A 56069-nucleotide genomic window follows, 5' to 3' on the forward strand; every position below is an offset into this window, starting at 1 on the left:
GTCCAGGTCCGCCAGGCAGTCGGCGAGGAACGCGAGCCGGTTGGGGGCGTCGAACCCGGCCCGGTGGACGGCGTCGTCCCGGACGAAGAGCGGGACGACCCGGTCCGCGTCCCGCAGGGCGGAACGCAGCACCGGGTTGTCGTGCAGACGCAGATCGGAGGTGAACAGCACCACCGCGACGTTCATGGAACGCATGCTCCTTGCAGAGGGGGGTAAGCGAGCGGTCAGGCGGTCGGGAAGTCCATCAGGGCCACCGGGTCGGACGTCGGTTCGGCCGATCCGCCCGCCGGTTCGACCGTGATGCCCATGCCCGTCGCCTGGTCCACGGGCCCGTCCAGCAGCACCGCGTCATCGCTGGCCGAGGGGTCCATCAGACCGGCCGAACGCATCGTGCCCTCGTCGTTGAACCAGATCTGGTAGACCTTGCCGCTCGGCGGCCGCTCCATCCCCGAGGCGAGGAACACCGCCCGGTTCTCCTGCTGCGAGACGACGACGGTGCCGCGAGCGCCGCCGGTCAGCTCGCCGGAGCTGGTCTTCGCGTCGGGCGCGGAGAGCACCTGGGCCAGCTGCTCACTCCGCTGCGTGGCCTGGTTCGCTTCCTGGCGGGCGTCCTGCGCCACCTGGTTCTGCCACACCGCCACCCCGCCGAAGGCGGCCGCCGCCGCGATGCAGGCGGCCAGCGCGTAGGTGGTCCAGCGGCCGGTCCGGCCGGTGCTGACCGTCCGTCCTCGTCTGCCGTGCGACGGGATCGCCTGGCGTACGGTCGTGATCTCCCGCAGCACCCTCTCGCGCAGCTCGCGCGGCGGGGACTCGGCGGCGGCGAGACCGAGCCGGGCGGCCGTGGCCGACAGCTCCCGCACCTCCTGGGTGCAGGCCTCGCAGTCGCTCAGATGCCGCTCGAACTCGCGGCGCTCGTCCTCCGGCAGCGCATGCAGGGCATAGGCCCCGGTCAGCGTGTGCAGATCGGCCGTGGTCATGCGCTCACCCCCAGGCAGTCGCGCAGCCGGATGAGGCCGTCGCGGAGTCGTGTCTTGATGGTGCCCAGCGGCACGGTGAGGAGTTCCGCCACCTCACGGTAGGTCAGGCCCCGGTAGTAGGCCAGGGTGACGGACTGCCGCTGGAGTTCGGACAGCGTCCGCAGACAGCGGCGTACCTGCTCTCTCTCCAGCCGCGTCTCCACCTGTTCGGAGACCTCGTCGAAGGCGGGCGTCCGGTCCAGGAGCGCCGCCTTGTGCTCGCGGGCCGCCGACGCCTCCGCCGAGCGGACCCGGTCGACGGCACGGTGGTGGGCGAGGGTCAGCACCCAGTTCATCGCGCTGCCCCGGGAGGACTGGAAGCGCGGCGCGGTACGCCACACCTCGACCAGGACCTCCTGGGCGACCTCCTCCGACTGGGCCGGATCGCGCAGGACACTGCGTACGAGGCCGAGCACGGGCCCGGAGACCGCGTCGTACACCTTGGCGAAGGCGTCCTGGTCCCCGCGCGCGACCAGCACCATGAGTTCCTGCAAGTCAGGCTCCGGCGAGGGCACGCCGCTCATCTGTACGGCTTGGTTCACGCGGGTTTCCTCCCGGGACGTCATCGCTTCCGGGATTGATTCGGAGCCGACGGCCGTGCGGATTGGTCCAGTGCCCGCGATCTTTCCAGAACCGGTCCCGCTCGGCCGGGCGACGCAGCGGCGCGATTCAGCCGCGTTGCTCCCGCGGCCGGCCCACGCCCCGCCGGCCCGCGCCCTGCCGGACGGCGCGCAGCGCGAGGAAGACGAGCAGCCCGAACGGCGAGAGCAGGATCGTGAACACGAGCAGCGGGCCCATCAGCCAGGGGGAGAGCCCCAGCTTCCGGCTCTGGAGGAACATCCACTGGCCGACCAGCAGATCCCAGGCGATCACCTGCGCCCACAGGGCTCCGGCGCCCTCGGCCAGCGCCGCCAGCTCCCGGAAGGTGTCGATGTCCGGGCTGCTCACCGCCGTCCAGAGCTCCGGGAAGACCTGAACGGCCAGGACGGTGTAGACGGCGAGGAGCGGCAGGACCGTGAGCGGTGAGGAGGCGATCCGGATGGTGACGGACCAGCGGGGGGCGAGGATCATCAGCAGCCAGAAGGGCGCGGCCAGATAGAACGTGATCTCGAAGAGGGTGCCGGTCATGCCGTGAACTCCTTGCTGTCGGAAGCCGGTTCGGCGGGTACGGATACGGGGTCGGGCGCGGGCGTGGTGCGCAGCGCCGCCCCCACCCCGGCGGCCACCGCCGCCAGCAACACGCCGGCGGCTAGGAACGTGGCCGTGTCCGGGTGGATCAGGGGCTGCCCGCGCAGGGCCTGCCAGGTGGTCAGCGCGACGAGGCCGGCGTACCCGACGGTCGCCACCCGCACGAGCCGCAGCCGCACCCGTGCGTCGCCCAGCCGGGCGATCCGGGGCGCGAGCAGGACCAGGGCGATGAGGAACAGCGGGAGGAGCTGGAGCGCGTGCATGCCCACGAAGTGCGGGATCCTCAGGTCGCCGCCGGTCGTGGACCAGCCGGTCAGCGGCATCGCGGGCCCGCCGTCCGGCACACCGACGGAGTGGGCGCCGATCGCGTCGGCGGTGTCCAGGTTCCCGGCGGCCCGCTGCTCCGCGGTCGGCTGCGCCATCAGGAAGCCGAGTCCCGCGCCCACCAGGGCGATCAGCACACCGCCCCGGATCGCCCAGGCCGTCGCCCGGTCGGCGAGCCGGGTGCGCAGCAGCAGGACGGCGATGACCAGGGTGGCCGCCCACAGGACGACGATGGTGAGGCCCATCACCGTGTACAGGTTCGTGTCGAACGGGGTCTCGGCGTTGAAGTGGCTGCGCTTCCCGCGGATGACCTGTCCGGTGATGATCACCATCTCGACCAGGGCGGTGAGGACCACCACGTTCCCCGCCCACCAGCCGGTCCGGCGCCCCCATGTCGTCTGCGCGAGCATCCAGGCCAGGGTCAGGCCGTAGGCGGTGAAGGAGAGGTAGAACTTGAACGGCTTCGCCCAGATCGGGGCGCCCACCAGGATCCGGTCGTCGACCACGAGGCCGACGGCGGAGAAGAGGGCCCCGAGGGCCATCACGGCGGAGAAGACGGTTAACGGGCGATGCCAGGAACGCCATGACGACATGAAGGACCCCCTGAGAGCTGTATGGATAGTGGTACTCGCCGCTATCCGGTAGCGGCACTATCTATGATGGTGGTCCGATCTGGCAAGGGCGGAAAGGCGAACACGCGGTGCGCATCGGTGAATTGAGTCGCAGGTCCGGGGTGCCGGTGCCGACGATCAAGTACTACGTACGGGAACGGCTCCTGCCGCCCGGCGAGTTGACCAGCCCCAACCAGGCGGACTACGGACCCGGCCATGAGCGGCGGCTGCGCCTGATCCGGGTCCTGCTGGAGGTGGGCGGCCTTTCGCTCGCCGCCATCGGCGAGGTCTTGGAGGCCGCGGACGACCCCGCACAGCCGGTGATCAAGGTGCTCGGCGCGGCGGCGAAGGGGGTCACACCGCTGGAGGAGGGCGAGAGCGGCCCGGAGCTGGAGCAGGCCCGCGAGGAGGTGGCCGCGCTGGTCGGGCGGCGCGGCTGGCAGGTGAGCGAGGGAACGACGGCCGCCGAGTCGCTGGCGGGGGTGATCGCGGCGCTGCGGCGGGTCGGCCACGGCGGTCTGGTGGACCTGCTGGAGGTCTACGCCGACGCGGCCGAGGAGATCGCCCGCGCCGACCTCGACTACGTACAGCGCCAGGTCGCCCGGGAGGAGCTGGTGGAGAGCGTGGTCGTCGGGACGGTGCTGGGGGAGGCGATGTTCGGCGCGCTGCGCAGGCTGGCGCACGAGGATGTCTCGGTCCAGCGCTACGAGTCGCGGGCGGCGGGCGGGCCGGTGGCCGGCGGAGGTGCTCCTCCCGGCGTCTGACCCTGCTTCCTGCCGCATGCCGGTCCCGCAGGCACGCAGAGACCCCGCCCGCCGGGGACGGCGGACGGGGTCGGGTGCGGTCTTGCGGAAGTCTTACGCGGCCGCTGCCGGGCCCTCCTGCTCGCGCTCCACCTGCTCATTCCACTCGCGCTTGACCGCGCGCCAGGCGTCGTCGTTCTGGCCGAGGCGCCAGTAGCCGGAGATCGACAGCTGGGCGAGCGGGATCTGCCGCTCCACGCGCAGGTAGCGGCGGATCTCCTTCACGAAGGCCGCCTCCCCGTGCACGAACGCCTGGACCTCGCCCTCGGGGAAGTCCAGCTCCTTCACCGCCGCGGTCAGCAGCTCGCCGACCGGCCGGTCGCCGCGGTGCAGCCAGGTCACGGCCACCCCGTCGGGCGTCACGATCTTCTGCTCCTCGGAGGCGTCCGGCACCTCGACGAACGCGTGCACCAGGGCGCCCGCCGGCATCTGCTCCAGCGACGCGGCGATCGCCGGGAGGGCGCTCTCGTCGCCGGCCAGGAGGTGCCAGCCGGCCGAGGCCTGCGGCCCGTAACCGCCGCCGGGGCCGAGGAAGGTGACCTGCTCGCCCACCTGGGCGCGCTGCGCCCACGGTCCGGCGAGGCCCTCGTCGCCGTGGACGACGAAGTCGACGGCCATCTCCCGGGCCACCGGGTCCCAGGAGCGGATCGTGTACGTACGGGTCGTGGGCCACAGCTCGCGCGGGTGGCTCTCACGGATGGCGGCGATGTCGAACGGGTGCGCGTAGTCGGCGCCCTCGGGCGCGAAGCACAGTTTGATGTAGTGGTCGGTGAAGCCGTCCAGGGAGAAGTCGGCGAGCCCCTCGCCGCCGAGGACCACGCGCACCATGTGCGGGGTGATCTGCTCGGTGCGCACGACCTGCGCCCCCTGGGCCTTGGGTCCTTGCCGGGCCGGCCGCTCTGCCACGAGGTACTCCCTGGGTTGTGACGTACGGGCCCGCTCGTCGGTGGACGGGTGCGCGGCGTACGTATCGGCGCACGGGGCCGGACACCTCCGGCCCCGATGACTTAGGTATGCCTAAGTTAACACCTCAGGCCTGGAGTGTGGTGAGGAGTCGCTGAAGCGCCCCGCCCAGCCCCCACTGCCCGGCAAGCGCTTCCAGCGCGGCCGGGTCGCGGGGCTCGCGCGGCAGCGCCGGGTCGAAGTCGGGCAGCGGCACGTCCTGGGCCACCCGCACGACCTTCGGCGCGACCGCCACGTAGTCCCGCGCCTCGTCCAGCCGCTTGCGCTGCGAGGGGGTGAGCTTCGCCTTGGGGTCGTCCACCGCCGCCATGATCCCGGCCAGGTCCCCGTACGCGTCCAGCAGCTTCGCCGCCGTCTTCTCGCCGATGCCGGGCACGCCCGGGAGCCCGTCGCTCGGGTCGCCGCGGAGGAGGGCCAGGTCCACATAGCCCGCGCCGTCCACGCCGTACTTCTCGCGGAGCCACGCCTCGTCGGTCATCTGGAGCGTGCCGACGCCCTTGAGGGGATAGAGCACCCGCACCCGCCGGGCGTCGTCGACCAGCTGATAGAGGTCGCGGTCGCCGGTCACGATGTCCACGGGCCCGGTCGCCCGGGCGGTGAGCGTGCCGATCACGTCGTCCGCCTCGTACGGCGTGACGCCGACGCGGGCGATCCCGAGCGCGGCCAGCACGTCCTCGATGATCGGGACCTGCGGGGAGAGCGTGTCGGGGATCTCCTCCTCGTCACTCTGCCCCGCGGGCGTCTCGACGGCCACCCGGTGCGCCTTGTACGTCGGGATCAGGTCCACCCGCCACTGCGGACGCCAGTCGTTGTCCCAGCAGGCGACCAGCTCGTCCGGCCGGTGGTCCTGCACCAGGCGGGCGATGAAGTCGAGGAGGCCGCGCGCGGCGTTGACCGGGGTCCCGTCCGGCGCGCGCACCGAGTCGGGGACGCCGAAGTAGGCGCGGAAGTAGAGGGAGGCGGTGTCGAGGAGCATCAGGCGTCGCGTCACGGAACCGATGATGCCCCACACCACTGACAGTCGCCGTCGATGGCTCCCGGTGACCGAAGAACGCCCAGGTCAGTGACCTGGATCACTGTTGCGTTTGGCCTGTGTAAGGACGGGCAGGCGCGGCACCGGAGCGGACCACGTCGCATTTTCAACTAGTGCACGTGCCATGCGGACCGAACCCGCACCGTTCCACGGTCTGCCGGCGGGGGTGGCAGACCGTTTTTCAGTTCAACCCGTGAGGTGTATGTGTCCAGGCTGCAAGCCGAGAACTTGTACAAAGTGTTCGGCCGACGACCCGATCAAGCCGTGCGAAAGCTCGAGAGCGGCACCGACCGCGACGAGCTCCGCGCCGACGGAACGACCGCAGCGGTGATCGACGCCTCCTTCACGGTGGAGCCGGGCCAGATCTTCGTCGTGATGGGCCTGTCCGGCTCGGGCAAGTCCACGCTGCTCCGGATGCTCAACGGGCTGCTCGAACCCACCGCCGGACGCGTGCTCTTCGACGACCAGGACCTCACCGCCCTGAGCCCCCGCGATCTGCGGAACGTGCGCTCCACCAAGATCAGCATGGTCTTCCAGCACTTCGCGCTCTTCCCCCACCGCAGTGTCCTGGACAATGCCGCGTACGGCCTGGAGGTCCAAGGGGTACCCCGTTCCGAGCGGATCAGGCGTGCCACCGAGGCCCTGGAGCTGACCGGCCTCGCCGGGTGGGAGAACTCCTGGCCCGACGAGCTCTCCGGCGGTATGCAGCAGCGCGTCGGCCTCGCCCGCGCGCTGGCCACCGACGCCGACCTGCTCCTCATGGACGAGTCCTTCAGCGCGCTCGACCCGCTGATCCGGCGCGACATGCAGGACCAGCTCCTGGAGCTCCAGAAGCGGCTGAAGAAGACCATCGTCTTCATCACCCACGACCTCAACGAGGCCATGCGCCTGGGCGACCGGATCGCCGTGATGCGCGACGGCAGGATCGTCCAGCTCGGCACCGCCGAGGACATCCTCGTCACCCCGGCCAACGACTACGTCGCCTCCTTCACCCAGGACGTCGACCGCTCCCGGGTCCTCACCGCGGGCGCCATCATGGCCGAGCCGCACACCGTCATGGGCTCCACCACGACCGACGGCAAGGAGCTGCGCACCCCGCAGGACGTCCTCGCCGCGGCCCCCGCCACGGTCTCGGAGTCCACGCCGATCATCGAGCTGTTCACCCCCTGCTCGCAGAGCGCGGACCCGGTGGCCGTCACCGACGCCAAGGGCAAGCTCGTCGGCGTCGTCCCCAGCGCTCGGCTGCTCGCCGTGCTCGGCGACCCGATGACACCCACCGAGGCCCTCAAGGACTCCGGGGCATCCAAGGACTCCGGGATGTCCAAGGGCTCCGGGGCAGCGCACAAGACGCTCCCTGACAACGATGCCGTGAAGAAGGTGGCCAGTGTTTAGGCTCCCTCTCGGCGAATGGGTCGACTCCGCCGTCGACTGGCTCCAGACCCACCTCGCCTGGCTGTTCGACGCGATCAGCTCCATCGTCAGCGGCATGTTCGACGGCATAGCCGCCGTACTCTCCGCCCCCCACCCGCTCCTCTTCGCGGGCATCGTCGCGATCATCGCCTGGTGGCTGCGCGGTCTGCCGGCCGGGCTGCTGGCCTTCGTCGGATTCGCCCTCATCGACTCCGTCGAGCTGTGGGCCGAGGCGATGGACACGCTCACGCTGGTACTCGTCGCGACCCTCGTCACGCTGCTCATCGCCGTACCGCTCGGCATCTGGGCCTCCCGGTCCAAGACCGTCAGCGCGGTGGTCCGGCCGGTCCTCGACTTCATGCAGACCATGCCCGCCATGGTCTACCTGATCCCCGGCGTCATCTTCTTCGGCGTCGGCGTGGTCCCCGGCATCATCGCCACCATCATCTTCGCGCTGCCCCCGGGCGTCCGGATGACCGAACTCGGCATCCGCCAGGTCGACGGCGAACTCGTCGAGGCGGCCGAGGCCTTCGGCACCACCTCGCGCAACACCCTGCTGCGCATCCAGCTGCCGCTCGCCCTGCCCACGATCATGGCGGGCATCAACCAGGTCATCATGCTGGGCCTGTCCATGGTCGTCATCGCGGGCATGGTCGGCGGCGGCGGCCTCGGTGGCTCCGTCTACCGCGCCATCGGCAACATCGACGTCGGCCTCGGCTTCGAGGCGGGCATCTCCATCGTCATCCTCGCCATGTATCTGGACCGGATGACCGGCGCGCTCGGTCGCGAGGTCTCCCCGCTGGGCCGCCGCGCCGCCGCCAAGGCGCAGGCGTCCGTCGAGGGCTGGAAGATCTGGGCCTACCGCCCGCAGCCCGTCGTCGCGGTCGCCGGCATCGTGGCCCTCGCGCTCGTCGCGGGCGGCATGGGCATCTTCGGCGGCTCCGCCAAGAACACCGCGTCCGGCGCGGACGCGCAGGTCGGCGACGGCAAGAAGATCTCCATCGGCTACATCCCGTGGGACGAGGGCATCGCCTCCACCTTCCTCTGGAAGGAGATGCTGGAGCAGCGCGGTTACGAGGTCGACGTCAAGCAGTACGAGGCCGGCGCGCTCTACACCGGCATGGCCAACGGCCAGATCGACTTCCAGACCGACTCCTGGCTCCCCACCACCCACGCCAGCTACTGGAAGAAGTACCAGGACCGCCTGGAGGACATGGGCGCCTGGTACGCCCCCACCTCGCTGGAGCTCGCGGTCCCCGCGTACATGAAGGACGTCAAGTCCATGGAGGACTTGAAGGGGCGCGCCTCCGAGTTCAAGGGCCGGATCGTCGGCATCGAGCCGAGCGCCGGTGAGATGGGCCTGCTCAAGGACAAGCTCCTGCCGGGCTACGGCCTCGACAAGGAGTACAAGCTCATCGACGGCTCCACGCCGTCCATGCTGGCCGAGCTGAAGCGCGCGTACGCCAAGAAGGAACCGATCGTCGTTCCGCTCTGGTCGCCGCACTGGGCGTACAACGACTTCGACCTCACCAAGCTCAAGGACCCCAAGGGTCTCTGGGGCAAGGGCGACGGCATCCACACCCTGGCGCGCAAGGGCTTCACCGAGGAGAACCCCACGGTCGCCAAGTGGCTCAAGGACTTCAAGATGAGCGAGAAGCAGCTCACCAGCCTTGAGGCCGAGATCCAGAAGAGCGGCTCCGGCAAGGAGCAGGACGCCGTCCGCACCTGGCTGAAGGACAACCCGGGCGTCGCCGACAAATGGTCGCCCGCCCCGAAGGGCGCCCAGGCGGCCGGTGGTGACGACGAGCGCAAGCGCCCGGTCGAGGTCGCCTGGTTCCCCTGGGAGGAGGACATCGCCGCCACGTACCTGTGGAAGGCGGTCCTGGAGGAGCGCGGCTACAAGATCAACCTCAAGCAGTTCGAGGTCGGTCCGATGTACGCCGCCATGTCGCGCGGCCAGATCGACGTGCAGTTCGACGGCTGGCTGCCGTACACCCAGAAGAACTACTGGGACAAGTACGGCGACAAGCTGAGCAACCTCGGCTCCTGGTACGGGCCGACCTCCATCGAGGTCGCCGTCCCCGACTACGTCAAGGACGTCAAGACCCTCGACGACCTCAAGGGCAAGGGCTCCGACTTCAAGGGCCGGATCGTCGGCATCGAGCCCGGCACCGCCACCATGGAGAACCTCAAGACGAACGTCCTGCCGAGTTACGGCCTGGACAAGGAGTACAAGGTCCTGGACTCCTCCACGCCCGGCATGCTCGCCGAGCTGAAGCGGGCGTACGCCAAGAAGGAGCCCATCGCCGTCCTGCTCTGGACCCCGCACTGGGCGTACAACGAGTACGGCATGACCAAGCTGAAGGACCCGAAGAAGACGTTCGGTGACGGCGACCGGCTGCACACCATCGCCTCCAAGGAGTTCCCGAAGCAGTACCCGCAGCTGACCAAGTGGTTCAAGAACTTCAAGCTGGACGAGAAGCAGCTCGGCGGCCTGGAGAACGAGATCCAGAAGCGCGGCGCGGGTCACGAGGAGGAAGCCGTGAAGGCCTGGATGGACGAAAATCCGGGCATCGCGGACACCATGGCACCCCAGTAGGGGTTCCAGGGTAGAAAAAGCGCAGGTGAGGGGTGGGTGCCTCCGTCGGGCGGGGCCCACCCCTTCCGGCTGTCCGGGGGCCGATTACCGGCCGTCTCGCGCAACCATGTGCGTAAGGTGCTGGCAGCCGGGAGGATGGCTGAGGTGGGAGGGAGCCCGGACATGGACGACAAGGACACACCGCGGGTCGGTGCCGCGGTCCGCCGTCGGCGCCGCACCCTGGGCCTCACGCTGGCCGCGGTCGCCGAGCGCAGCGGGCTCTCCGTGCCCTTCCTCAGCCAGATCGAGAACGAGCGCGCCCGCCCCAGCGCCCGCTCCCTCGACCGGGTCGCCGAGGCCCTGGAGACCACCACCTCACGCCTGCGGGCCGCCGCCGACTCGGCACGCGCGGTCGATGTCGTACGAGGTGAGGAGGGCGACGGCGTACGCCGTGTGGTGCGCGGGCGCCACCAGCTCAGCGCCCTGGAGTTCACCGGGGAGCAGGACCTCGGGCGCGAGTTCCAGCACCGCAACGACGAGCTGATGTACGTCGTCGAGGGCGCCGCCGAGGTCGAGGCCGAGGGCCAGGCGTACCGGCTGGAGCGGGGCGACACCCTGTTCCTCTCCGGCGGCGTACGGCACCGCTGGCGGGCCACCCTGCCCGGCACCCGGCTGCTGCTGGTCGCGGTCGCGGAGCACATCGATGCGACGTACGACTCGCGCCGCTGAGGGCCGGGATCCCACCATGCCCTTGCGTGTCGTCTCCCTGGTCCCGTCCCTCACCGAGGCGGTCGCCGTCACCGCCCCCGGGCTGCTCGTCGGCGTCACCGACTGGTGCACGCACCCCGAAGGCCTCACCGCCGCCCGGATCGGCGGTACGAAGAACCCGGACGTGGACGCCATCGCCGCCCTCGCGCCCGACCTCGTCATCGCCAACGAGGAGGAGAACCGCGCCCCCGACCTCGCCGCGCTCAGGGAGGCCGGGCTCGACGTCCTCGTCACCGAGATCCGCACCCTGGACCAGGCCTTCACCGAGCTGGACCGGGTCCTCACCACCGGCTGCGGCCTGACCCGCCCCCGCTGGCTCGACGAGGCCGAGGAGGCCTGGGCCGCGCTGCCCGGCCCCTCCGCGAGCCCGCGCCCCGCCGTCGTCCCGGTCTGGCGCCGCCCCTGGATGGTGCTCGGCCGCGACACCTTCGCCGGTGACCTGCTGGCCCGCCTCGGGGTGCGCAACGTGTACGCGGACCACGCCGAGCGCTACCCGCGCATCCCGCTCGACGAGCTGAACGCGTCCGGCGCCGAGCTGGTCGTGCTGCCGGACGAGCCGTACCGCTTCACCGCCGACGACGGGCCCGAGGCCTTCCCCGGCCTGCCCGCCGCCCTCGTCGACGGCCGGCTGCTCACCTGGTACGGGCCGTCGCTGCTCCAGGCGGCACGGGAGCTGCCGTCAGCGCTCCGCTGACCACCCCGCCCACGGTCCGGGCCCCCGCCACCGCCCACGCCACCACCAGGAACACGTACAGCCCCACGGCCAGCCACGTGAGGGCGTCCAGCCCGGTGTGCCGGGCCAGTCCGGCCGCGCCCGTCACACACGTCCCTACAGGGAACGTGAACGCCCACCACGTCATCGCGAACCCCATACCGTCACGCGTTGCCTTTATGACCATCGCCCCGGCCAGCGCCAGCCACAGCAGCGCGAACCCCATCACCGGCACCCCGTAGAGCACCGCGAACGCCCCGAACGCCGAGGCATAGGGACCCGCGACCGCACCCGGAGCCGCGTCGGCCAGCTGGTTGACGGCGGTCGTCGACTGGCCCAGCGGCCCCAGCACGAGAAAGAGCGTCGGGGTCAGCGCGAGCGGCAGCGGTCCGTGGTGGACGAGCCGGGCGAAGACGAGCGGCAGCACCACCAGCGTGGCCAGCAGGGAGAGCCCGAACATGGCGTAGCAGGCCAGCAGCAGCGCCTCGCGCCCCTGCCCGGCCGCCAGATGAGGCACCAGCAGGGCGCCCTGCGAGGCCGAGACCATCGGGGCGACCAGCGGCAGCAGCCATACCGGCGACGCGGTCCCGGGCGCCGGACGGTGGCGTACGACCATCAGGTACGGCACCACGACGGCGGCCACCAGACCGACCACCGTCCCCACGGCGAACAGCACCACGTCCACGGCGAGCGCGGCCCGTACGCCGATGACGTCCACGCCCACCGTCAGCGTGGCCCCGCCGACCGCGAGCAGCGCCATGGCCAGGCACCCGTAGAAGGGGGCGACGGCCGGGTCCAGGAGGTGGGCGCGGGCCTGGTCGCGGTGGTGGAGCCAGTGCCCGGCCCGGGCGGCGAGGACGGTGGCGAGCAGCACGGCCGACAGGGCCCAGACCACCGTGCACGCGCCGCGCAGACCGGGCACGTCCACCGGGAGCGCCGCCCCGGCGCTCGCCACGATCGCGGTGCCCATGACGCTCGCGTACCAGTTCGGGCCGATGTGCCGCAGGGACGGCAGCCGCCGCACGACCGGTCGCGGGCCCGTCCACGCGTCGCGAGGGAGGAGCGGTTCAGCGGTCCGGGTCTGCGGAAAGATGGCCATGCCACGATTCTTCGCGCGCCCGGCTCCGCCCACCAGGGACCCCGTTCCTATGAGGTCATAAGCTGGCTTTATGCCCAGCGACGACCACGCCCCCCGCACCCCGCTCTCCCACCGGGTCCCCGACCTCGGAGCCCTGGAGCTGCTGCTCGCCGTCGCCCGGCACGGCAGCCTCGGGCGGGCCGCCAAGGACGTCGGCATCACCCAGCCCGCCGCCTCCAGCCGCGTCCGCTCCATGGAACGGCAGCTCGGCGTCGCCCTGCTCGACCGCTCCCCGCGCGGCTCCCGGCTCACCGACGCGGGCGCGCTCGTCACCGACTGGGCGCGCCGGGTGGTGGAGGCGGCCGAGGCGTTCGACGCGGGGGCGCAGGCGCTGCGGGACCGCCGGGACTCGCGGCTGCGGGTCGCGGCCAGCATGACGATCGCCGAGTACCTGCTGCCGGGCTGGCTGATCGCCCTGCGCGCCGAGCGCCCGGACACCGCCGTCTCGCTCCTCGTCGGCAACTCGGCGGATGTCGCCCGGCGGCTGGTCACCGGCGAGGCCGATCTGGGCTTCGTGGAGGGCCTGTCGATACCGGAGGGCCTGGACGGCACCGTCATCGCCCACGACCGGCTCGTCGTCGTGGTCGCCCCCAGCCACCCGTGGGCCCGCCGCCGCACCCCGCTGCTCCCCGGTGAACTGGCCGCCACCCCGCTGATCCTGCGCGAGCGGGGCTCCGGCACCCGGCAGGTCCTCGACGCAGCCCTCGCCGTCCACGGCGGTCTCGCCCAGCCGTTGCTCGAGCTCTCCTCGACGACCGCCGTGAAGGGCGCGGCGGAGAGCGGCGCCGGCCCCTGCGTCCTGAGCGAACTGGCCCTCGGCGAAGAGCTGTCGTCCCGCCGCCTGGTCAAGATCCCGGTCGCGGGCGTACGGCTGCGCCGCCAGCTGCGGGCCGTCTGGCCGGCGGGCCACCGCCCCACCGGACCCGCCCGCGACCTGCTCTCCCGCACCGGGCGGTCCACCGACGACCCCGGATCCGTCACCGCTTCGAACACGCTGTGAAGGCCGCCTAAAGTGGCCCCATGAGCTTCGCGACGCCGCCCGGCTGGTACCCGGACGCGGGGACACCCGGCACCGAGCGCTGGTGGGACGGCACGGCGTGGACCGCGCACACCCGCCCGCCCGCCGCCGCGCACCCCGCACCGTACGAGCCGGCGCACCCGCGGTACGCGCCCCAGGCGTTCGGGCCGCCGGCCACACCCCCGCCTCCCCGGGGCGGCAGCCGTACCCGCGTCCTGACGATCACCCTGTCGAGCCTGCTGGTCCTGGGCGCGGCCGTCACCGCCGCCATCCTGCTGGGCCCCGACGACAGCGGTACGCGAACGGCCCCCGGCCCGACCGCCTCCGGCCCGGCCCCCACCGCACCCGCCACCTCCGCGACGCCCTCCCCGGAGGACAGCCCGGACGGTGACCCCGGCGTCCTCGTCGACCAGCTCAACGGGATCACGCTTGCGGTGCCCGACGGCTGGGAGAAGCCGGAGAACACCTCTGACGACGCCCCCACCATCCGTACCGCCGTCTCCTACGACTGCCCCGGCACCTCCGCGTCCTTCTGCTACCGGGGCACTGTCTCCACCCGCACCGCCCGGGCCGGCCAGAGTGACCCCAAGGCCATCGCGGAGGCCGACATCACCACCGCCGCCGACAAGGCCTACGAGGAGGACGTCCTCGGCCGCCGCACCCACGGCGGCATCACGTCCCACCAGGTGCTCAAGGCGGAGCCGGTCGCGGTCGCCGGACGCACCGGGTACCTGGTGCGCTGGCGGGTCGTCACCGCGAAGGGCCCCGGCGGGGTGGTGCAGTCGGTGGCCTTCCCGTCGACGGTGGGCAGCGAGACCCCGGTGATCGTCCGGCTCGCCTTCGACGCGGACCGGCCGGAGCTGCCGGTCTCCCTGATGGACACGATCACGCGGTCGATCCGCCCGGTCGGGGACAGCGCGACGAGCGGCGGTGTGGGCTCCTCGATCGGCCCCTGAGCACGCTCAGTCCAGGCTCAGAGGAAGGTCTTCCCCTCGCCCCGGTACGTCGGCACGGTCGCCGTGACCCGGTCACCCTCGATCAGCTGGAGCGCGTCGAAGCGCTCGCACAGCTCACCGGCCTTGGCGTGCCGGAACCAGACCTTGTCGCCGATCAGCAGATCGTCGGCGGGGGAGCCCAGGAGCGGCGTCTGGACCTCGCCCGCGCCCTCCTGCGGGTCGTAGCGCAGCCCTTCCGGGAGGTACGGAACCGGGGAGCGGTCAGCCCCGGCCGCGCCGGAGGCCGGGTAGCCGCCGCCGAGGACCGTCACCACGCCCACGCCAGGCCGGCGCACCACGGGCTGGGCGAACAGGGCCGCCGGGCGGGCGGTGAACGACGTGTAGTTGTCGAAGAGGCGGGGCACGTACAGCCCCGAACCCGCCGCGATCTCGGTCACCGCGGCCTCGGCCGCCGTGTGCTGCACGCTGCCGGTGCCACCGCCGTTGACGAACTCCAGGTCCGGGGCGACCGCGCGGACCGCCCGCACCACCTCGGCCCGGCGGGCCGCCAGCTCCTTACGGGCGGTCGCCTGCATCAGCCGGATCGCCCGGGACCGCAACGGCCGCCCCGCCAACGAGTCCCCGACCCCGGCGACATGACCCTCGTAGGCCATCAGCCCCACCAGCCGGAACCCCGGCCTGCGCGCCACCGAGCGGGCCAGCTCGGCGAGTTGCGCGGGGGAGCGCAGCGGTGAACGGAGGGCGCCGATCCTGATCCGGCCGCCGAGCAGCTGGAGCGAGGTGTCGAGCTCCAGGCAGACCCGGATCTCCTCCTGCCCGCCGGCCCGGGACGCGTCGATCAGCTCCAGCTGGGCGTGGTCGTCCACCATCACCGTCACCGCGGCGGCCAGCTTGGGATCGGCGGCCAGCTCGGCGAAGGCGCTCCGGTCGGCCGACGGATACGCCAGCAGGACGTCCTCGAACCCGGCGCGCGCCAGCCACAACGACTCCGCCAGCGTGTACGACATGATCCCGGCGAATCCGGGGCGCGCGAGCACCCGCTCCAGCAGGGCCCGGCACCGCACGGACTTGCTCGCGACCCGGATCGGCTTCCCGCCCGCCCGGGCCACCAGATCGTCGGCGTTGTCGTCGAAGGCGTCCAGATCGACGATCGCGATCGGGGCGTCGAGGTGGGCGGTGGCCCGGTTGTACCGGGTCCGGTCAGCGGCGCGGGCAGTCATGGCCGCAGCTTGCCAGAGAGCGCTACCCCTGGGTAGGGGACGTTCGGGGCAGATCAGCCGAGGCCGGGCGTCCCGTTCCCCGCCGTGCGCCCGCAGCCCGTAGAGTGACGGGCACGCGAGCACCAACGCGCCTGGCGGTGGCGGTGATCCGTGGTCGGTACGGGATGTGAACCAGGGGGCCGGATGAGTACCGAAGCGCAGCGCGCTCCCGTGCCGCCCCGCCCGACGACCCCACCGACCCCGGCGGTCCCACCCCCTGCACAGGCCCCGCGCGGCGCTGAACCCGCGCAGCCCCCGCGCGGCCCGGCCGCCTCGCAGCCTTCGCGCTCCCCGCAGCCCTCGCGCCCCCCGCAGACATCAGGCGCCTCGCCCACCCCACCGGCCCCGCGCCCCCCGCAAGCACCCCCCGCCACCCCCGTACCGCCGAGCACAGCGGCCCCCACCGCCCCGTCAGCACCGGCAACGCCACCACCCGCGCCCGCCCCGTACCCCACGCACCCCGGCTCCGGGCCGCCCCCCGCCTTCACCATCAACAAACGCAGGCCCGTGGGGGCCGTCGACCTGACCCCGGCGCCGGGAGCCGTCCCACCGCCCCCGGGCGCGTACCGCGTACCGGCCCGCTACGGCTACCCCGAGACGCCCGTCGAGACCACCACCCGGCTCCGCCCGGTCCCGCCCCGGCAGCGGTGGCGGGCGCCCGTGGCCGCCGCCTGCGTGGTCCTCGGGCTGGGGCTCATCGGCGGCGCGGTCACCGGGGCCTGGCTCACCGGCGACTCCTCCGCCGAGCCCACCCGGACCCCGTACACCGCCGGCCGTACCGTCTGGCACAGCGTCCCCGTCGACACGCTCTTCCCGCGCACCCTCAAGGGCACCGGTGCCGGGCCCGGCGGGACCAACCGCAACTGGACCCGGCTCTCCGTCGCCCCGGACAGCGACTGCTCCAAGGGGCTCGACCCGCTGCTGCGCACCACCCTCCGGTCCGTCGGCTGCGAGCGGATGGTGCGCGCCACCTACACCGACTCGACCCGTTCCGCCGTCACCACCGTCGGCATGGTCGTCACCGAGGCCGACGCGGCCGGGATGCAGGCCCTGAGCGCCCGGTTCACCGAGCAGAAGCTCGCCGCGCGCAAGGACCTGATGCCGCGTACGTACGCCCCCGAGGGCACCGTCGCCGCCGGTTTCGGCGACCGGCAGCGGGCCAGCTGGACCGTCAGGCCGCTCACCGAGATCCCGGTCGTCGTCTTCGCCGTCTCCGGCTTCGCCGACGCGCGTACCGTCGCCGAGCCGCAGGCCGCCGACGCGGCGACGCAGACCCCCGCCACCACGGACATCGCCCAGGCCGGCCTCGGCCACGAGGCGAAGGGCATCGCCGACCGGGTGGAGCGCGGGCTGCGCACGACCGTCACCGATCTCGTGGAGCCGCCCGCATGACCCGACGACGACCCCACCGCGTCCTCGCCGCGGTCTGCGCCGCCGCCGTCCTCGCGCTCACCCCCGCACCCCCCGCCCACGCGGACGCCATCCGCGACCAGCAGTGGGCCCTGGCGGCCCTGCACACCGACCGCGCCTGGCAGACGACCAAGGGCGCGGGCGTCACCGTCGCCGTCCTGGACACCGGGGTCGACGGCACCCACCCCGACCTCGTCGGCCAGGTGCTCCCCGGCAAGGATCTCGTCGGCTTCGGCGCCGGCAAGGGCGACCCCTCCTGGGCCCTCCACGGCACCGCGATGGCCGGGATCATCGCCGGACGCGGCAACGGCCCCGACCGCGCCGACGGCATCCTCGGCATCGCGCCCGAGGTCAAGGTCCTGCCCGTGCGGGTGATCCTGGAGTCCAAGGACCCGGCCCGCGCCAAGGCCCGCAAGACCCGCGGCACCGCGCTCGCCCAGGGCATCCGCTGGGCCGCCGACAACGGCGCCGACGTCATCAACCTCTCCCTGGGCGACGACAGCGAGTCCGCCCACCCGGACCCGGGCGAGGACTCCGCCATCCAGTACGCCCTCTCCAAGGGCATCTCCGTGGTCGCCTCGGCGGGCAACGGCGGCGAGAAGGGGGACCGGATCTCCTACCCGGCCGCCTACCCCGGCGTGATCGCGGTCGCCGCCGTCGACGAGTACGGCACCCACGCCTCCTTCTCCACCCGCCGCTGGTACGCCACCGTCAGCGCGCCGGGCGTGGACATCGTCGTCGCCAACCCGGACGGCCACTACTACATCGAGTGGGGTACGTCGGCGGCCGCCGCGTTCGTCTCCGGGGCCGTCGCCCTGGTCCGCGCGGCCCACCCCGGCCTCGACCCCGCCCAGATCAAGAAGCTCCTCGCCGACACCGCCCGCGACGCCCCCGCCGAGGGCCGCGACGACGCCCGGGGCTACGGCATCGTCGACCCGGCGGAGGCCATCGAGGCGGGCTCCCGGCTGCGCCCCGGGGAGCTGAGCGCCCAGACCGCCACGGCGGGTCACCGTAAGAGGTTCTTCGGCCCCGGCCCGACCCCGCCGCCCGCCGCCGACGACCCGGTCAACTGGGCGGCCCCGCTCGCGGGCGGTCTGGGCGCGGCCCTGCTGGCGGCGGCCGTCGTCCTGTGGCGCGGCCGGAACGCACCGGGCCACCGCTGAGGCCCACGCCAGGCGGGTGCCCGCCCTGCCCCGGCCGCCGCTGAACCCCAGGCTCAGCGGTCACGCCTCCAGGCACTACCCTCGTCCCGTGGCGCTCAAGAACATCCCGGACTCCGGTTTCTCCGACGACGACGGCTCGGCCTCTCCCGCCCTGACCAGCGCACTCGACGCCTGGTCGCGGGACCGGACCGCCGTCGGCCCGGTCCTGGCGGCCCTCCGCGAGGCCCGTCTCCTGGTCCCCGTCGTCGCCGTCCTCGGCGAGGTCGAGGAGGACGAGAACGGCTTGCGGCGCGAGAAGACCAGCGACATGGCCGTCCCCACCCTCAAGGCGGGCGACCGGCGCGCGCTGCCCGCCTTCACCTCGACCGCCTCGCTGGCGCTCTGGGACCCCGAGGCCCGCCCCGTCGCCGTACCGCTGCACCAGGCCCTCCAGGCCGCCGCGCACGAGAAGGCCGACACCCTGGTGCTGGACCTCGCCGGGCCCGTCGCCTTCGAGCTGAGCGGCCAGGCCCTCCTGGCGCTGGCCGAGAACCGCACCAGCACCGACCCGCTCCAGGACCCCGCGGTGATCGACGCCGTACGGGAGGCCGTCGCCGCCGAACCCGCCGTGCTCCGCGCCCACCTCGGCCCGGGCCGGGCGGACGGCACCCTCGCCCTGGTCCTCGCCCCGGACGCGGTCCCCGCCGAGGCGGTCCGCCGGGTGGCCGAGGCGCTCTCCGGCAGCGAGGCGCTGAGGGCCCGGCTGGTCGGCGGGCTGGACCTGGCGCTGCTGCCGGCCGGAGCCAGCGCACCGGGGGAGCCGCTCTTCAGCCGCTGAGCCCGGACATCTGAGCCCGGACACGCGAGAGCCCGCCGCCCCGACGAGGGGGAGGCGGGCTCACGTACGTACGAAAAGGGTGTCTAGCCGTAGACCGGGCCCGTGTACTTCTCGCCGGGGCCCTTGCCGGGCTCGTCCGGCACCAGCGAGGCCTCGCGGAAGGCGAGCTGGAGCGACTTCAGGCCGTCGCGCAGCGGGGAGGCGTGGAAGGTGCTGATCTCCGTGGTGGAGGCGTCCAGCAGTCCGGCCAGGGCGTGGACCAGCTTGCGGGCCTCGTCGAGGTCCTTGTGGTCCTCGCCCTCCTCGGTGAGGCCGAGCTTCACCGCCGCCGCGCTCATCAGGTTGACGGCGACCGTCACGATGACCTCGACGGCCGGGACCTCCGCGATGTCGCGGGCCATGGCGTCGAAGCCGGGGTTCTCACTGCTGGTGGGGGTCGCGTCGCTCATGCCCACACGATAAGGCCCGGCCGGGGCCGCCCTTCGCGCGGGAGCCCCGCGGACGCAGGATTAGCGCCCCCGCGACCGGGCTGCTAACCTTGTGTAACGACCGGCCGGACACCTATGTGCTCGGCCCACAAGTGGAGGCTCCGATCTCCCACCTGACCGTCCTCACGGACGGCGGGTCACCGGTCAGGCGGTCCCCATCGTTCCGTACGGACGATGGAGCCGCTCGATGCGCCCCGCGGTTGACCGCGGCGGTGCTCCGGTAGCTATGGAGCCCCGCCTGTGTCCCGTCCGGGGCATTTTTGCGGTTCCGGCTCGGTTGGTCTTGAGACACACACGTAACGCGGCTGTCCGCCAGGCGGTCGCGTGGTGCTACCGAGGAGGATCCATCAGCGCCGAGCCCCGCATCAACGACCGGATTCGCGTTCCCGAGGTCCGACTTGTCGGTCCCAGCGGCGAGCAGGTCGGGATTGTTCCGCTTGCCAAGGCCCTGGAACTCGCACAGGAGTATGACCTCGACCTGGTCGAGGTGGCGGCGACAGCCCGTCCGCCCGTGTGCAAGCTCATGGACTACGGGAAGTTCAAGTACGAGTCGGCCATGAAGGCCCGTGAGGCGCGCAAGAACCAGGCGCACACGGTCATCAAGGAGATGAAGCTCCGGCCGAAGATCGACCCGCACGACTATGACACCAAGAAGGGTCACGTCGTCCGGTTCCTCAAGCAGGGCGACAAGGTCAAGATCACGATCATGTTCCGTGGTCGTGAGCAGTCCCGCCCGGAGCTGGGCTTCCGACTGCTCCAGCGTCTCGCTTCGGACGTAGAGGACCTGGGCTTCATCGAGTCCAACCCGAAGCAGGACGGCCGGAACATGATCATGGTTCTGGGCCCGCACAAGAAGAAGACCGAAGCCATGGCCGAGGCCCGTGAGGCCCAGGCCGCCCGCAAGGCAGGGCGTCAGGGCACGACCGACGCCGCGCCCGAGGGCGACACCGCTGAGGCTCCGGCCGAAGCGGCCGAGGCTCCGGCCGAGACACCTTCCGAGGCGTGACCTTCGGGGGCCGCCATCCAGGCGCCCCCGGGTCCCCCCGGAACCCCATAGAGATCTGACGCCCCTGCAGTCCGGTGCCCCGCACCGTGAGGGGCGCCACTGACGAGGAGAGAACGGCGCGATGCCGAAGAACAAGACGCACAGCGGTGCCAGCAAGCGCTTCAAGATCACCGGCTCCGGCAAGGTGCTCCGCGAGAGGGCCGGCAAGCGCCACCTGCTCGAGCACAAGTCGTCCAAGAAGACCCGCTCGCTGACCGGCACGGTCGTCGTGGCTCCGGCCGACGCCAAGAAGATCAAGAAGCTTCTCGGCAAGTGAGGTCCGGCCCCCGGACCTCTCCGGGGGCACGACCTCGATCACACCGGGACCAATTCGTTTCCGGGCCGTGTGAAGACACCCACGGCCCCGCTACAAGGAGTTAACACGTGGCACGCGTCAAGCGGGCAGTCAACGCCCACAAGAAGCGCCGGGCAATTCTCGAGGCGGCCAAGGGCTACCGCGGGCAGCGCTCGCGCCTGTACCGCAAGGCCAAGGAGCAGGTCACCCACTCCCTGGTCTACAACTACAACGACCGCAAGAAGCGCAAGGGCGACTTCCGTCAGCTGTGGATCCAGCGCATCAACGCCGCTGCCCGCCAGAACGGCATGACGTACAACCGCCTCATCCAGGGTCTGAAGGCCGCCAACATCGAGGTGGACCGCAAGATCCTGGCCGAGCTCGCGGTCAACGACGCCAACGCGTTCGCCGCTCTCGTCGAGGTCGCTCAGAAGGCCCTCCCGAGCGACGTCAACGCCCCGAAGGCCGCCTGATCCAGGCACCGCTTTCCTGGTACGTGAACCGGACCCGCAGGCGCACGCCGTCTGCGGGTCCGGTGCGTTGCCCCCCTGATCCCCATCCCGTACGCAGAGAGGCTCGCCGCCGACCATGGGCACCCCCGAACTGATCTCCCCGCGCTCCCCGCGCGTCGCCGCCGCCCGCCGGCTGGCCCGCCGCAACTTCCGCGGCAAGGAGCGCAGGTTCATCGCCGAGGGGCCCCAGGCCGTGCGGGAAGCCGCCGCCCACCGGGGCGGGGACGGTGAGCCGACGCTCATCGAGCTGTTCGCCACCCCCGAGGCCGCCGACCGGTACGCCGACATCGTCGACGCCGCCCACGCGGCGGGGGCCCGGGTCCACCTGGCCGGCGACGACGTCCTCGCCGACGTCTCGCAGACCGTCACCCCGCAGGGCCTCATCGGCGTCTGCCGCTTCCTGGACTCCCCGTTCCAGGAGATCCTGGACGCGAAGCCCACCCTGGTGGCGGTTCTGGCCAACGTCCGCGACCCCGGGAACGCCGGTACGGTACTGCGCTGCGCCGACGCGGCCGGCGCCGACGCCGTGGTGCTCACCGATGCCTCCGTGGACCTGTACAACCCCAAGTCCGTACGGGCGTCGGTCGGTTCGCTCTTCCATCTGCCCGTCGCCGTCGGCGTCCCCGTCGAGCAGGCCGTGCAGGGGCTCCGGGACGCCGGGGTGCGCATCCTCGCCGCCGACGGCGCCGGGGACGACGACCTGGACGACGAGCTGGACGCGGGCACCATGGGCGGGCCCACCGCCTGGGTCTTCGGCAACGAGGCCTGGGGGCTGCCCGAGGAGACCCGGGCGCTCGCCGACGCCGTCGTCCGCGTCCCCATCCACGGCAAGGCGGAGAGCCTCAACCTCGCGACCGCCGCCGCCGTCTGCCTCTACGCCTCCGCCCGCGCGCAGCGTCCGCGCCGCGCCCCCGAGGCGTAACTCCACGTTCTCCGACGGCCCGTGACCGAACGGTCCCGGCCATTCCGCTTTTCCGCCCACCGGCGCACTCCCACCGCGCGCCCCCACAGGGTGTCGCGGGTTCGCCGACGGCTAGTAGGGTGACGAACTCGGGGGCCCACTGCACCGGTTCGAGAGGTGGGGATAGGGGAAAATGGCTGTCGGCATGAGCTCGCCGCGACCGGCGCACACCGCTGCCGGAAGCGCGGACGGCACCGGCATCGGACCCGTGGACGCCCTCTCCGCCGGCCTCGACCCCGACGACCTGCCCGACGGGCTCGTCGTCGCCGACGCCGACGGCCGCGTCGTCTGCTTCAACGCCGCCGCCGCCCGCATCACCGCCACCCCCCGCGCCGAGGCGATCGGCCGTCCCCTGGAGGCGGCCCTCCCGCTGGAGGACCTCAAGGGCAAGCGCTGGTGGGCGCTGACCGACCCGTACGGCGGCCTCGCCACCCGTAACGGCCAGCCCGAGCGCAACCTGCTGCTGCCCGGCGGGCGTGAGGTGCTGGTCTCCGCCCGTTACGTACGCGAGCACCCGCTCGGCCCGGTGCGCCGGGTCGTCGTCTCGCTGCGCGGCACCGAGGCCCGCCGGCGTACCGAACGCAGCCACGCCGAGCTGATCGCCACCGTCGCCCACGAGCTGCGCTCCCCGCTGACCTCCGTCAAAGGGTTCACCGCCACGCTGCTCGCCAAATGGGAACGGTTCACCGACGACCAGAAGCGGCTGATGCTGGAGACCGTCGACGCCGACGCCGGCCGGGTCACCCGGCTCATCGCCGAGCTGCTCGACATCTCCCGGATCGACTCCGGCCGCCTGGAGCTGCGCCGCCAGCCGGTCGACATCTCCGCCGCCGTCGCCCGCCACATCCAGGCCCTCATCGCGGGCGGCCAGGCCCCCGACCGCTTCCGGGTCCACGCCCGGGGCCCGCTGCCCGCCCTGTGGGCCGACCCCGACAAGATCGACCAGATCCTCGGGAACCTCCTGGAAAACGCGGTGCGCCACGGCGAGGGAACCGTCACCATGGAGATCGCCCCCGCACCCGCGCCGGGTGCCTGCGACGAGATGGGAACGGCGGTCACCGTGAGCGACGAGGGCCCCGGCATCCCCGAGGAGTCGATGGGCCGTGTCTTCACCCGCTTCTGGCGGGGGAGCAAGCGCGGCGGCACGGGCCTCGGCCTCTACATCGTCAAGGGCATCGTCGAGGCGCACGGCGGGACCATCACCGTCGGCCGGGGGCCCGGCGGCGGGGCCGAGTTCCGATTTATCCTGCCCGTGAGCATGCCCGCCTACCTGGCGTGAGCGGCCCACGGGCGCCCCGACCGTCCTGCGGCCTTTAGACTCGACCTTTGGCACCTTTGCGTCCTCCAGTCGTCGAGCGGGGTCGCGCCACCAGCCAATCGGAAGCACGGGAAGAGATGTCGGCACCGAACAAGTCGTACGACCCAGTCGAGGTCGAGGCACTGAAACCGGAAGAGATCGAGCGCATGCGGGACGAGGCGTTCGCCGCCTTCGCCGCCGCCGGCGACCTCGACGCGCTCGCCCAGGCGAAGACCGCGCACACCGGAGGTACCTCGCCCCTGTCGCTCGCCAACCGCGAGATCGGCGCCCTGCCCCCGCAGGCCAAGGCCGAGGCGGGCAAGCGCGTGGGCCAGGCCCGCGGCGCCGTCTCCAAGGCCCTGGCCGCCCGCCAGGCCGAGCTGGAGGCCGAGCGCGACGCCCGGGTGCTCGTCGAGGAGGCCGTGGACGTCACGCTGCCCTACGACCGCGTCCCGGCCGGCGCCCGCCACCCGCTGACGACCATCATGGAGCGCGTCGCGGACGTCTTCGTGGCCATGGGCTACGAGATCGCCGAGGGCCCCGAGGTCGAGGCGGAGTGGTTCAACTTCGACGCCCTGAACTTCGTGCCCGACCACCCGGCCCGCCAGATGCAGGACACCTTCTTCGTCCAGGGCACCACGCCCGACGGCAAGGCGACCGAGGGCGACGAGTCCGGTGTCGTGCTGCGTACGCACACCTCGCCCGTCCAGGCCCGCTCGCTCCTGGAGCGCAAGCCGCCCGTCTACGTGGTCTGTCCCGGCCGGGTCTACCGCACCGACGAGCTGGACGCCACGCACACCCCGGTCTTCCACCAGATCGAGCTGCTCGCCGTCGACGAGGGCCTGACCATGGCCGACCTCAAGGGCACCCTCGACCACATGGTCCAGGCGCTCTTCGGGCCGGACATGAAGACCCGGCTGCGGCCGAACTTCTTCCCGTTCACCGAGCCGTCCGCCGAGATGGACATGGTCTGCTACGTCTGCCGCGGCGAGTCCGTCGGCAACCCGGACCGCCCCTGCCGCACCTGCGGCAGCGAGGGCTGGATCGAGCTGGGCGGCTGCGGCATGGTCAACCCCAAGGTGCTCACCGCCTGCGGTGTCGACCCCCAGAAGTACAGCGGATTCGCCTTCGGGTTCGGCATCGAACGGATGCTGATGTTCCGCCACAACGTCGAAGACATGCGAGACATGGTCGAGGGTGACGTCCGGTTCACCCGGCCGTTCGGGATGGAGATCTGATGCGCGTCCCGCTTTCCTGGCTGCGGGAGTACGTCGACCTGCCGACGACGGAGACCGGCCGTGACGTACAGGCCAAGCTCGTCTCCGTCGGCCTGGAGGTCGAGACCGTCGAGCAGATCGGCGCGGGCCTCAAGGGCCCCCTGGTCGTCGGCAAGGTCCTGACCATCGAGGAGCTGGAGGGGTTCAAGAAGCCCATCCGCTTCTGCACGGTCGACGTCGGCTCCGCCAACGGCACCGGCGAACCGCAGGAGATCGTCTGCGGCGCCCGCAACTTCTCGGTCGGCGACAAGGTCGTCGTGGTCCTCCCCGGCGCGGTCCTGCCCGGCGACTTCGCGATCGCCGCCCGCAAGACGTACGGCAAGACCTCGCACGGCATGATCTGCTCCACCGACGAGCTCGGCATGGGCGACGACGGAACGCACGGCATCATCGTGCTGCCGCCGGAGCACGAGGTCGGCACCGACGCGATCGAGCTGCTCCAGCTCGTCGACGAGGTCCTCGACATCGCCGTCACCCCGGACCGCGGCTACTGCCTCTCGATGCGCGGTGTCGCCCGCGAGACCGCGACCGCCTATGGGCTGCCGCTGCGCGACCCGGCGCTCCTGGACGTGCCTGCGCCGAACGCGTACGGCTACCCGGTCCAGATCGCCGACCCGATCGGCTGCGACCGCTTCACCGCGCGCACCGTCACCGGGCTCCAGCCCGAGGCCCGCTCTCCGATCTGGATGCAGCGCCGCCTCCAGAAGGCCGGGATGCGGCCGATCTCGCTGGCCGTCGACATCACCAACTACGTGATGCTGGAGCTCGGCCAGCCGCTGCACGCCTACGACCGCAACCGGGTCGACGGGCCGATCGGCGTCCGCCGCGCCACCCAGGGCGAGAAGCTCACCACGCTGGACGGCACCGTCCGCGTGCTGGACGCCGAGGACCTGGTCATCACCGACAACCGCGGGCCGATCGGCCTCGCGGGTGTCATGGGCGGCGCCAACACCGAGATCGCCGACGCGGACGGCGAGCACGCGCTCACCACCGAGGTCGTCATCGAGGCCGCGCACTTCGACGCGATCTCGATCGCCCGCACCGCGCGCCGCCACAAGCTGTCCTCCGAGGCGTCCAAGCGCTTCGAGCGCGGCGTCGACCCGCAGGCCGCCGCCGCTGCCGCACAGCGCACGGTGGACCTGCTGGTCCTCCTCGCGGGCGGCACCGCCGAGGCCGGGGTCACCGAGATCACCGCTCCGCACGCGCCCCGCACCATCGCGATGCCGGCGAACCACCCTGACCGGGTGGCCGGTGTGGAGTACGGGCGCGAGACCGTCGTCCGCCGCCTCCAGGAGGTCGGCTGCGACGTGTACGGGCAGGACGAGCTGATCGTCACCGTGCCGTCCTGGCGGCCCGACCTGGGCGAGCCGAACGACCTGGCCGAAGAGGTCATCCGCCTGGAGGGCTACGAGAACCTGCCCTCCACCCTGCCGACGCCCCCCTCCGGGCGCGGTCTCACCGACCGCCAGCGGCTGCACCGCCGCATCGGCCGGGTGCTGGCCGGAGCCGGTTACGTCGAGGCGCTGAGCTACCCGTTCATCGGCGACGCGGTCCTGGACCAGCTCGGCCTGGAGGCGGACGACGCCCGCCGCCGTACGGTCAAGCTCGTCAACCCGATCTCCGACGAGGAGCCGGCGCTGCGCACCACGCTGCTGCCGGGCCTCCTCGGCGCACTGCGGCGCAACGACGGCCGGGGCAGCCACGACCTGGCGCTCTTCGAGACGGGCCTGGTCTTCCGGCCCACGGGCGAGGAGACGGCCGCCGTCCGGCTGCCCGTCGACCGCCGTCCCACCGACGAGGAGATCGCCGGTCTCGACGCGGCCCTCCCGCGTCAGCCGCGCCGCGCCGCCGTCGTCCTCGCGGGCGCCCGCGAGCAGGCCGGCTGGTGGGGCAAGGGCACCCCGGCGACCTGGGCGGACGCGGTCGAGGCCGCCCGCTCCATCGCGGCCGAGGCCGGCGTGGAGGTCACCGTCCGCGCCGACCAGCACGCCCCGTGGCACCCGGGCCGCTGCGCTGCGCTGTACGTCACGGTGAACGGCGAGGAGACCCTCTTCGGACACGCGGGCGAACTCCACCCGCGCGTCATCAAGGCGCTCCACCTGCCCGAGCGGACCTGCGCCGCCGAGGTCGAGCTGGACGTCCTGGAAAGGGCCGTCGACGGAGCGCTCCAGGCGCCCCGGATCTCCACCTTCCCGGTGGCGACCCAGGACGTCGCGCTCGTCGTCGCCGGGGACGTCCCGGCCGCCGACGTGGAGCGGGCGCTCCGCGAGGGCGCAGGTGAACTCCTCGAATCGCTGCGGCTGTTCGACGTCTTCACCGGCGAGCAGATCGGCGAGGGCAACAAGTCCCTGGCGTACGCGCTGCGCTTCCGCGCCGCCGACCGCACGCTGACCGTGGACGAGGCATCGGCCGCCCGCGACAGCGCGGTCGCCCTGGCCGCCGAGCGCACGGGCGCGGTGCTGCGCGGAGCGTAGTCCCGTAGCGCGTTGAGAAGGGGCGTATCCGGCCACCGGATACGCCCCTTCTCCTTGTCCCGCCGGGCGGCTGAGGGACCGCACGCGGACCGGACGCGGAACCGGGAGGAAGCGCGGTTCCGTGCCCCGACCCGCAGCCACCCTCCTTCGTCGTTGGGCAGTGGGTCGTGCGATCCGGCGTCCGTCCGCACGGCCACGGAGTGTCGGGCAGGCCGGCGGTGCGGACGGACGCGGGTGCGGGTCGTCAACCGTTACGAGGGGGAGCCGACGACCCGGCCGCCTCTTGCGAGGAGCTCATTCAACCGAGCCCCGCCCCGGCGCGGCAGAGTGCACGGCCCGACGGTTCGGGCATTCCGTTCACACCCCGTGTGAAACGTGCTGGACTAGGCTCATTGCGACACGCATCTGGGGGGACGATGGAGCCGAATGTCCTGCTCGAATCCCTGATCGACGAGGCCGGGATGTCCCGGGCGGGGCTCGCCGGTCACGTCAACCGGGCGGGCCGGGCCCGCGGCCTGAGCCTGCGGTACGAACACACCGCGGTCTCCCGCTGGCTGAAGGGCCAGCGCCCACGCGGCCAGGTGCCGGACCTGATCTGCGAGGTGCTGGGCGGCCGGCTCGGACGCCCGGTCGTGCTGGACGACATCGGCATGGGCGTCCCCGGCGGCGGTTCCAACAGTGGTTACGGCACCGGGGACGCACCCCACAGCGCCTCCCTCTCCGGCTTCGTCGAGCGGGCCACCGCGCTCTGGCGCTCGGACGAACAGCAGCGCCCCCACCTGGCCACCGTCCCCGCCGTCACCGGGACCACGGCGGTGATGCCGGTCTGGGAGTGGGAGAACCCGCCGGAGGACACCGACGTCTCCCGCCCGGGCCCCGGCCGGGTCAGCGCGGCCGACATAGAGACGCTCCGGTCCGCGCGCGACCACTACGAGCAGATGTACCGCAAGGCGGGCGGCATCGCGACCAGACCCCGGATCGTCCGCTTCCTCAACGCCGAGGCCGCGCCCCTGCTGCGCGGTGGCTACAGCGACGAGCTCGGCCGCCGTCTGCACCGGGCGACGGCGGCCCTGGTGGCGATGGCGGGCATCTGCGCGTACGACTCCGACGCCCACGGCCTCGCCCAGCGCTACTTCCACCAGGCGCTGCGGCTCGCCAAGTCCAGCGGGGACCGGGCGCTCGGCGGCTATGTGATCGCCCTGCTGGTGACCCAGTCCCTCTTCCTCGGTGACCACCGCCGCTCCATCGCCTTTGCCGAGGCCGCGCTGCGGGCCGCCGGCGACCACATCACCCCGGCGCTCGCCGCCGATCTGCACGCCATGCAGGCCAAGGCGTACGCCCAGCTCGGCGACGCGGCGAGCGCCCGCGCCTGCATCCGGCGGGCCGAGGCCCAGGCGGGCCGCATCCACACCGGGCGGGAGCCGGACGAGACCGGGTACGTCCAGCCGGGCCTGGTCGACGTCCAGGTGGCGGAGGCGCTGCTCAGCCTCGGGGATCTGCCCGCGGCACGGGAGCACGCGGCCTCCGCGGTGCGCGCCCCGGCGCACGACCGGGGGCGCGTGCACCGCCTCGCGATGCTCAGCCATATCGAACTGCTCCAGGGCGAGCCGGACCGGGCGGCCGGCACCGCCGCCGAAATGGCCGAGCGGGCCCGGGGCATGGAGTCCCAGCGGCTGCGCGACCGGCTGCGCCAGGTGCGGCGGGAGCTGGCGGAGAGCGGCTGCGCCGACGCCGTACAGACGGCCGGTCTGATCGACGGGGCGCTCCGCGTGCCTCTGTGAGCTCCGCCGCGCACCCGCCGTTCGTTCCGCTTGACGGCCGACCCTGCTGGCATGTTGCCCCCAACATGTCGAAAGGCGGCAGAACCGTGCAGTGGACGAACGTAAGCGAACAGAATGTGTATCAGAACCGTTGGTTCCGGGTGAACTTGGCCGATGTGGAGCTGCCCGACGGCAGTCACCTCGACCACTACGTGATCCGGCTGCGGCCGGTCGCCGCGGCCACCGTCGTCAACGCGGCGGACGAGGTGCTGCTGCTCTGGCGCCACCGGTTCATCACCGACAGCTGGGGGTGGGAGCTGGCCGCCGGGGTCGTCGAGGAGGGCGAGGACATCGCGGCGGCGGCGGCCCGTGAGATGGAGGAGGAGACCGGCTGGCGCCCCGGCCCCCTGCGCCCCCTGCTCACCGTGGAGCCCGCCAACGGCCTCACCGACGCCCGCCACCACCTCTACTGGGCAGAAGAGGGGCAGTACACGGGCGCGCCGCAGGACGCCTTCGAGTCCTCACGCCGTGAGTGGATACCGCTGAAGCTCATCCCGGACATGATCGCCCGGGGCGAGGTGCCCGCGGCGAACATGGCGGCGGGGCTGCTGATGCTGCACCACTTGCGGCTCTGAACGGCGCTGTACGCACGAGGAGCCGGCCCCGGGATGTCCGGGACCGGCTCCTCGAGAGGAGGGGGTCAGGCGTACGGGTAGAAGCCCGACCCCGTCTTACGGCCGAGGCGGCCCGCGTCGACCATGCGCTGGAGGAGAGGCGGGGCGGCGTACAGCGGCTCCTTGTACTCGGCGTACATCGAGTCGGCGACCGAGGCGACGGTGTCCAGGCCGATCAGGTCCGCGAGCTTCAGCGGGCCCATCGGGTGGGCGCAGCCCATCTCCATGCCGTTGTCGATGTCCTCGCGGCTCGCGATGCCCGATTCGAACATCCGGATCGCGGAGAGCAGGTACGGGATCAGCAGCGCGTTGACGACGAAGCCGGACCGGTCCTGGGCGCGGATCGGGTGCTTGCCGAGCACGTCCTGCACGACGGCCTCGGCGCGCTTGATCGTCTCGTCCGACGTGGTCAACGCCGGGATCAGCTCGACCAGCTTCTGGACGGGCGCCGGGTTGAAGAAGTGGATGCCGATGACCCGGTCCGGGCGCGAGGTCGCGACGGCCAGCTTCACCAGCGGGATGGAGGAGGTGTTGGAGGCCAGGATCGCGTCCTGACGGGTCACGACCTGGTCAAGGACCTGGAAGATCTCCGTCTTGACCTGCTCGTTCTCCACGACGGCCTCGATGACGAGGTCGCGGTCGGCGAACTCCCCGAGGTCGGTGGTGAAGCTGAGGCGGCCGAGGGTCTCGTCCCGCTCCTCCGCGGTGATCTTGCCGCGTTCGGCGGCCTTCGAGAGGGAGTTGTGCAGCCGGGTGCGGCCGATCTCCAGCGCCTCGCCGGTGGTCTCGGCGACCTTCACTTCGAGGCCGCTGCGCGCGCACACCTCCGCGATACCTGCGCCCATCTGGCCACAGCCGACCACCCCGACGCGTGCAATGTCGGCCATAGAGTCCGTCACCTCGTGCCTTTCGATGTTCTCCGCAGTGCAGGGTCCCGTGTGATTCCGGTGCCCGCTTCGACCCCACGACGTTACTCCGCGAGCCCACCCCCGTGACCTGCGGGTCATCTGGCTACGGACGGGCATCATCCTGTTACGTAGGGCGAGCGGGGTGGTGGTCGACGTGAAGGGACGAGTGTGGCGCATGCGACGTACAGGAATGACCCGGAGATCGCTCGTGGCGGGTGCGGCCGGACTGGTGGCGGCGATGACGACGGGCGGTGACGCGGTGGGCTCTGCCGTACGACAAGGAGGCGGCGATGACCGTCTCGCTCGGGGTGAGCTGCGCGGCGTCTGGGTCGCCACGGTCGCCAACCTGGACTGGCCGTCCAAGAAGGGCCTGACGGCGGCCGCGCAGGAGGCCGAGCTCATCGCCCACCTGGACCGGGCGGTCCGGCTGCGGCTCAACGCGGTGGTGCTCCAGGTCCGCCCCACCGCGGACGCCCTGTGGCCCTCCCCGTACGAACCGTGGGCCGACTGCCTCACCGGCGTCCAGGGCCAGGACCCGGGGTGGGACCCGCTCGCCACCGCGGTCCGGGAGGCGCACGACCGGGGCCTGGAGCTGCACGCCTGGTTCAACCCGTACCGGGTGGCGAACCACACGGACCCCGCCCGCCTCAGCGCCTCCCACCCGGCCCGGCGCAACCCCGACTGGGTCCTGCCGTACGGCGGGAAGCTCTACTACGACCCGGGGCTGCCGGAGGTCCGCCGCTTCGTCCAGGACGCGATGCTGGACGCCGTGCGCCGCTACGAGATCGACGCGGTGCACTGGGACGACTACTTCTACCCGTATCCGGTGGCGGGGGAGGCGTTCAAGGACGACGCCGCGTACGAGCGGTACGGGGGCGGCTTCCCGGACCGGGCGGCCTGGCGCCGCGACAACGTGGACCGGCTGGTGCGCGAGATGGGTGAGCGGATCCGGGAGACCCGGCAGGGCGTGCGGTTCGGCATCAGCCCCTTCGCCGTCTGGCGGAACAAGGCCACCGACCCGCTGGGCTCCGACACCCGGGCGGGCGTGGAGACGTACGACGACCTGCACGCCGACACCCGTAAGTGGGTCAGGGAAGGGTGGATCGACTACATCTGCCCGCAGATCTACTGGCACATCGGCCTCGCCACCGCCGACTACGCCAAGGTTCTCGCCTGGTGGGCCGCCACCGTGCGGGGCACGGGTGTGGGGCTGTACGTGGGGGAGGCGCTGTACAAGGCGGGTGACCCGGCCCAGCCCGCGCCCTGGCAGGACCCGGCGGAGCTCTCCCGCCATCTCACCCTCGCCCGGGACCACGACGAGGTGGGCGGGCACATCTTCTTCTCCGCCAAGCATGTGGCGGCGGACCGCATCGGCGCGATGGCCCGGGTGGTCGCCGACCACTACCAGGACCGGGTGCGCGCACCGCGCTGACCCGGGGAGATGAGGGGCCGGGGCCGCTCGGACCCCGGCCCCGGTCCTCCTCCTACTGCGGCTGCCGGCCCTGCGGCGCCTCGATGTGCTGGACGACGCTGTCGGGGCCGGGGGACATCAGGTGCTCGTGGCCGTCGGGGAAACGGAGCCGGTACGGAGGGGCGCCCCCGTCCCCGAGCACTTCGATGATCTCTGCGACCCGGTCGTGCTGTCCCACGGTCCTGCCGTGCATCAGCAGCCGGTCGCCCGCGTGTGCCTCCATCGGGAGTGACCTCCTCACGGTGACGGTCCCCGCCTGTCCGTACAGCCAAGTCTATGACCGTACGGGCCCGGTTTCCCCTGCTGAACGCGGCGCCGACCGGCCCCGGCGGCCCGTCCGCTGGGTGGCGGCGATGCAGACCAGCACCGCCACCGCCGCGAGCGGAGCCGCCGCCGACACCTCCTCGCCGAGCAGCAGGAACGACCACGCCAGCGTCAGCAGCGGCTGCGCGAGCTGGAGTTGGCTGGCCCGGGGGACACCGATCTCGGCCATGCCCTTGTACCAGACGTACAGCCCGAAGAACGTCGATCCGGCGGCCACCCAGACCAGGCCGAGGACGCCGTGCGCGGTGAGGTGGACCGGCTCCAGCGGCACGGCCACCGCGCTGCCCGCGACCGCGAGCGGCAGGCACAGGATCAGCGCCCAGCCGATCACCTGCCACCCCGGCATCACCCGGGCCAGCCGGCCGCCCTCCGTGTACCCGGCCGCGCACACCAGCAGCGCGCCGAAGAGATACAGATCGCCCGAGGTCAGGGCGCCGCCGCTCTGCTGCACGGTGAAGCCGATGACGACGGCCGCCCCGGCGAGGGCCGCGACCCAGAACGTACGGGAAGGGCGTTCGCCGGTACGGAGGGACCCCAGCACCGCCGTCGTCAGCGGCAGCAGCCCCACGACCACGGCCGCGTGCGAGGTGGTGGAGGTCTGGAGGGCGAGGGTCGTCAGCAGTGGAAACCCGATCACCACACCGCCCGCCACCACCGCGAGCCCGCCCCAGTGGCGGCGCGCGGGCACCGGTGCCCGGACCGCCAGCAGGAAGCCGCCCGCGATCAGGGCGGCGAGCGTGGAGCGCAGGGCGACGAGGGACCAGGGGCCGAAGCTCTCCAGGCCCCAGGCGGTGGAGGGGAAAGTGAGCGAGAACGCGACGACGCCGAGCGCGGCGAGGAGCGTGCCACGGCGGGCGGGGGCCTGTGCGGTGTGCGGGGTGGGGGCCTCGGTGGTGTGCGGGGCCGCGTCCAGGGCGGGTGTCGGGGAGGTCTCCGTACCCTCCGTACCGGCATCGACCGCTATCGTTCCGGACCTGGTAGCGCTATCCTGTGCTCTCATGCAAGAGCGTAGCAGCGTCGCCGAACTGGTCACTTCCCTGCGGGCCGAGCTCAACCGCTACTCACCCGGCGGAAAGCTGCCGTCCAGCCGCGCGCTCGTCGAACGCTTCCGGGTCAGCCCGGTCACCGTCTCCCGCGCCATCGCCCAGCTCGCCGCCGAAGGGCTCGTCACCACCCGCCCCGGCTCCGGCGCCTTCCGGGCCGAGCCGCGTGCCGAGGTGCCCGCCCCCGGTGACACGTCCTGGCAGGAGGTGTCGCTGAGCGGCGACGGCGGACCCGAGGTCGTGCCCCGTACGGTCGACGCCTCCGGGGTCCTGGCCACCCTCGCCGCACCACCGCCCGGCACCATCGAGTTCAACGGCGGCTACCTCCACGCCTCCCTCCAGCCGGAGCGGGCCCTGGCCGCCGCCCTCGCCCGGGCCGGCCGCCGCCCGGGTGCCTGGGGCCGCCCGCCCACGGACGGGCTGCCCGAACTGCGGTCCTGGTTCGCCCGCGAGATCGGCCCGGCCCTCTCCGGCGCCGACGTCCTGATCACCGCGGGTGGCCAGAGCGCCCTGGCCACCGCCCTGCGCGCCCTCGCCCCGCCCGGCGCCCCGGTCCTGGTGGAGTCGCCCACCTACCCCGGCATGCTCGCCGTCGCCCGCGCCACGGGGCTGCGCCCGGTCCCCGTCCCGATGGACGCGGACGGGGTCCGGCCCGAGCTGCTCGCCGACGCTTTCCGGGCCACCGGCGCCCGGGTCCTCGTCACCCAGCCGCTCTTCCAGAACCCCACCGGAGCCACCCTCGCCCCCGCCCGCCGGCCCGAGGTCCTGGCGATCGCCCGGGCGGCCGGGGCGTTCGTCATCGAGGACGACTTCGCCCGCCGGCTCGTCCACGAGGACGCCGGGCCGCTCCCGGCGCCGCTGGCCGCCGACGACCCCGACGGGGTGGTCGTCCACGTCTGCTCGCTCACCAAGGTCACCTCGCCGAGCCTCCGGGTCGGCGCGCTGGCCGCTCGGGGCCCGGTGCTGGAGCGCCTGCGCGCCATCCAGGTCGTCGACAGCTTCTTCGTACCGAGGCCGCTCCAGGAGGCCGCGCTCGAACTCGTCGGCTCCCCGTCGTGGGGCCGCCACCTGGCCGCGGTGGCGGCGGAGCTGGGGAGCCGCCGTACGGTGATGGCCGCTGCCCTCCGCTCCGGGCTGCCGGAGTTCGCCCTGCCCCACGTGCCGGCGGGCGGCGGCAGCCTCTGGGCACGGATCCCGGCGACCGGCGCGGGGACGGGCCCCGACGAGGCGGCCGTCGCCTCCGCCGCCCTGCGCGCCTCGGTCGCCATCGCCCCGGGGAGTCCGTACTTCTGCGCCGAACCCCCGGCGGGACACGTACGGCTGAGCTTCGCCGCGGTCTCCGGGGCGGCCGAGATCGCGGAGGGCGTGCGCCGGCTCCGTGCGGCGTACGACGGGCTCCGGGCCCCGGCGCCGTCCGGCACACCTGACCGGGGTGAGGCCGGGGCCCTCTTGACCGGACAGGCGTTCGGCACCACGATCCGGCCATGACGCATCCCGCCATGACGCATCGGGTCACCCTGGTCGCGGCGGCGCGCACGTCGCCCCGCCTGGCCGAGCGCTTCGACGACGACCGGCCGCTCGACCAGGCCGGCTGGCACGAGGTGCAGCTCGTCGCCCACACCCTGGTCCCGCTCGGGGCGGCCGAACTGCGTTACTGCTCGCCCACCCCGCGCAGCCGTGCCACCGGCGATGCACTCGGCTACGCCCCGATGGTCCAACCCGCCCTGCGCGACTGCGACATGGGCCGCTGGCGCGGGATGACCCTGGCCGAGGTCGCCGCCCGCGAACCGGCCGCCGTCGCCGCCTGGCTCGCCGACCCGGGCGGCTCCCCGCACGGCGGCGAATCCCTCCTCGCCTTCATCGGGCGGATCGGGGGCTGGCTGGACACCCGCCCGGCCTGCGACGGGTTCATCGTCGCCGTCGCCGAACCCGCCGTGATCCGCGCGGCCCTGGTCTACGCGCTGAACGTGCCGCCGACGGCGTACTGGAACGTGGACGTCCGCCCGCTCTCCACGATCACGCTCGCGGGCGCGCCCGGCCGCTGGAGCCTGAGCCTGGAGTCCGGCGTCCGCTGACGCCCGGCTCCGGCGGGCACGCTCCCTTCCCACCGGTCCGACCGGTCGGTACGTTGCAGGGGCATCGGTCCCGCCACATACCGAAGGAGCCCAGGTGCCGCAGATCCACGGCCACTGCGACGACCGCTTCACCGGCGTCCGGGACGCCTTCGAGGAGAACTTCACCGCCCGCCGCGAACTGGGCGCGGCGGTCACCGTCCTCGCCGACGGCGTCCCCGTGGTGGACCTCTGGGGCGGCTGGGCGGACGCGGCCCGCACCCGCCCCTGGGAGCGGGACACCGTCGTCAACGTCTGGTCCACGGGCAAGGGCCCCACCGCGCTCTGCGCCCACATCCTGGCCGACCGGGGGCTGCTCGACCTGGACGCCCCCGTGGCGACGTACTGGCCGGAGTTCGCGGCGAACGGCAAGGGGTCCGTCCTCGTACGCCACCTCCTCTCCCACCGCTCCGGGGTCGCCGGAGTCGGCACCCCCCACACCCTGGACGAGCTGTACGACTGGGAGCTGACCTGCGCCCGGCTCGCCGCCACCACGCCCATGTGGGAGCCCGGGACCCGGTCCGGCTACCACGCGATCTCGTACGGATTCCTCGTCGGCGAGGTGGTCCGCCGGGTCACCGGGATGCTGCCCGGGGAGTTCCTGCGGCAGGAGATCACCGGACCGCTGGGCATCGACTTCACCTTCGGCCTCCCCGAGAAGGAGACCCACCGGCTCGCCGAACTCGTCCAGGAACGCGCCGACCGCGACGCCCAGGCCGCGCTGCTGGCCCGGATGGCGCCGGTGGCCGTCGCCTCCCTGCTCAACCCGCCCACCGGCCGGGCCGCCGCCAACACGCCCGGGTGGCGCGCCGCCGAGATCCCCGCCGCCAACGGCCACGGCACCGCCCGCGCCATCGCCGCGCTCTACGGGGTCCTCGCCGGACGCGGCAGCCTCGACGGCCACCGGATCCTCTCCGAGCAGGCCGCCGAACGGGTCCGCGAGAGCCAGGGCGCCTGCCGCGACCTGGTTCTCGGCGACGCCTTCGCCCATGAGACGGAGATCGCCCTCGGTCTCTGGCTGAGCGGCCGCAACCGCTCCTACGGCCCCGACCCGCGGGCGATGGGCCACGACGGCGCGGGCGGTTCCTGCGGTCTGGCCGACCCGGACGCGGGAATCGCCCTCGGGTACGTCATGAACCGGATGGGCTCCGGCGTGGCGGACGACCCACGGAAGACGGCCCTGGTGAACGCGGTGTACGCGGCCGTCGGGGACACCGCCCGGCGATGATCGGAACACGGCATTCCACACCGCCGACCCAACCCGGGTTTCGCCTGCGGTTGCCAGGAATGTGAGGATGTCACCATGACAACCAAGGTCTACTTCGACATCACCATCGACGACGCGCCCGCAGGGCGGATCACGTTCAACCTGTTCGACGACGTCGTCCCCAAGACGACGGAGAACTTCCGCGCGCTCGCCACCGGCGAGAAGGGCTTCGGCTACGCCGGCTCGTCCTTCCACCGCGTCATCACCGACTTCATGCTCCAGGGCGGGGACTTCACCCGCGGCGACGGCACCGGCGGCAAGAGCATCTACGGCGAGAAGTTCGCCGACGAGAACTTCAAGCTCAAGCACGACCGCGTGGGCCTGCTCTCGATGGCCAACGCCGGCCCGAACACCAACGGCTCGCAGTTCTTCATCACCACGGTGCTCACCCCGTGGCTGGACGGCAAGCACGTGGTCTTCGGCGAGGTCGCCGACGACGACAGCATGAAGCTCGTCCGCAAGATCGAGGCGCTCGGCTCCTCCAGCGGCCGCACCCGCGCCAAGGTCACCATCGCCGAGTCCGGCGCTCTCTGACCGAAGCAGGGCCTTCGGGCCCGGCGTGCTCCCGGCATGCAGGAAGCCCGGCCGACGCGATGCGTCGGCCGGGCTTTCCGGTCTCTTCCGTGGGCCGCGGTCAGTTCGACCGGGCGGCGCGCTCCGCGTTGCGCTCCTTGATGCGGGCGGCCTCCTTGCGGACCTCGGCCTGGGTGGCCCGCTCCTTCTGGAGCCACTCGGGCATCTCGTCCTTGAGGGCGTCGACCTGCTCGGTGGTGAGGGCGTCGGTGATCCCGCCGCGGGCGAGTCCCGCGATGGAGATGCCGAGCTTCGCCGCGACCACCGGGCGGGGGTGCGGTCCGGTGCGGCGCAGCTCGACCAGCCACGCGGGCGGGTCGGTCTGGAGGGCGTTGAGCTCGGTGCGCGAGACGGCACCCTCCTGGAACTCGGCGGGGGTGGCCTGGAGGTACACACCCAGCTTCTTCGCCGCGGTGGCGGGCTTCATGGTCTGGGCGGTCTTGTGCGACGTCATGGGTCCAGGGTATCGACCACAGGACATACCTCCGACCACGGACCGGTAGCCTGAACCCGTGACAGGCTCGGACATCCCCTCATCCTTCAGGCTCGCGTACGTCCCCGGCGTGACGCCGACCAAGTGGGTGAGGGTCTGGCACGAGCGACTGCCCGGCACCCCGCTGGAGCTGATCCAGGTCCCTCCGGCCGACGCGGGCCGGCTGCTGGCGGACGGCGGCGCGGAGGCCGGACTCGTACGGCTCCCGGTCGACCGGGACGTCCTCAGCGCGATCCCCCTCTACACCGAGACGACGGTCGTGGTGATCCCCAAGGACCACGCCGCCACAGCCGCGGAGGAGATCACGCTCCCCGATCTGGCGGACGAGATCGTCCTGCACCCGCTCGACGACGTCCTGGACTGGGAGACCCTCCCCGGCCGCCCCGCGATCGAACGCCCTGCCTCCACGGCGGACGCCATCGAGCTGGTGGCGGCGGGCGTGGGCGTGCTCCTCGTCCCGCAGTCCCTGGCCCGCCTGCACCACCGCAAGGACCTCACCTACCGGCCGGTCCTGGAGGCCCCCGAGTCCCGCGTGGCCCTGTCGTGGCCGCAGGAGGAGCCCACTCCCGACCTGGTGGAGGAGTTCATCGGCATCGTCCGAGGGCGCACGGTCAACAGCACCCGGGGCCGCGCGGCCACCCCGCCGCAGCCGTCGGCGAAGGAGAAGGCCAAGGCGAAGGCCAAGCGGGCGGGCACGGCGACCGGCTCCGCGCGCAAGCAGGCGGCCACGGGCCGCCGCGCGGGAACCCCCAAGGGCGGCAAGCCCACGGGCAAGCGCGGAAAGCCGCGCGGCCGCTAGAACCGGACGCCCACCCCCGTACGACCGCTCGTCCCAGCCCTCCTCAGCGCCCCCCGTGTCCCTCGCATCCCTCGCATCCCGACGTCCCGTCGGACAGATACCGCGGACGACGTCCCAGCAGGTCAGAGGGTGGGAATTCCCGGGGTTGCGTCACTTCCCCGGCAGCGGTGGTGGCCCACGCCCCCCGTCCCGCAGGGTTGTCGTCAGCCGGCCGGTGCGGTCGGCTCCGAACAGGGGAGGCAACGTACATGCGAGCCATGACGAGGACGTTCGTGAGTGTCGCCACCGCCGTGGGTATCGCGGCCGGAACGATGACGGCGGCGGGCACCAGCTTCGCGGCGACGCCGGCCCAGCAGGCCCCGGCGGTCAGCGCCCAGCAGGTCGCGCCGCTCGCGGTCGTCAACCTCGGCCTGAGCAACGCACAGGCGAAGGAGGTCCAGCGCTGGCTGGCACGCTCCTGGAACTACACGGGCGCCATCGACGGCCAGCTCGGCACCAACAGCTGGAAGGCGTTCCAGCGCTTCCTGAGGTCGGCCGCCAACTACAACGACTCCATCGACGGAGTCGTCGGACCCAACACGGTCAAGGCCCTCCAGCGCTGGCTGAAGGCGCACTACGGCTACACCGGCGCGATCGACGGCGTCGCCGGACCGGGCACCCAGGCGGCGTTCAAGCGATTCGCCAACGCCCGCTGATTCTCGGGTGAGCGGCTTCGCCCAAGGATGAGGAGCACGGCGGGTCCGCAGTTGAGGGGAGCGGACCTTGCCGTGCTCTTCGCCGCGAGCGGATGGCGTACGTCCGGCGCAGCGGCGAACAGGTCGACAGAGCCCTCGTACGCTACGACCTGACGGCTCCCGCGACCCGCTCGGCGGCCTCCGCAGGCGTCAGGTGCGTGGTGTCGACGACCTCGGCCGCGCTGTGCAGCCAGGTGCGGGCCGCCTCGGCGTAGGGCTCCAGGTACCGGACGCGGAAGGCGGAGGGGCCCATGTCCGTGTCCCCCTCGATGCGCCCGCGGAGGGTCTCCTGGTCGGCGTGGAGCACGAAGTGCCGTAGGGGAATGGCGTGTCGGGCGAGGCCGCTGCTGATCTCGCGCCAGTACGGCTCGACCAGGACGGTCATGGGCATCACCAGAGTGCCGCCGGTGTAGTCGAGCACCTGGCGGGCGGTCTCGACCACGAGCGACCGCCACGGCGGCCAGTGCTGGAAGTTGTCCGTCCGGGACAGCGCCGGCGTGATGTCCATGAGCGTCTCGCCGACCTTCTCGGCGTCGAACACCCGCGAATCCGGAAGGAGTTGCTGCACGAGTGCACTGGTCGTCGTCTTGCCTGCGCCATGGGTGCCGTTGAGCCATACGATCATGGGCTCACGCTAATGCCCTCTCGCCCGGCCAGGGCGAGAGGGCGTCCGGGACCTGGACCGTGCGACGAGCCCCGGGGGCGGTCCGTCCGCCCCCGGGGTACGGTCAGCGGCCGGCGAGGAGTTCGAGCGTGTCGATCACGCGGTTCGAGAAGCCCCACTCGTTGTCGTACCAGGCGACCACCTTGACGTGGCGGCCGTCGACGCGGGTGAGAGCCGAGTCGAAGATCGCCGAGGCGGGATTGCCCGTGATGTCGGACGACACGAGCGCGTCGTCCGAGTACTCGAGTACGCCGGCGAGCGGGCCTTGTGCGGCGGCGCTGTAGGCCGCCAGCACGTCCTCGCGCGTCACGTCGCGGGCGACGGTCGTGTTGAGTTCGACGATCGATCCCACCGGAACCGGTACGCGGATCGAGTCGCCGGACAGCTTGCCGTCGAGGTTCGGCAGCACGAGGCCGATCGCCTTGGCGGCACCCGTCGTGGTCGGCACGATGTTGACGGCGGCGGCGCGGGCGCGGCGCGCGTCGCGGTGCGGGCCGTCCTGGAGGTTCTGCTCCTGCGTGTAGGCGTGCACCGTCGTCATGAAGCCGTGCTCGATACCGGCGAGGTCGTCGAGCACCTTCGCCAGCGGTGCGAGCGCATTGGTCGTGCAGGAGGCGTTCGAGACGATCGTGTGCGCCGCCGGGTCGTACGCGTCGGTGTTGACGCCGTACGCGAGCGTGACATCGGCGCCGTCCGCCGGCGCACTGACGAGTACCTTCTTCGCACCCGCGTCGAGGTGCGCGCGGGCAGCCTTAGCCGAGGTGAAGCGGCCGGTCGCCTCCAGCACGATGTCGACGCCGAGCTCGGCCCACGGCAGCTGCGCCGGTTCGCGCTCGGCGAGCACGGTGATGCGGCGGCCGTCGACCACGAGGGTGTCCCCGTCGACGGTCACCGGGCGCCCGAGCCGACCGGCCGTGCTGTCGTAGGCGAGCAGCCGGGCGAGAGCGGCGGGCTCCGTCAGGTCGTTCACGGCGACGACCTCAAGGGCACTGTCGCGCTCCAGCAGTGCGCGCAGCACATTGCGTCCGATGCGGCCGAATCCGTTGATGGCGATGCGAGTCATGAATGGTGTCCCTTCCGTTCCCCACCAGGCTCGCTCGCGGCCGACGCGGCTGACAGTGGCGGGATCGCCACGGTTCAAAAGGATCGCGCCAAGCGGGTGCCGGGGCGAGCCACGCCGTGCCGGGCGCGCCATGCGGCGCCGGGCGTCCTACGCGCCGCGCGTGAACGTACGCCGGTACTCGCTCGGTGTGGTGCCGAGGATGCGCTGGAAGTGCAGCCGCAGATTGGCGCCGGTGCCGAGCCCGATGTCGGCGGCGATCTGCTCGACGCTCCGCTCCGAGCGCTCCAGCAGTTCGCGCGCCACGTCGATGCGGGCGCGCATCACCCACTGCATCGGTGTGTAGCCGGTCTCCTCGACGAACCGCCGGGAGAACGTGCGCGGCGACACCCCCGCCTGCCGTGCGAGGGTGTCGAGGGTGAGGGGCTCGCCGAGCCGGTGCAGCGCCCACTCCCGGGTGGCGGCGAACCGCTCACCGAGCGGCTCGGGCACGCTGCGCGGCACGTACTGCGCCTGACCGCCGCTCCGGTAGGGGGCCGCTACCAGCCGCCGGGCCGCGTGGTTGGACGCGGCCACCCCGAGGTCGCCGCGCAGGATGTGCAGGCACAGGTCGATGCCGGAGGCGGCGCCGGCCGAGGTGAGCACGCTGCCCTCGTCGACGAACAGGACGTTCTCGTCGACCCGGACGAGCGGATGCCTCGCCGCGAGGGCCCGCGTGTAGTGCCAGTGCGTCGTGGCGCGCTTGCCGTCGAGCAGCCCCGTGGCGGCGAGCGCGAAAGCGCCCGTGGAGATGGCGGCGAGCCGCGCCCCCCGGTCATGAGCCCGGATCAGCGCGTCGACGACGGCCTGCGGCGGGTCCTCACGGTCCGGAAACCGGTAGCCGGGGACGAAGACGATGTCGGCCCACTCAAGGGTGCGCAGACCGTGCGCCACGGAGTACGACAGGCCGTCACCGCCGGTCACGAGACCGGATTCGGCGCCGCAGACCCTCACCTCGTACGGCATGCTCGCGCGGGTCGTGAACACCTGCGCGGGGATACCGACGTCGAGCGGCTTGGCCCCCTCCAGCACGAGGACGGCGACGCGATGCGGAGACGGGGCGGGCACGGGGAAAGGGTACGCGGGGTGGGGCGCCGGCGAAGATCGCCGAGGGGGCCATCCGTCGCAGCCGGCGAGCGTGTTGCGTTCGCCGAGCCGGGCGCGGTTGAAGCCGGTACGCCCAGGGCATGGAACTGTACGGGCTCTCCCACGGGACGTAGGTGGCGCCGAAAGTCTGTGAGGCATGCATGGTCGGTTCGCGGACGCCGAGGCCGGGGAACCTGTTGGAGCGCTGGGATCAGCGAGGGCTGGCCGTCGCTTGTCTGGTCGCCGTCTGCGGATCAGTGACTGCCGCGCTCTTCGGGCTGTCCGCTGCTTGGCAGATGCCCTTCTTGTTCACGGCGGTATACGCGATCCTGCGCTCCCTCGTCCCGCTCACCGAGTCGCGGCAGGAGCTGGCCGATCTCCGAGCCGAGGTCGAATCGCTGCGGCGCGACTTCGACCAGGTGAACTCGTCACGTATAGAGCACTATCCGGACGCGGCGTCCTTCTACAGGGCGGAGATCGACTATCTCGTCGACCGCAGCCCCAGCCATATGGACGCCTGGTACATGCGGCTTGAGACGCCGGATGATTTCAGTGCGTCGTCTGCCGCATTCTCGGAATACTTCCAGGCGGTACTCGACTGGGCGGACAACGGCGGATCGGTACGGCGTCTGTTCTGCCTCGGCTCGTCCAGAGGGTATGCCAGTTGGACATCACGGCACCGGGAACAGACCCGTCACCTGCGCAGCTACAGCATCCGCCAGGTGACCTGGCCCATCAAGGCCGACCTTATGAGCATGGCCATCATGGACATGAGCGCGGTGTTCCTCGCTTTCACCGTCGGCGACCGGGTCCAGGGCATGCGCATCGAGGACAGCGAGGCCGCAGCGTACTTCAAGTCGTACTTCGACCGGCACTGGGAGAACGCCAGGGAGGTGCCCCGTCTCCCCCTGCCTTGAGTCCTGCCTTGAGTCCAGGCTCGACGTGCCCCGGGGATAATCAGGGTGCCCCTGATTGCATAAAAGTGCGACGCTGCGTATAGTCATGCCATCGACGAGGAGGGTTCCGATGGTGGTACGCGCAGCGGTGGCAGGGGCGAGCGGATACGCCGGCGGTGAGCTGCTCCGACTCCTGCTGGCGCACCCCGGCGTCGAGATCGGTGCCCTCACCGGCCACTCCAACGCCGGGCAGACGCTCGGCTCACTCCAGCCGCACCTGCGGCCCCTGGCCGGCCGGGTGCTGGAGCCCACCACCGCCGAGGTGCTCGCCGGGCACGACGTCGTCTTCCTGGCGCTGCCGCACGGGCAGTCCGCCGCCGTCGCCGAGCAGCTCGGGGACGAGGTCCTCGTCGTCGACATGGGGGCCGACTTCCGGCTGAAGGACGCGGGGGACTGGGAGACGTTCTACGGGTCCCCGCACGCCGGGACCTGGCCCTACGGGCTGCCCGAGCTGCCGGGCGGGCGGGCCGCGCTCGCCGGGTCGAAGCGGATCGCGGTGCCGGGGTGCTACCCGACCGCCGTGTCCCTCGCGCTCTTCCCGGCGTACGAGGCCGGTATCGCCGAGCCGGAGGCCGTCATCGTCGCCGCGTCGGGCACGTCGGGTGCGGGCAAGGCGGTCAAGCCGCATCTGCTCGGCTCCGAGGTGATGGGCAACATGACCCCGTACGGCGTCGGCGGCGGGCACCGCCACACCCCCGAGATGATCCAGAACCTCAGCGCCGCCGCCGGGCAGCCCGTCACCGTCTCCTTCACGCCCACCCTCGCGCCCATGCCGCGCGGCATCCTCGCCACGTGCAGCGCGAAGGCCGAGCCGGGCGTGAGCGCGGAGTCCCTGCGCGCGGTGTACGAGAAGGCGTTCGCGGACGAGCCGTTCGTGGACCTCCTGCCCGAGGGGCAGTGGCCCGCCACCGCCGCGGTGTACGGCTCCAACGCCGTACAGGTCCAGGTCGCGTACGACGAGGCCGCCGGGCGGATCATCGTCGTCACCGCCATCGACAACCTCGCCAAGGGCACCGCGGGCGGCGCCCTGCAGAGCATGAACATCGCCCTCGGGCTCCCCGAGGACACAGGTCTCACGACGATCGGAGTTGCACCGTGAGCGTCACGGCAGCACAGGGATTCTCGGCGGCGGGCATCGCCGCCGGAATCAAGGAGAGCGGTAACCCGGACCTGGCCCTCGTGGTCAACCACGGGCCCCGTCGCGCCGCCGCGGGCGTCTTCACCTCCAACCGTGTCAAGGCTGCCCCGGTCCTCTGGTCCGAGCAGGTCCTCAAGGGCGGCGAGGTCACCGCCGTCGTCCTCAACTCCGGTGGCGCCAACGCCTGTACGGGTCCCAAGGGGTTCCAGGACACCCACGCGACCGCCGAGAAGGTCGCCGAGGTGCTGGAGGGGCACAGTGCGGGAGAGGTGGCCGTCGCCTCCACCGGGCTCATCGGCATCCTGCTCCCCATGGACAAGCTGCTCCCCGGCATCGAGCAGGCCGCCGCCGCCCTCAGCGAGCACGGCGGTGAGAAGGCCGCCATCGCCATCAAGACCACCGACACCGTGCACAAGACGGCCGTCGCGGGCGGCGAGGGCTGGACCGTCGGCGGCATGGCCAAGGGCGCGGGCATGCTCGCCCCCGGCCTCGCCACCATGCTCGTCGTCCTCACCACCGACGCCGATGTGCCCGCCCCGCAGCTGGACGCCGCCCTCCGCGACGCCACCCGGACCACCTTCGACCGGGTCGACTCCGACGGCTGCATGTCCACCAACGACACCGTGCTGCTGCTCGCCTCCGGCGCCAGCGGCATCACCCCGGAGCAGGGCGCGTTCGCGGAAGCCGTACGGGCCGTCTGCGACGACCTCGCCCGGCAGCTCATCGGGGACGCCGAGGGCGCCTCCAAGGACATCCGGATCGAGGTGATCAACGCGGCCACCGAGGACGACGCCGTCGAGGTCGGCCGGTCCATCGCCCGTAACAACCTCCTCAAGTGCGCCATCCACGGCGAGGACCCCAACTGGGGCCGTGTCCTCTCCGCCATCGGCACGACAAAGGCGGCCTTCGAGCCGGACCAGCTCAACGTCGCCATCAACGACGTCTGGGTCTGCAAGAACGGCGGCGTCGGCGAGGACCGCGACCTGGTCGACATGCGCTACCGGGAGGTCAAGATCACCGCAGACCTCGCCGCCGGCACCGAGTCCGCCGTCATCTGGGCCAACGACCTCACCGCGGACTACGTCCACGAGAACAGCGCGTACAGCTCATGAGCGCCGCGCGGAAACACACCGCACTCCCGAAGGCGCAGATCCTCATCGAGGCGCTGCCCTGGCTGACCCGGCACAACGGCAAGACCGTCGTCATCAAGTTCGGTGGCAACGCCATGATCGACGAGGAGCTGAAGGCCGCCTTCGCCCAGGACGTCGTCTTCCTGCGGCACGCCGGGCTCAAGCCCGTCGTCGTGCACGGCGGCGGCCCGCAGATCAGCGCCCAGCTCGACAAGCAGGGCCTGGTCAGCGAGTTCAAGGCCGGGCTGCGGGTCACCACCCCCGAGGCGATGGACGTCGTACGGATGGTGCTCGCCGGACAGGTCCAGCGCGAACTGGTCGGCCTCCTCAACCAGCACGGCCCCCTCGCCGTCGGCATGACCGGCGAGGACGCCCACACCATCACCGCCACCCAGCACCGGCCCACCATCGACGGCGAGTCCGTCGACATCGGCCGGGTCGGCGAGATCACCGCCATCGACACCGGGGCCATCCAGGCGCTGCTCGACGACGGCCGCATCCCGGTCGTCTCCTCCATCGCCCGCTCCGCCGACGACCACCACGTCTACAACGTCAACGCCGACACCGCGGCCGCCGCGCTCGCCGCCGCCCTGAACGCCGAGACGCTGATGGTCCTCACCGACGTGGAGGGGCTGTACGAGGACTGGCCCAACAGCGACGACGTCATCAGCCGGCTGACCGCCAGTCAGCTGGAGAAGCTGCTGCCCGAGCTGTCCAGCGGCATGGTCCCCAAGATGCAGGGCTGTCTGCACGCCGTGCGCAACGGCGTCGAGACCGCCCGCGTCATCGACGGGCGGGTCCAGCACTCGATCCTGCTGGAGATCTTCACCGACGAGGGCATCGGCACGATGGTCGTGCCGGACGCCCCCATCGACGTACACACAGGGCCTGAACTGGGGGAATCATGACCGGTACCGACAGCAGCGGACTCACCTCGCGGTGGCAGGGCGCGCTGATGGACAACTACGGCACGCCCCGCCTGCCGCTCGTCCGCGGCGAAGGCGCGTACGTCTGGGGCGAGGACGGCACCCGCTACCTCGACTTCGTCGGCGGCATCGCGGTCAACGCCCTCGGCCACGCCCACCCGGCCGTCGTCGAGGCCGTCTCCACCCAGGTCGCCTCGCTCGGCCACGTATCGAACCTGTTCATCGCGGAGCCGCCGGTCGCGCTCGCCGAGCGGCTGCTCCAGCTGTTCGGCCGGCCGGGCCGGGTCTTCTTCGCCAACTCCGGAGCCGAGGCCAACGAGGCCGCCTTCAAGATCGGCCGGCTCACCGGGCGCGGTCACATGGTCGCCACCGACGGCGGCTTCCACGGCCGGACCATGGGCGCGCTCGCGCTGACCGGCCAGCCCGGCAAGCAGGAGCCGTTCGTCCCGCTGCCCGGTGATGTCACGCATGTGCCGTACGGAGACGTGGACGCCCTGCGCGCAGCGGTGACCACCGACACCGCCCTGGTCATCATCGAGCCGATCCAGGGCGAGAACGGCGTCGTCGTCCCGCCCAAGGGCTATTTGGAGGCGGCCCGGGAGATCACCCGCGCCACCGGCACGCTGCTCGTCCTGGACGAGGTGCAGACCGGGATCGGCCGCTGCGGCCAGTGGTTCGAGCACCAGGCCCACCAGGGCGTGGAGCCTGACCTCGTCACGCTCGCCAAGGGACTCGGCGGCGGCCTCCCGATCGGCGCGACCGTCGCGTTCGGCCCGGCGGCCGACCTGCTGAAGCCGGGTCACCACGGCACCACGTTCGGCGGCAACCCGATCGCGTGCGCCGCCGGACTCGCCGTCCTGGACACCCTCGCGGCCGACGGCGCCCTCGACGAGGTCAAGCGGCTCGGCGAGAAGATCCGCGACGGGGTGGAGGCGCTGGGACACCCCCTGGTCTCCCATGTCCGCGGCAGTGGCCTGCTGCTGGGTATCGTGCTCACCGGACCCCTCGCACCGCAGGTGCAGCAGGCGGCCCAGGGAGCCGGCCTCCTGGTGAACGCGCCCGCCCCCGATGTCGTACGGCTCATGCCGCCGCTGATCATCGGTGACGCGGAGGTGGACGCGTTCCTGGAGATCCTGCCGGGAGCTCTCGACGCGGCACACGGGGACGGACGATCCGGAGCATGACCCTCCGGAGAATGAGGCGACGACGATGACCGAGGCGCAGGAAACCGAGCACGGCGGGCCGTCCGTGCCGCAGACCCGCACCGCCCGCCACCGCCGGATCGTGGACATCCTGAACCGGCAGCCGGTCCGCTCGCAGAGCCAGCTGGCCAAGCTCCTCGCCGACGACGGGCTGAGCGTCACCCAGGCGACGCTCTCCCGCGACCTCGACGAGCTGGGCGCGGTCAAGATCCGCAACACCGGCGGCGAGCTGATCTACGCGGTGCCCAGCGAGGGCGGATTCCGCACCCCGCAGGCGCCGCTGGGCGGCTCCGCCAAGGAGGAGCGGATGCGCAGGCTCTCGGCCGAACTGCTCATCTCGGCGGAGGCATCGGCCAACCTCGTGGTGCTCCGTACGCCGCCGGGCGCCGCGCAGTTCCTCGCCTCGGCCATCGACCAGGCCGAACTGCACGACATCCTCGGCACCATCGCCGGGGACGACACGCTGATGCTCATCAGCCGCGACCCGGCCGGCGGCCAGGCGCTCGCCGACCACCTGCTGAGGCTCGCTCAGAACGACCGGTGACCTCTTCTAATAGCGCGTGATCGCGGTCGGGCCCGAGCTGGTCCCGACCGCGATGTGCGGCCGCCGCTCCGGGTCCGCCCACGCCAGGATCTCCGCCATGGCGTCGGCGGGCACGGACACACAACCCGCCGTCGCCCCGCGCCCGTTGACATGCAGGAAGATCCCGGCGCCCCGATTGCGTACCGGACGCTCGTAGTTGAAGCCGATCACCAGCGCGTGGGCGTACTGCGTCCCGTACGAGACCAGGTGCTCGGCCTCGTCCGCCCGGCAGTCGGCGGGGCGTGGTTCCACCCAACGGTTGTACGACGCCGAGGCGTTGTCCTGGCACCACCAGGAGTCCTCGTTCACCTCGCGGTAGGCGTACCGCGTCCCGGCCGGGGCCTCCTGGATCCCGAAGGCGTACGGCAGGTCGTAGAGGCCGGTGGGGGTGGTGCTGGTGCCCTGCTCGCGGGTCGCGCCATCGGCCAGCCCGTTCGCCCCGAACCGCGCGGGCGCCGACCCCGCCGCCACCCACCTGCCCCCGCGCCGCTCCCACCAGGTCACCGTGCCGGTGGTGGAGGTGGTGTCCGGTGCCTCGGCGGTGATGAGCTGGGAGCCGCCGCCGGTGTCCGCCAGCCGGTACGGCAGGGGCGGTACGTCGGAGGCGGTGGCGGCCCCGAGGGAGCCCAGGGCCAGAGCGAGCAGGACGGCGAAGGTCGGGAGAGATCGTCGGCGCATGCTCCGGACCGTACGGCGACCGCACCCGGCCGCCCACCGGACCTGCTCCGTACGGCCCAGCGGCCGCCTCTCCGCGCGATGCACGGGAAGCCGCGCGAGGCACCGAAAGCCGGCCCGGGTTTGTTCGCTAGGCCGGGCGGTGGCATCCCGCGAGAAGCGTCGCGACCATGCGCCGGGCGTCGGCCCGCTCGTAGTCGGGGCCGGTGATGCAGAGGTTCCCGATGGCGCGCATGAGCGTGTAGGCGCTGATGCCGGGGCTCACCTCATCGGCGGCGGCGCAGGCGTCGAGCAGCGTCGCACAGGCCGGGACCAGGGTGTCGAGCATGAGGGCGTGGAGGTTCTCCAACCCCGGATCGTCGGACCCCAGGGCGGCGCCCAGGCCGTGCTTGGTCACCAGGAACTCCACGAACGCGTCCACCCAGACGGTGAGAGCGGTGAACGGGGAGGCCGATTCCGCCAGGAGCTGGGGCGCGAGGGCGGCGCAGGTGTCGATCTGGTGCCGGTAGACGGCGGTGACGAGGTCCGCCCGGGTCGGGAAGTTCCGGTAGATCGTCCCCACGCCCACACCGGCGCGTTCGGCGATGTCGCGGACGGGGGCCTGGACCCCCTGGTCCACGAAGACCGCCGAAGCTGCCGCCAGCACGCCGCTGCGGGTGCGCTGCGCCTGGGCTCGGCGTGCTCCGACCGGTTCCGGCACGGGATCCTCCATTGCTCGCGGAACAATGTTCCGCTAAATTGGCGGAACGATGCTCCGCCAAATTATGGCAGAGCTCCACCATGGAGAAAGCGCAGGTCCCCCATGTCTTCCCGCCCCCTCGCCCGGCCCGTCGTCGCGGTCAAGCCCATCGCCGTCCCCGCGCCCGGTCGCGGCCTCGACCTCCAGGTGAAGGTCACGGCCCCGCTGTCGGGCCAGGGCCTGCCCGTCATCGTGTTCTCCCACGGCAACGCCTGGTCCCTGGATGGATACGAGCCCCTCGTCGACCGGTGGGCCGCCGCCGGGTTCGTCGTGGTGCAGCCCACCCACCTGGACTCCCGCCGCAACGGCATCGGATGGGAGGACCCGCGCTTCGCCACCATCTGGCGCGTCCGGATCGCCGACCTCCATGCGGTCCTCGACGGCCTCGGCGACATCCTGCGCCAGGCCGGCGGCCTGGAGTCCCGCGTCGACCGGGGGCGCGTCGCGGTCGTCGGCCACTCCTGGGGCGCCCAGAGTGCCGGTGCGATCCTCGGTGCGCGGGTGCTCGACGCCGACGGCGTTCCCGGCGAGGACTTCTCCCACCCGGCGGTCTCGGCCGGCGCGCTGATCGCGGCGACCGGAACCGGCGACACGCTCACCCCGTTCGCCGCCGAGCACCTTCCGTTCATGCGGCCGGACTACTCCACCATGACCACCCCGGCCCTGGTCGTCGCGGGCGGCAAGGACCAGTCGCAGCTCTCCACCCGGGGCCCGGAGTGGTTCACCGACGCCTACCACCTCAGCCCGTCCCCGAAGGCCTTGCTCGCCATCGCCGAGGGTGAGCACACCCTGGGCGGCCTGGCCGGCGAGATGGCCGCCGAGACCACCGACGAGGACCCGGCCCGCGTCGCCCTCGTCGCCGGCGCGGTCTCCGCCTACCTCCTCGACGCCTTCACGCTCGACGCGACCGCATGGCCCGCCCTGGGTGAGGCCGACGCGTCCGGTGGCGGCGCGTGGACCATCGCCCGCAAGTGAGTGCGGGCAGCTCGCGCGACCGTGCTCACCCCACCTGACCTGCTGCTTTGACAAACCATACGGAGGGCCGCATAGTTATACCCATCAGTGATTGCACCGTAAGGAGAAACCCGTGACCGAGCGCGTCGTACTCGCCTACTCGGGCGGCCTGGACACCTCCGTCGCCATCGGCTGGATCGCCGAGGAGACGGGCGCCGAGGTCATCGCCGTTGCCGTGGACGTCGGCCAGGGCGGCGAGGACCTGGACGTCATCCGCAAGCGCGCGCTCGCCTGCGGTGCCGTCGAAGCCGAGGTCGCGGACGCCAAGGACGAGTTCGCCGAGGAGTACTGCCTCCCGGCGATCAAGGCCAACGCCCTCTACATGGACCGCTACCCGCTGGTCTCGGCCCTCTCCCGGCCGACGATCGTCAAGCACCTCGTCGCCGCCGCCAAGAAGCACAACGCCGGGATCGTCGCCCACGGCTGCACCGGCAAGGGCAACGACCAGGTCCGCTTCGAGGCCGGTATCTCCGCGCTCGGCCCCGACCTGAAGTGCATCGCCCCGGTCCGCGACTACGCGATGACCCGGGACAAGGCGATCGCCTTCTGCGAGGAGAAGAACCTCCCGATCGCGACCACCAAGAAGTCCCCGTACTCCATCGACCAGAACGTCTTCGGACGGGCCGTCGAGACGGGCTTCCTGGAGGACATCTGGAACGCGCCGATCGAGGACATCTACGAGTACACCTCCAACCCCGCCACCCCGCGCGAGGCCGACGAGGTCGTCATCTCCTTCAAGGAGGGCGTGCCGGTCGCCATCGACGGCCGTCCCGTCACCGTTCTCCAGGCGATCCAGCAGCTCAACGAGCGGGCCGGTGCTCAGGGCATCGGCCGGATCGACATGGTCGAGGACCGGCTCGTGGGCATCAAGTCCCGTGAGGTGTACGAGGCGCCCGGCGCGATCGCGCTGATCACCGCTCACCAGGAGCTGGAGAACGTCACCGTCGAGCGCGAGCTGGCCCGCTACAAGCGGCAGGTCGAGCAGCGCTGGGGCGAGATGGTCTACGACGGCCTGTGGTTCTCCCCGCTGAAGCGGGCCCTGGACGGCTTCATCAACGAGGCCAACCAGCACGTCACCGGTGACATCCGGATGACCCTGCACGCGGGCCGCGCCGTCGTCACCGGCCGGAAGTCCGACGAGTCGCTGTACGACTTCAACCTCGCCACCTACGACTCGGGCGACACCTTCGACCAGTCCAAGGCGCAGGGCTTCATCGAGCTCTTCGGTCTCTCCTCGAAGATCGCGGCCAAGCGCGACCTCGCCTGACCCCTCTCGTTGTACAGCCGCCTCCCCGTCCGCACGCGGCAGGGAGGCGGCCGCATATCCGCACCTGGGCCGACGCCTTGGCCTTTGCCTTTGCTTTTTTGAGGAGCACGCAGTGAGCAGCAACAACGGTGACGTCCGGCTCTGGGGCGCGCGTTTCGCCGACGGACCGGCCGAGGCGCTGGCCAAGCTGTCGGCCTCCGTCCACTTCGACTGGCGGCTCGCGCCGTACGACATCGCCGGCTCCCGCGCCCACGCCCGCGTCCTCAACAAGGCGGGCCTGCTCACCGAGGACGAGCTGACCCGGATGCAGGAAGGCCTCGACCAGCTCGAAGCCGATGTCGCCGACGGCTCGTTCACCGGGACCATCGCCGACGAGGACGTCCACACCGCCCTGGAGCGCGGGCTCCTGGAGCGGCTCGGCCCCGACCTCGGCGGCAAGCTGCGGGCCGGCCGGTCGCGGAACGACCAGATCGCCACCCTCTTCCGGATGTACCTCCGCGACCACGCCCGGATCATCGGCGGCCTCATCGCCGACCTCCAGGGCGCGCTGGTCGGCCTCGCCGAGGCCCACCCGGACGTGGCGATGCCGGGCCGCACCCACCTCCAGCACGCCCAGCCGGTGCTCTTCGCCCACCATGTGCTCGCCCACGTCCAGTCGCTGTCCCGGGACGCCGAGCGGCTGCGCCAGTGGGACGAGCGGACGGCCGTCTCCCCGTACGGCTCCGGGGCGCTCGCCGGCTCCTCGCTCGGGCTGGACCCGGAGGCGGTCGCCGCCGACCTCGGCTTCGAGCACGGTTCGGTCGCCAACTCCATCGACGGCACCGCCTCGCGGGACTTCGTCGCCGAGTTCGCGTTCATCACCGCGATGATCGGCGTCAACCTCTCCCGGATCGCGGAGGAGGTCATCATCTGGAACACGAAGGAGTTCTCCTTCGTCACCCTCCACGACGCCTTCTCCACCGGCTCCTCGATCATGCCGCAGAAGAAGAACCCGGACATCGCGGAGCTGGCCCGGGGCAAGTCCGGCCGCCTCATCGGCAATCTGACCGGGCTGCTCGCCACGCTGAAGGCCCTCCCGCTCGCGTACAACCGCGACCTCCAGGAGGACAAGGAGCCCGTCTTCGACTCCTGCGACCAGCTCGAAGTCCTGCTCCCCGCCTTCACCGGCATGATGGCCACCCTCACCGTCAACCGCGAGCGCATGGAGGAGCTGGCCCCCGCCGGCTTCTCGCTCGCCACCGACATCGCGGAGTGGCTGGTCCGGCAGGGCGTGCCGTTCCGGGTCGCGCACGAGGTCGCGGGCGCCTGCGTCAAGGAGTGCGAGCAGCACGGCATCGAGCTCGACGAGCTCACCGACGAGCAGTTCGCGAAGATCTCCGAGCACCTCACCCCGGAGGTCCGCACCGTCCTCAACGTGCGTGGCGCCCTCGCCTCCCGCAACGGCCGGGGCGGAACAGCCCCCTCCGCCGTCGCCGTACAGCTCGCCGAGGTGAAGAAGGACCTGGAGGCGCAGAACGCCTGGGCGACCGCCCGCCGGTAGCCGGCCGGAGGGCCGAGCAGCGGTACGTACGGTGTCGTCGCAGGTGTACGAAAGGTGTCGCGGGCTACGTTGACCGGGGTAGGAGTATCCGCAACCGACCCCGAGGAGCCCGCGATGCCCTTCACCGCCCTGGCCACCGCGACGACCCCGACCGCCCACATCGGACTGGGTCTCGCGGCCGTCGGCAGGCCCGGATACATCAACCTCCACCGGGACCAGGACTTCCCCGACGGCCGGGACGTGGAGGACCTGCGCGCCCGTACGCACGAGCTGCTGGACGCGGCGTACGCGCAGGGCGTCCGGTACGTCGACGCGGCCCGCTCCTACGGCCGGGCCGAGGAGTTCCTGGGGGAGTGGCTGGACGCCCGGCCCTCCTTCACCGACCTCGTCGTCGGCTCCAAGTGGGGGTACACCTACACCGCCGACTGGCGCACCGAGGCCGAGGCCCACGAGGTCAAGGACCACAGCCTCGCCACCTTCGAGCGCCAGCGCGCCGAGACCCGCGAACTCCTCGGCGACCGGCTCGACCTCTACCAGATCCACTCGCTCACCCCCGACAGCCCGGCCCTCGCCGACAAGGAACTCCACGAGCGCCTGGCCGCCCTCGCCGCCGAGGGGGTCGCCGTCGGCTTCTCCACCAGCGGCCCCGACCAGGCCGACGCCATCCGGGCCGCGCTCGCGCTCACCGTCGACGGCAACCCCCTCTTCCGTACGGTCCAGGCCACCTACAACGCCCTGGAGACCTCGGCCGCCCCTGCTCTCGCCGAGGCCCACGAGGCCGGGCTCACCGTGATCGTCAAGGAGGGCATGGCCAACGGGCGGCTGGCCGGAGACGAGGCGCCCGCCGTGTTCCGCGAGATCGCCGCCGACGCGGGGGTGGGCGGCGACGCGGTGGCCCTGGCGCTCGTCCTGCACCAGCCCTGGGCCGGGGTCGTCCTCTCCGGCGCCGCCACCGTCACCCAGCTCGCCGGGAACCTGCACGCACCCGTCGTCGACCTGGACGAGGAGCAGCGGGACCGGCTGGAGGCCCTGGTGGAGGAGCCGGAGTCGTACTGGCGCCACCGCGCGGCCCTTCCCTGGCACTGAGCACGCGCGGCCCCGCCCGGCCCCAGGAGCTCGTCAGCCGGTCAGGACGACGAGCTCCTGGGTCGCGCGGGTCATCGCCACATACCGGTCGACCGCCCCCGCGACGCCCTCCCCGAACGCCTCCGGTTCGACGAGCACCACCAGGTCGAATTCGAGGCCCTTCGACAGCTCCGGGGTCAGCGACCGCACGCGGGGCGTCGCCCGGAACGCCGGATCGCCGATGACACACGCGATCCCGTCCGTATGCGCGTCGAGCCACGCCTCCAGGACCGCATCCCGTTCCGCCACCGAACCGTGGACGACGGGCCGTCCGCCGGAACGGATCGAGGTCGGCACGTTGGCGTCCGGCAGCACGGCCCGGATCACCGGCTCGGCCTCCGCCATGACCTCCTCCGGCGTCCGGTAGTTGACGGTCAGGGAGGCCAGCGCGACCCGGTCGAGCCCGACCCGCTCCAGCCGCTCCCGCCAGGATTCGGTGAAGCCGTGCCGGGCCTGGGCGCGGTCCCCGACGATGGTGAAGCTCTTCGACGGGCACCGCACCAACAGCATCTGCCACTCGGCGTCGGTGAGCTCCTGCGCCTCGTCCACGACGATGTGCGCGAACGGGCCCGCCAGCCGGTCCGGTTCCGTGCCGGTGGAGGCGGCCGGGTCGACCAGGGTGTTCTTCATGTCCTGGCCGTGCAGCATCACCAGCGCGCCCTCGCTGTCGACATCCGCGTCGGCCAGGGTCTCGTCCGCGAGGATCGCGTCGATGACCTGGGCCATGCCCGCATGCTCGGCGGCCACGGCGGCGTCCTGCCGGCGCTTGCGCCGCCACGCCTCGGGGTCACCGACTCGCTGCCGCGCCGCGTCCAGCACCGGCAGATCGGAGACCGTCCAGGCCTGCGCGTCCGCGCGCTGCAACAGCCGCACCTCGTCCCGGGTCAGCCAGGGGGCGGCCATGCGCAGGTACGCGGGGACCGACCACAGGTCCCCGACGAGCTCGGTCGGATCCAGCAGGGGCCATGCCCGGTCGAAGGCGGCGGCCAGCTCCCGGTCCTGGCCCACCGCCTTGCGGACCAGCTCCGATGCGACCTCCTCACCGTCGTACTTCTCCGTCAGCAGCGTGAGCAGCTCCTCCCGGACCTGGTCGCGTGCCTCGTTGTGTACGGCGCCGGGCCCGGCGGTCTCGAAGGCCACGGCCCAGTCGGCGGCGGTGAGCCGGAGGTCGGCCCAGGGGGTCGTGACCGTCAGGGGCTCGGTGGGCGGCTCCTCGTAGAACCGGACGGCCGCCTCCACCGCCCGCACCAGC

56 protein-coding genes (2 of these 56 running past the window's edge) are annotated in these 56069 nt (G+C 72.3%); 36 read left to right on the forward strand and 20 right to left on the reverse strand.

Features of this window, described 5'->3' with window-relative positions; translation table 11 throughout:
* From R2B67_RS30565 to R2B67_RS30585, 5 genes are all read right to left on the reverse strand, one after another.
* Positions 1–186, reverse strand: the 5' portion of a protein-coding gene (locus R2B67_RS30565) for a cryptochrome/photolyase family protein (RefSeq protein ID WP_317822508.1). 1170 nt of this gene lie to the left of the window's left edge; 186 of the gene's 1356 nt are visible here — the first part of the coding sequence; the start codon lies at positions 184–186; the stop codon falls past the left edge of the window.
* 38 nt (positions 187–224) lie between these two features.
* Positions 225–977 (reverse strand): anti-sigma factor, encoded by a 753-nt coding sequence (locus R2B67_RS30570; protein WP_317822509.1) that lies wholly within the window; start codon positions 975–977, stop codon positions 225–227.
* Positions 974–1582: a sigma-70 family RNA polymerase sigma factor gene (locus R2B67_RS30575; protein WP_018515328.1), complete on the reverse strand. Its 609-nt coding sequence runs from the start codon at positions 1580–1582 to the stop codon at positions 974–976. The genes R2B67_RS30570 and R2B67_RS30575 overlap by 4 nt, the downstream gene beginning before the upstream one ends.
* 103 nt (positions 1583–1685) lie before the next feature.
* On the reverse strand, positions 1686–2144 hold the full coding sequence (locus tag R2B67_RS30580; RefSeq protein WP_317822511.1) for an ABA4-like family protein: 459 nt from the start codon (positions 2142–2144) through the stop codon (positions 1686–1688).
* Positions 2141–3070 carry an LTA synthase family protein gene (locus R2B67_RS30585; RefSeq protein WP_317822512.1) on the reverse strand — a complete coding sequence of 310 codons (930 nt, stop codon included), beginning with the start codon at positions 3068–3070 and terminating at the stop codon, positions 2141–2143. The genes R2B67_RS30580 and R2B67_RS30585 overlap by 4 nt, the downstream gene beginning before the upstream one ends.
* Positions 3071–3228: 158 nt before the next feature.
* Here R2B67_RS30585 and R2B67_RS30590 point away from each other — a divergent pair, with 158 nt between their 5' ends.
* Entirely contained in the window at positions 3229–3903 is a 675-nt protein-coding gene (locus R2B67_RS30590; protein ID WP_317822513.1) for a MerR family transcriptional regulator, read from the forward strand.
* 93 nt (positions 3904–3996) lie between these two features.
* Here R2B67_RS30590 and R2B67_RS30595 read toward each other — a convergent pair whose 3' ends face one another.
* Positions 3997–4848, reverse strand: coding sequence for a siderophore-interacting protein (locus tag R2B67_RS30595; RefSeq protein WP_030570292.1), 852 nt, complete (start codon positions 4846–4848; stop codon positions 3997–3999).
* A gap of 124 nt (positions 4849–4972) precedes the next feature.
* Positions 4973–5881, reverse strand: coding sequence for a 5'-3' exonuclease (locus R2B67_RS30600; protein ID WP_317824996.1), 909 nt, complete (start codon positions 5879–5881; stop codon positions 4973–4975).
* A gap of 261 nt (positions 5882–6142) precedes the next feature.
* On the opposite strand from R2B67_RS30600, the gene R2B67_RS30605 reads away from it, so the two are divergent.
* The 4 genes from R2B67_RS30605 to R2B67_RS30620 all read left to right on the forward strand — a co-directional run bounded on the left by R2B67_RS30605 (position 6143) and on the right by R2B67_RS30620 (position 11388).
* A complete protein-coding gene (locus tag R2B67_RS30605) occupies positions 6143–7330 on the forward strand; it encodes a quaternary amine ABC transporter ATP-binding protein (protein ID WP_317822515.1) in 1188 nt (395 codons plus the stop codon).
* Positions 7323–9947: an ABC transporter permease/substrate binding protein gene (locus tag R2B67_RS30610; protein ID WP_317822516.1), complete on the forward strand. Its 2625-nt coding sequence runs from the start codon at positions 7323–7325 to the stop codon at positions 9945–9947. Before R2B67_RS30605 ends, R2B67_RS30610 begins: the two co-directional genes overlap by 8 nt.
* Before the next feature lie 162 nt (positions 9948–10109).
* Positions 10110–10655: a helix-turn-helix domain-containing protein gene (locus tag R2B67_RS30615; protein WP_317822517.1), complete on the forward strand. Its 546-nt coding sequence runs from the start codon at positions 10110–10112 to the stop codon at positions 10653–10655.
* Positions 10656–10677: 22 nt separating this feature from the next.
* Positions 10678–11388: a helical backbone metal receptor gene (locus tag R2B67_RS30620; RefSeq protein WP_317824997.1), complete on the forward strand. Its 711-nt coding sequence runs from the start codon at positions 10678–10680 to the stop codon at positions 11386–11388.
* Here R2B67_RS30620 and R2B67_RS30625 read toward each other — a convergent pair.
* Positions 11327–12505 carry a TDT family transporter gene (locus R2B67_RS30625; RefSeq protein ID WP_317822519.1) on the reverse strand — a complete coding sequence of 393 codons (1179 nt, stop codon included), beginning with the start codon at positions 12503–12505 and terminating at the stop codon, positions 11327–11329. The two genes, R2B67_RS30620 and R2B67_RS30625, sit on opposite strands and share 62 nt — an antisense overlap.
* A 70-nt stretch (positions 12506–12575) precedes the next feature.
* On the opposite strand from R2B67_RS30625, the gene R2B67_RS30630 reads away from it, so the two are divergent.
* Entirely contained in the window at positions 12576–13544 is a 969-nt protein-coding gene (locus R2B67_RS30630) for a LysR family transcriptional regulator (protein ID WP_317822521.1), read from the forward strand.
* Positions 13545–13564: 20 nt separating this feature from the next.
* Positions 13565–14518: a DUF2510 domain-containing protein gene (locus R2B67_RS30635; protein ID WP_317822522.1), complete on the forward strand. Its 954-nt coding sequence runs from the start codon at positions 13565–13567 to the stop codon at positions 14516–14518.
* Between the two features lie 17 nt (positions 14519–14535).
* On the opposite strand, the gene R2B67_RS30640 is transcribed toward R2B67_RS30635, so the two are convergent.
* The gene (locus tag R2B67_RS30640; RefSeq protein WP_317822523.1) at positions 14536–15738 is read right to left on the reverse strand and encodes an amino acid deaminase/aldolase; all 1203 of its coding nucleotides are present in this window, start codon (positions 15736–15738) and stop codon (positions 14536–14538) included.
* Positions 15739–16284: 546 nt separating this feature from the next.
* Between R2B67_RS30640 and R2B67_RS30645 the strand changes: the two genes are divergently transcribed.
* The 3 genes from R2B67_RS30645 (at position 16285) to R2B67_RS30655 (ending at position 19167) form a co-directional block, all read left to right on the forward strand.
* Positions 16285–17169 (forward strand): hypothetical protein, encoded by an 885-nt coding sequence (locus R2B67_RS30645; protein ID WP_317822524.1) that lies wholly within the window; start codon positions 16285–16287, stop codon positions 17167–17169.
* The gene (gene mycP, locus R2B67_RS30650) at positions 17166–18350 is read left to right on the forward strand and encodes a type VII secretion-associated serine protease mycosin (RefSeq protein WP_317822526.1); all 1185 of its coding nucleotides are present in this window, start codon (positions 17166–17168) and stop codon (positions 18348–18350) included. The genes R2B67_RS30645 and mycP overlap by 4 nt, the downstream gene beginning before the upstream one ends.
* An 88-nt stretch (positions 18351–18438) precedes the next feature.
* The gene (locus R2B67_RS30655) at positions 18439–19167 is read left to right on the forward strand and encodes an SseB family protein (protein WP_317822528.1); all 729 of its coding nucleotides are present in this window, start codon (positions 18439–18441) and stop codon (positions 19165–19167) included.
* Between the two features lie 83 nt (positions 19168–19250).
* Here the strand turns inward: R2B67_RS30655 and R2B67_RS30660 are convergent, their stop codons facing one another.
* Positions 19251–19616 (reverse strand): DUF1844 domain-containing protein, encoded by a 366-nt coding sequence (locus tag R2B67_RS30660; protein WP_018515311.1) that lies wholly within the window; start codon positions 19614–19616, stop codon positions 19251–19253.
* 265 nt (positions 19617–19881) lie between these two features.
* Here R2B67_RS30660 and infC point away from each other — a divergent pair, with 265 nt between their 5' ends.
* The 9 genes from infC to R2B67_RS30705 all read left to right on the forward strand — a co-directional run bounded on the left by infC (position 19882) and on the right by R2B67_RS30705 (position 29911).
* Entirely contained in the window at positions 19882–20661 is a 780-nt protein-coding gene (gene infC / locus R2B67_RS30665; protein WP_317822530.1) for a translation initiation factor IF-3, read from the forward strand.
* 121 nt (positions 20662–20782) lie between these two features.
* The gene (rpmI, locus tag R2B67_RS30670) at positions 20783–20977 is read left to right on the forward strand and encodes a 50S ribosomal protein L35 (RefSeq protein ID WP_003970213.1); all 195 of its coding nucleotides are present in this window, start codon (positions 20783–20785) and stop codon (positions 20975–20977) included.
* 107 nt (positions 20978–21084) lie between these two features.
* Positions 21085–21468 carry a 50S ribosomal protein L20 gene (rplT, locus tag R2B67_RS30675; RefSeq protein WP_007457565.1) on the forward strand — a complete coding sequence of 128 codons (384 nt, stop codon included), beginning with the start codon at positions 21085–21087 and terminating at the stop codon, positions 21466–21468.
* A gap of 115 nt (positions 21469–21583) precedes the next feature.
* Positions 21584–22429, forward strand: coding sequence for a TrmH family RNA methyltransferase (locus R2B67_RS30680; protein ID WP_018515309.1), 846 nt, complete (start codon positions 21584–21586; stop codon positions 22427–22429).
* 172 nt (positions 22430–22601) lie between these two features.
* Positions 22602–23747 carry a sensor histidine kinase gene (locus tag R2B67_RS30685; RefSeq protein WP_018515308.1) on the forward strand — a complete coding sequence of 382 codons (1146 nt, stop codon included), beginning with the start codon at positions 22602–22604 and terminating at the stop codon, positions 23745–23747.
* Positions 23748–23863: 116 nt separating this feature from the next.
* Complete coding sequence (gene pheS / locus R2B67_RS30690; protein ID WP_164613339.1) at positions 23864–25003, forward strand: phenylalanine--tRNA ligase subunit alpha; 1140 nt, start codon at positions 23864–23866, stop codon at positions 25001–25003.
* Positions 25003–27516 carry a phenylalanine--tRNA ligase subunit beta gene (gene pheT / locus R2B67_RS30695; RefSeq protein ID WP_317822540.1) on the forward strand — a complete coding sequence of 838 codons (2514 nt, stop codon included), beginning with the start codon at positions 25003–25005 and terminating at the stop codon, positions 27514–27516. The genes pheS and pheT overlap by 1 nt, the downstream gene beginning before the upstream one ends.
* A gap of 416 nt (positions 27517–27932) precedes the next feature.
* Positions 27933–29297 carry an NsdA family TPR-like regulatory protein gene (locus R2B67_RS30700; protein WP_317822541.1) on the forward strand — a complete coding sequence of 455 codons (1365 nt, stop codon included), beginning with the start codon at positions 27933–27935 and terminating at the stop codon, positions 29295–29297.
* 86 nt (positions 29298–29383) lie between these two features.
* Positions 29384–29911: an NUDIX domain-containing protein gene (locus R2B67_RS30705; protein WP_317822542.1), complete on the forward strand. Its 528-nt coding sequence runs from the start codon at positions 29384–29386 to the stop codon at positions 29909–29911.
* 65 nt (positions 29912–29976) lie between these two features.
* On the opposite strand, the gene R2B67_RS30710 is transcribed toward R2B67_RS30705, so the two are convergent.
* Complete coding sequence (locus R2B67_RS30710; RefSeq protein ID WP_018515303.1) at positions 29977–30837, reverse strand: 3-hydroxybutyryl-CoA dehydrogenase; 861 nt, start codon at positions 30835–30837, stop codon at positions 29977–29979.
* A gap of 196 nt (positions 30838–31033) precedes the next feature.
* Between R2B67_RS30710 and R2B67_RS30715 the strand changes: the two genes are divergently transcribed.
* Positions 31034–32290: a glycoside hydrolase family 10-like protein gene (locus tag R2B67_RS30715; RefSeq protein ID WP_455679983.1), complete on the forward strand. Its 1257-nt coding sequence runs from the start codon at positions 31034–31036 to the stop codon at positions 32288–32290.
* A gap of 52 nt (positions 32291–32342) precedes the next feature.
* On the opposite strand, the gene R2B67_RS30720 is transcribed toward R2B67_RS30715, so the two are convergent.
* Both R2B67_RS30720 and R2B67_RS30725 read right to left on the reverse strand, forming a co-directional pair.
* Positions 32343–32552 carry a DUF1918 domain-containing protein gene (locus tag R2B67_RS30720; protein WP_018515301.1) on the reverse strand — a complete coding sequence of 70 codons (210 nt, stop codon included), beginning with the start codon at positions 32550–32552 and terminating at the stop codon, positions 32343–32345.
* 51 nt (positions 32553–32603) lie between these two features.
* The gene (locus R2B67_RS30725) at positions 32604–33653 is read right to left on the reverse strand and encodes a DMT family transporter (RefSeq protein WP_317822543.1); all 1050 of its coding nucleotides are present in this window, start codon (positions 33651–33653) and stop codon (positions 32604–32606) included.
* Here R2B67_RS30725 and R2B67_RS30730 point away from each other — a divergent pair.
* The 4 genes from R2B67_RS30730 to R2B67_RS30745 all read left to right on the forward strand — a co-directional run bounded on the left by R2B67_RS30730 (position 33652) and on the right by R2B67_RS30745 (position 37608).
* Positions 33652–35184, forward strand: a complete 1533-nt coding sequence (locus R2B67_RS30730; protein ID WP_317822544.1) for an aminotransferase-like domain-containing protein — start codon at positions 33652–33654, stop codon at positions 35182–35184. The two genes, R2B67_RS30725 and R2B67_RS30730, sit on opposite strands and share 2 nt — an antisense overlap.
* A gap of 11 nt (positions 35185–35195) precedes the next feature.
* Positions 35196–35771 (forward strand): histidine phosphatase family protein, encoded by a 576-nt coding sequence (locus R2B67_RS30735; protein WP_161268629.1) that lies wholly within the window; start codon positions 35196–35198, stop codon positions 35769–35771.
* 94 nt (positions 35772–35865) lie between these two features.
* On the forward strand, positions 35866–37035 hold the full coding sequence (locus R2B67_RS30740) for a serine hydrolase domain-containing protein (protein WP_317822545.1): 1170 nt from the start codon (positions 35866–35868) through the stop codon (positions 37033–37035).
* Positions 37036–37110: 75 nt separating this feature from the next.
* The gene (locus tag R2B67_RS30745) at positions 37111–37608 is read left to right on the forward strand and encodes a peptidylprolyl isomerase (RefSeq protein ID WP_317822546.1); all 498 of its coding nucleotides are present in this window, start codon (positions 37111–37113) and stop codon (positions 37606–37608) included.
* Positions 37609–37708: 100 nt separating this feature from the next.
* Here R2B67_RS30745 and R2B67_RS30750 read toward each other — a convergent pair whose 3' ends face one another.
* The gene (locus R2B67_RS30750) at positions 37709–38101 is read right to left on the reverse strand and encodes a DUF5997 family protein (RefSeq protein ID WP_018515295.1); all 393 of its coding nucleotides are present in this window, start codon (positions 38099–38101) and stop codon (positions 37709–37711) included.
* A gap of 58 nt (positions 38102–38159) precedes the next feature.
* Between R2B67_RS30750 and R2B67_RS30755 the strand changes: the two genes are divergently transcribed.
* Both R2B67_RS30755 and R2B67_RS30760 read left to right on the forward strand, forming a co-directional pair.
* A complete protein-coding gene (locus R2B67_RS30755; protein ID WP_109977019.1) occupies positions 38160–38939 on the forward strand; it encodes a LysR family substrate-binding domain-containing protein in 780 nt (259 codons plus the stop codon).
* Positions 38940–39187: 248 nt separating this feature from the next.
* Positions 39188–39634 carry a peptidoglycan-binding domain-containing protein gene (locus tag R2B67_RS30760; RefSeq protein WP_026242070.1) on the forward strand — a complete coding sequence of 149 codons (447 nt, stop codon included), beginning with the start codon at positions 39188–39190 and terminating at the stop codon, positions 39632–39634.
* Positions 39635–39776: 142 nt separating this feature from the next.
* Here the strand turns inward: R2B67_RS30760 and R2B67_RS30765 are convergent, their stop codons facing one another.
* The 3 genes from R2B67_RS30765 to R2B67_RS30775 all read right to left on the reverse strand — a co-directional run bounded on the left by R2B67_RS30765 (position 39777) and on the right by R2B67_RS30775 (position 42504).
* On the reverse strand, positions 39777–40298 hold the full coding sequence (locus tag R2B67_RS30765; protein WP_317822548.1) for an AAA family ATPase: 522 nt from the start codon (positions 40296–40298) through the stop codon (positions 39777–39779).
* 103 nt (positions 40299–40401) lie between these two features.
* On the reverse strand, positions 40402–41400 hold the full coding sequence (gene gap, locus R2B67_RS30770) for a type I glyceraldehyde-3-phosphate dehydrogenase (protein ID WP_317822550.1): 999 nt from the start codon (positions 41398–41400) through the stop codon (positions 40402–40404).
* A gap of 147 nt (positions 41401–41547) precedes the next feature.
* Complete coding sequence (locus R2B67_RS30775; RefSeq protein WP_317822552.1) at positions 41548–42504, reverse strand: GlxA family transcriptional regulator; 957 nt, start codon at positions 42502–42504, stop codon at positions 41548–41550.
* A 215-nt stretch (positions 42505–42719) separates the two neighbouring features.
* Between R2B67_RS30775 and R2B67_RS30780 the strand changes: the two genes are divergently transcribed.
* From R2B67_RS30780 to R2B67_RS30805, 6 genes are all read left to right on the forward strand, one after another.
* On the forward strand, positions 42720–43439 hold the full coding sequence (locus R2B67_RS30780; protein WP_317822554.1) for a hypothetical protein: 720 nt from the start codon (positions 42720–42722) through the stop codon (positions 43437–43439).
* 109 nt (positions 43440–43548) lie between these two features.
* Positions 43549–44577 (forward strand): N-acetyl-gamma-glutamyl-phosphate reductase, encoded by a 1029-nt coding sequence (gene argC / locus R2B67_RS30785; protein WP_317822555.1) that lies wholly within the window; start codon positions 43549–43551, stop codon positions 44575–44577.
* Positions 44574–45728 (forward strand): bifunctional glutamate N-acetyltransferase/amino-acid acetyltransferase ArgJ, encoded by a 1155-nt coding sequence (gene argJ / locus R2B67_RS30790; protein ID WP_109977016.1) that lies wholly within the window; start codon positions 44574–44576, stop codon positions 45726–45728. Before argC ends, argJ begins: the two co-directional genes overlap by 4 nt.
* On the forward strand, positions 45725–46654 hold the full coding sequence (argB, locus tag R2B67_RS30795) for an acetylglutamate kinase (protein WP_018515286.1): 930 nt from the start codon (positions 45725–45727) through the stop codon (positions 46652–46654). Before argJ ends, argB begins: the two co-directional genes overlap by 4 nt.
* Positions 46651–47856: an acetylornithine transaminase gene (locus R2B67_RS30800; protein ID WP_109977014.1), complete on the forward strand. Its 1206-nt coding sequence runs from the start codon at positions 46651–46653 to the stop codon at positions 47854–47856. Before argB ends, R2B67_RS30800 begins: the two co-directional genes overlap by 4 nt.
* 25 nt (positions 47857–47881) lie before the next feature.
* The gene (locus R2B67_RS30805) at positions 47882–48418 is read left to right on the forward strand and encodes an arginine repressor (protein ID WP_018515284.1); all 537 of its coding nucleotides are present in this window, start codon (positions 47882–47884) and stop codon (positions 48416–48418) included.
* A 6-nt stretch (positions 48419–48424) separates the two neighbouring features.
* Here the strand turns inward: R2B67_RS30805 and R2B67_RS30810 are convergent, their stop codons facing one another.
* On the reverse strand, positions 48425–49135 hold the full coding sequence (locus tag R2B67_RS30810; protein ID WP_317822559.1) for a L,D-transpeptidase family protein: 711 nt from the start codon (positions 49133–49135) through the stop codon (positions 48425–48427).
* A gap of 127 nt (positions 49136–49262) precedes the next feature.
* Complete coding sequence (locus tag R2B67_RS30815; protein ID WP_237324980.1) at positions 49263–49832, reverse strand: TetR/AcrR family transcriptional regulator; 570 nt, start codon at positions 49830–49832, stop codon at positions 49263–49265.
* 102 nt (positions 49833–49934) lie between these two features.
* Here R2B67_RS30815 and R2B67_RS30820 point away from each other — a divergent pair, with 102 nt between their 5' ends.
* The 4 genes from R2B67_RS30820 to R2B67_RS30835 all read left to right on the forward strand — a co-directional run bounded on the left by R2B67_RS30820 (position 49935) and on the right by R2B67_RS30835 (position 54778).
* Positions 49935–50846: an alpha/beta hydrolase family protein gene (locus R2B67_RS30820; protein ID WP_317822560.1), complete on the forward strand. Its 912-nt coding sequence runs from the start codon at positions 49935–49937 to the stop codon at positions 50844–50846.
* Between the two features lie 112 nt (positions 50847–50958).
* On the forward strand, positions 50959–52152 hold the full coding sequence (locus tag R2B67_RS30825; protein ID WP_015607439.1) for an argininosuccinate synthase: 1194 nt from the start codon (positions 50959–50961) through the stop codon (positions 52150–52152).
* 112 nt (positions 52153–52264) lie between these two features.
* The gene (gene argH, locus R2B67_RS30830) at positions 52265–53692 is read left to right on the forward strand and encodes an argininosuccinate lyase (RefSeq protein ID WP_317822561.1); all 1428 of its coding nucleotides are present in this window, start codon (positions 52265–52267) and stop codon (positions 53690–53692) included.
* A gap of 114 nt (positions 53693–53806) precedes the next feature.
* Positions 53807–54778, forward strand: a complete 972-nt coding sequence (locus tag R2B67_RS30835; RefSeq protein WP_317822562.1) for an aldo/keto reductase — start codon at positions 53807–53809, stop codon at positions 54776–54778.
* Between the two features lie 33 nt (positions 54779–54811).
* Here R2B67_RS30835 and helR read toward each other — a convergent pair whose 3' ends face one another.
* Positions 54812–56069, reverse strand: the 3' portion of a protein-coding gene (helR, locus tag R2B67_RS30840) for an RNA polymerase recycling motor ATPase HelR (protein ID WP_317822564.1). The gene runs 908 nt beyond the window's last position; only the last 1258 of its 2166 coding nucleotides appear in the window; its start codon lies off the right edge, out of view — the gene reads right to left on this strand; its stop codon occupies positions 54812–54814.

The organism is Streptomyces cyaneofuscatus, assembly GCF_033109485.1.
GTDB classification, from domain to species: Bacteria; Actinomycetota; Actinomycetes; order Streptomycetales; family Streptomycetaceae; genus Streptomyces; species Streptomyces cyaneofuscatus.

What these genes read in the sequence shown, in the direction of transcription:
- R2B67_RS30800 (WP_109977014.1), top strand. Translation starts at nt 46,651, where the DNA reads ATGACCGGTACCGACAGCAGCGGACTCACCTCGCGGTGGCAGGGCGCG.
- R2B67_RS30660 (WP_018515311.1), bottom strand. Translation starts at nt 19,616, where the DNA reads ATGAGCGACGCGACCCCCACCAGCAGTGAGAACCCCGGCTTCGACGCC.
- R2B67_RS30570 (WP_317822509.1), bottom strand. Translation starts at nt 977, where the DNA reads ATGACCACGGCCGATCTGCACACGCTGACCGGGGCCTATGCCCTGCAT.
- gap (WP_317822550.1), bottom strand. Translation starts at nt 41,400, where the DNA reads ATGACTCGCATCGCCATCAACGGATTCGGCCGCATCGGACGCAATGTG.
- R2B67_RS30710 (WP_018515303.1), bottom strand. Translation starts at nt 30,837, where the DNA reads ATGGCCGACATTGCACGCGTCGGGGTGGTCGGCTGTGGCCAGATGGGC.
- R2B67_RS30625 (WP_317822519.1), bottom strand. Translation starts at nt 12,505, where the DNA reads ATGGCCATCTTTCCGCAGACCCGGACCGCTGAACCGCTCCTCCCTCGC.
- R2B67_RS30640 (WP_317822523.1), bottom strand. Translation starts at nt 15,738, where the DNA reads ATGACTGCCCGCGCCGCTGACCGGACCCGGTACAACCGGGCCACCGCC.
- R2B67_RS30810 (WP_317822559.1), bottom strand. Translation starts at nt 49,135, where the DNA reads ATGCGCCGACGATCTCTCCCGACCTTCGCCGTCCTGCTCGCTCTGGCC.
- R2B67_RS30760 (WP_026242070.1), top strand. Translation starts at nt 39,188, where the DNA reads ATGCGAGCCATGACGAGGACGTTCGTGAGTGTCGCCACCGCCGTGGGT.
- R2B67_RS30580 (WP_317822511.1), bottom strand. Translation starts at nt 2,144, where the DNA reads ATGACCGGCACCCTCTTCGAGATCACGTTCTATCTGGCCGCGCCCTTC.
- R2B67_RS30765 (WP_317822548.1), bottom strand. Translation starts at nt 40,298, where the DNA reads ATGATCGTATGGCTCAACGGCACCCATGGCGCAGGCAAGACGACGACC.
- R2B67_RS30730 (WP_317822544.1), top strand. Translation starts at nt 33,652, where the DNA reads ATGCAAGAGCGTAGCAGCGTCGCCGAACTGGTCACTTCCCTGCGGGCC.
- R2B67_RS30715 (WP_455679983.1), top strand. Translation starts at nt 31,034, where the DNA reads ATGCGACGTACAGGAATGACCCGGAGATCGCTCGTGGCGGGTGCGGCC.
- R2B67_RS30805 (WP_018515284.1), top strand. Translation starts at nt 47,882, where the DNA reads ATGACCGAGGCGCAGGAAACCGAGCACGGCGGGCCGTCCGTGCCGCAG.
- R2B67_RS30720 (WP_018515301.1), bottom strand. Translation starts at nt 32,552, where the DNA reads ATGGAGGCACACGCGGGCGACCGGCTGCTGATGCACGGCAGGACCGTG.
- R2B67_RS30745 (WP_317822546.1), top strand. Translation starts at nt 37,111, where the DNA reads ATGACAACCAAGGTCTACTTCGACATCACCATCGACGACGCGCCCGCA.
- R2B67_RS30725 (WP_317822543.1), bottom strand. Translation starts at nt 33,653, where the DNA reads ATGAGAGCACAGGATAGCGCTACCAGGTCCGGAACGATAGCGGTCGAT.
- pheT (WP_317822540.1), top strand. Translation starts at nt 25,003, where the DNA reads ATGCGCGTCCCGCTTTCCTGGCTGCGGGAGTACGTCGACCTGCCGACG.
- argC (WP_317822555.1), top strand. Translation starts at nt 43,549, where the DNA reads ATGGTGGTACGCGCAGCGGTGGCAGGGGCGAGCGGATACGCCGGCGGT.
- R2B67_RS30630 (WP_317822521.1), top strand. Translation starts at nt 12,576, where the DNA reads ATGCCCAGCGACGACCACGCCCCCCGCACCCCGCTCTCCCACCGGGTC.
- R2B67_RS30685 (WP_018515308.1), top strand. Translation starts at nt 22,602, where the DNA reads ATGGCTGTCGGCATGAGCTCGCCGCGACCGGCGCACACCGCTGCCGGA.
- R2B67_RS30835 (WP_317822562.1), top strand. Translation starts at nt 53,807, where the DNA reads ATGCCCTTCACCGCCCTGGCCACCGCGACGACCCCGACCGCCCACATC.
- R2B67_RS30750 (WP_018515295.1), bottom strand. Translation starts at nt 38,101, where the DNA reads ATGACGTCGCACAAGACCGCCCAGACCATGAAGCCCGCCACCGCGGCG.
- infC (WP_317822530.1), top strand. Translation starts at nt 19,882, where the DNA reads ATGGAGCCCCGCCTGTGTCCCGTCCGGGGCATTTTTGCGGTTCCGGCT.
- argB (WP_018515286.1), top strand. Translation starts at nt 45,725, where the DNA reads ATGAGCGCCGCGCGGAAACACACCGCACTCCCGAAGGCGCAGATCCTC.
- R2B67_RS30735 (WP_161268629.1), top strand. Translation starts at nt 35,196, where the DNA reads ATGACGCATCGGGTCACCCTGGTCGCGGCGGCGCGCACGTCGCCCCGC.
- R2B67_RS30600 (WP_317824996.1), bottom strand. Translation starts at nt 5,881, where the DNA reads ATGCTCCTCGACACCGCCTCCCTCTACTTCCGCGCCTACTTCGGCGTC.
- R2B67_RS30575 (WP_018515328.1), bottom strand. Translation starts at nt 1,582, where the DNA reads ATGACGTCCCGGGAGGAAACCCGCGTGAACCAAGCCGTACAGATGAGC.
- R2B67_RS30820 (WP_317822560.1), top strand. Translation starts at nt 49,935, where the DNA reads ATGTCTTCCCGCCCCCTCGCCCGGCCCGTCGTCGCGGTCAAGCCCATC.
- R2B67_RS30680 (WP_018515309.1), top strand. Translation starts at nt 21,584, where the DNA reads ATGGGCACCCCCGAACTGATCTCCCCGCGCTCCCCGCGCGTCGCCGCC.
- R2B67_RS30585 (WP_317822512.1), bottom strand. Translation starts at nt 3,070, where the DNA reads ATGGCCCTCGGGGCCCTCTTCTCCGCCGTCGGCCTCGTGGTCGACGAC.
- pheS (WP_164613339.1), top strand. Translation starts at nt 23,864, where the DNA reads ATGTCGGCACCGAACAAGTCGTACGACCCAGTCGAGGTCGAGGCACTG.
- R2B67_RS30615 (WP_317822517.1), top strand. Translation starts at nt 10,110, where the DNA reads ATGGACGACAAGGACACACCGCGGGTCGGTGCCGCGGTCCGCCGTCGG.
- R2B67_RS30635 (WP_317822522.1), top strand. Translation starts at nt 13,565, where the DNA reads ATGAGCTTCGCGACGCCGCCCGGCTGGTACCCGGACGCGGGGACACCC.
- mycP (WP_317822526.1), top strand. Translation starts at nt 17,166, where the DNA reads ATGACCCGACGACGACCCCACCGCGTCCTCGCCGCGGTCTGCGCCGCC.
- R2B67_RS30700 (WP_317822541.1), top strand. Translation starts at nt 27,933, where the DNA reads ATGGAGCCGAATGTCCTGCTCGAATCCCTGATCGACGAGGCCGGGATG.
- rpmI (WP_003970213.1), top strand. Translation starts at nt 20,783, where the DNA reads ATGCCGAAGAACAAGACGCACAGCGGTGCCAGCAAGCGCTTCAAGATC.